This is a genomic window from Pseudomonas xanthosomatis (assembly GCF_019139835.1).
Lineage (GTDB): Bacteria > Pseudomonadota > Gammaproteobacteria > Pseudomonadales > Pseudomonadaceae > Aquipseudomonas > Aquipseudomonas fakonensis.
The window spans coordinates 4,157,996-4,215,666 of the sequence record NZ_CP077075.1; the positions used below are offsets into that span (position 1 = coordinate 4,157,996).

A 57,671-nucleotide genomic window follows, 5' to 3' on the forward strand; every position below is an offset into this window, starting at 1 on the left:
GTGCTCCTCGGCGCCCAGGCGCAGCAGGGTCACCCGCAGCAAGGGGCCGGCGGCCAGGTCGTAGGGGGTGACCGCGCAGGCCATGCCCAGCGCGTCGGCACGCGCCTCGCGCTCAGGCGCTGGCAGCGCGGTCAGGTCTTCGAACACCACCTCAAGCTCGGCCTCGGGCTCGATCAGCAGTTGCGGCTGGCCTTCAACCTCGTGGAAGCGGCTGCGCAGGTTCTCGTGGCGGGCGACGATGGCGCGCAGGGCTGCGGCCAGCGCCTCGCGGTCCAGCGGCCCACGCAACTGCACGGCGCGGTGCAGGTTGTAGGTGGGCGCCTGGGGGTCGAGCTTCCAGATGAACCATTGCCGGCTCTGCGCCGCCGACAGCGCCAGGGCGCCGTCGCGCGGCAGGCTTGGCACCGGCAGGCGGCGCACGTTGACACCAGCGGCTACCAGCTTGGCCAGAAACAGTTGCTGCTTGTCCTGCGCCAATTGCGCCAGGCGTGCGCCGATGGCCTGCAACTCACGGTCCTGCGCCGCTACCTTGGGGTCGAGGACACTACTCATTCAGCCTGCTCCAGTTCTTCCAGCAAATCGTTCATGAAATCCACTTCCAGCAAGTCGTCAGCGGCCGGGGGCGCGCTTTGCAGGTGTGCTGCAAGGGTACTGACGCTTGAGTGGTCAAAAACTTCATGAAGTGCCAGGTCTACCCCGAGCGCCTCGCGCACGCGCGATACCAGGCGGGTAAGCAGCAGCGAGTGGCCGCCCAGCTCGAAGAAGTCATCCGTGCTGCCAACCCGCTCGAGCCCCAGCACCTCGCACCAGATCGCCGCCAGCTGGCGCTCCAGCTGCGTGGCCGGTTCCACATGCGCGCGGGCCTGCCAGTCGGGGGCCGGCAGGGCCTTGCGGTCGAGCTTGCCGTTGGGGGTCAGCGGCATGCGCGCCAGCACCAGCACCTGGGCCGGCACCATGTAGTCGGGCAACGCCGCTTGCAGCGCTTCTTTGAACTGCGCGGCCAGTTGCGGCGCGTCGTCGGCCTCGGCGTAACCCACCAGCACCGGGCCGGCCGGGCCCGGGCGCGCCACCACGGCGGCTTCGCGCACGCCAGGGCAACGGCGCAGGCAGGCTTCGATTTCGCCCAGCTCGATGCGGTGGCCGCGAATTTTCACCTGCTGGTCGATTCGGCCGATGTACTCCAGCGCCTCGCCGCGCCAGCGCACCAGGTCGCCGGTGCGGTACAGGCGCTCGCCCGGGGCGCCGAACGGGTCGGCGACAAAGCGCTCGGCGGTCAGGCCCGGGCGACGGTGGTAACCACGGGCCAGGCCCGCGCCGCCGATGTACAGCTCGCCGGCCACGCCATCGGCGGCCGGCTCCAGGGCCTCGTCCAGCACATGCAGCGAGGTGCCGGCAATGGCTTCGCCCAGCAGCACCTGGCTGGCCTGCTGGCCCAGGCGCATGCGCGCCGACCAGATGGTGGTTTCGGTGGGCCCGTACAGGTTCCACAACTCGCCCACCACCCCTTGCAGGCGCGCCGCCAGGTCGCCGGCCAGCGCTTCGCCGCCGCACAGCGCGCGCAGCCCTTGCAGGCTGGCAAAGCGCGGGTGCTCGCTGAGCATGCGCCAGGTCGATGGCGTGGCCTGCACGCAACCCACGCCCTGGGCGACGATGTAGTCCAGCAGGCGCCCGGCATCGCGGGCCATGGCGCGGTCGGCCATGACCACGCGGGCGCCCTGCAGCAGCGGCAGGTACAGCTCCAGCGCGGCGATGTCGAACGACAGCGAGGTCAGCGCCAGCATTTTTTCGCCACGGGCCAAGCCCGGTGCTTCAGCCATGCTCAACAGGAAGTTGGCCAGTGCGCCGTGGCGCACGGCCACGCCCTTGGGCAGGCCGGTGGAGCCGGAGGTGTAGATCACATACGCCAGTTGCTCGGGGTCGATGGCTGGCAAGGCGCTCGTGTCGCCTGCCGGCAGTGCCAACTGGTCGAGGCACCAGCGTTGCTGGCCGGCAGCCGCTTCGGGCAGTTGCGCCAGCAAGGCGCTGTGGGTCAGCAGCAGCTGCGCGCCGCTGTCGTCGAGCATGTGGCGCAGGCGCTGGGCCGGGAACTCCGGGTCCAGCGGCACATAGGCGGCGCCGGCCTTGAGCACCGCCAGCAGCGCCACCAGCAGTTGCGTGTCGCGCTCCAGGCACACCGCCACCAGGCTGCCGGCGCCCACGCCCTGGGCCAGCAGGTGCCGGGCCAGGCGACTGGAGGCCTGGTCAAGGCTGGCGTAGTCCAGGTTCTGCGCGCCGTCGCTCACCGCGCACAGCGCGCCATTGCGCCGCGCCTGTTCGGCAAACAACGCAGGCAGGCTTTGCCCACCGCCCAATACCGGCTGTTGCGCAGCGCGGGCCAGGGCCTGGCTGCGGGCCTGCGCTGACAACATCGCCAGCTCGCCCAGGCGCCGCTGCGGGTTGCCCGGCAGGCTGCGCAGCAACTGGCCCAGGTGCTCGGCCAGTTGCGCAAGCGTGGCGCTGCTGAAGGCATCGGCGCGGGCTGCCAGGGCCAGCTGCAGGTGCTCGCCGGGGTGCACGGTAAGGGTCAGCGGGTAGTGGGTCGACTCGCGCTGGGCCACGCCATCGATGCCCAGTTGCTGCATCGCCTGGCTACGCAGGGCGGCATCTACCGGGTAGTTTTCGAACACCAGCAAGGTGTCGAACAGTGACTGCCCGGCACTGCCGGCCCAGCGCTGCACGTCGTACAGCGGCACGTGGGCCAGCTCCTGCAGGGCCAGGGTTTCGCCCTGCAAGGCCTGCAGCCAGTCGCCCAGCACCTGGTGCGGGGCAGGCTCGGCAATCAGCGGCAAGGTGTTGATGAACAGCCCCAGCATGTCGCCGCTGCCGGCCAGCTCTGCCGGGCGCCCCGACAAGGTGGCGCCGCAGCACACCACGCGCTGGCCGCTGTGGCGTTGCAAAAGCAGCAGCCAGGCAGCCTGCACCAGGGTGTTGAGGGTGACCCGCTGGCTGCGGGCGAAGGCGGCCAGGGCCTGGCTGTGCGCAGCATCGAGCAGCAGCTCGCAGGCGTGCTGCCCGCTGCCGCCCGCCGCCACCGGCGCATTGCCGGCCAGCAAGGTGGGTGCATCGAGCTGCGCGGTGCGGGCCTTCCAGAAGGTTTCGCCGCGCTGCGGGTCCTGGCGTTGCAGCCAGGCGATGTAGTCGCCGTAGCGCCCGGCCGCAGCCTGCGGGGTTTCGCCCACGTAGCGGCCGAGCCATTCCTCGATCAGCCGCGCGCTGCTCCAGCCGTCCAGCAGCAGGTGGTGGTAGGTCCACACCAGGCGGTGGCGGCCGTTGGCCAGGCGCAGCAGCGCCACCCGTTGCAGGGCCGGTTGGGCAAAGTCGAACGGCAGTGCCCGCTGCTGGCTGGCGAAGGCGTCCAGCGCCTCGCTGCTGCAATCCTGGCCACGCCAGTCGTGCTCTTGCCACAGCTCGGGCACCTGGCGGTAGACCAGTTGCAGCGGCTGCTCCAGGCCGTCCCAGGCGAAGCCGCTGCGCAGGATCGGGTGGCGCGCGATCAGTTGCTGCCAGGCCGCGCGCAGTTGCGCAGGCTCGAGCGCGTCCAGGTCGAAGGCGAGCTGGTTGATGTACTCGCCCTCACCCGCGCCGCTCAGGCCATGGAACAGCAGGCCTTGTTGCATCGGCGACAGCGGGTAGGCGTCCTCCAGGTCCGCCGGCAGGCGCGCCCGCTCGGCAGCGTTCAGTTGTGCAAGGCCCGTGCTCGGCGTGACGACGGCAATAGCTGCCGACTGCCCGGCCACCTTGGCCAGGCGGCGGATGGTCTGTTGCTCGAACAGCTCGCGCGGGGTGAATGCCAGGCCGGCTTCACGGGCACGGGCAACCACTTGCACCGAAACGATGGAGTCACCGCCCAGTTCGAAGAAGTTGTCCTCGGCGCCTACTTGCGGCAGGTTCAGCACGGTTTGCCAGATCTGCGCCAGGGTGCATTCCACCTCGCCCTCGGGGGCCACGTGCTCGCGCACTTGCAGCTCCGGCTCGGGCAATGCCTTGCGGTCGAGCTTGCGGTTCGGCGTCAGCGGCATGCGCTCAAGGCGCATCAGGCGTGCCGGCACCATGTAGTCCGGCAGTTGCGCTTGCAGGCGTTCGCGCAGCGGCGCCAGCAGCGCGTCATCGTCGGCCACTACATAGCCGATCAGTTGCCCTTGGCGCGCCACCACGGCGGCCTCGCGCACACCGGGTTCGGCCAGCAGGCAGGCTTCGATTTCGCCAAGCTCGATACGGAAACCGCGAATCTTCACCTGCTGGTCGATCCGCCCCAGGTACTCCAGCGCGCCGTCGGCGCGGCGGCGCACCAGGTCGCCGGTGCGGTACAGGCGCGCACCGCTGCCGAACGGGTCGGCGACAAAGCGCTCGGCGGTGAGGCCGGGCCGGTCGTGGTAACCACGGGCCAGACCTTCGCCGCCGATGTACAGCTCGCCGGCCACGCCCAACGGCAGAGGTTCCAGGTCGTCATCCAGCACGTGCAGTGCGGTGTGGGCCAGGGCCTCGCCGAGCATCACTTGCTGCTGGCCTTGAAGGTGGCAGCGGGCCGACCACACCGAGGTTTCGGTCGGGCCGTAGAGGTTCCACAGGCCGCCGGCCACACCGATAAGGCGTTCGGCCAGGTCTGCCGGCAGTGCTTCGCCGCCACACAGCACCTGGCGCCCGGCCAAAGCCGCCAGGCGTGGGTGGTCGGCGAGCATGCGCCAGGTCGAGGGGGTTGCCTGAATGGCGGTGACTTGCTGCAGCTCGATTTGCGCCCACAGGCGCTCCGGGTCGCGGGCGGTGTCGCGATCCACCAGCACCACGCTGGCACCGCTGACCAAGGGCAAGTACAGCTCCAGCACGGCAATGTCGAACGACAGCGAGGTCAGCGCCAGCATGCGCCCGTCAGCAGCCAGGCCCGGGGCCTGGGCCATGCTCGCCAGGAAGTTGCCCACACCAGCCCGGCGTACGGCCACACCCTTGGGCTTGCCGGTGGAGCCGGAGGTGTAGATGACGTAGGCCAGGTGATCGCCCTGGGCTTGCAGCGCCGGGTTGGTTTCACTGCCCTCCTCGGCCAGCTGATCCAGCCACCAGCATTCGGCCTCGGCGCCCAGCGCTTGCAGCGCCGGTTGCAGCGAGCTTTGGCTGAGCAGCAACGGCGCACGGCTGTCGTCGAGCATATGGCGCAGGCGTTCGGCCGGGAATTCAGGGTCCAGCGGCACGTAAGCGCCACCAGCCTTGAGCACTGCCAGCAAGGCCACCAGCAATTGCGGGGTGCGCTCCAGGCACACGCCTACACGCACGTCCGGGCCAACGCCTGCGGCTTGCAGGCGGTGGGCCAGCTGGTTGGCGCGGCGGTTCAGTTCGGCGTAGCTGAGCGAACCCTCGCCTTGGCGTACGGCGATCGCTTCGGGCACACGGGCAACCTGCTGCTCGAACTGCTCGACCAGATCGAACGCAGCAATGCCATGGCTATCGGCAGCACCGGCCGCCAGCAGCTCATCGCGTTCAACGCCCGTCAGAAGCGGCAGTTGCCCCAGCTGGCGCTCGGCGCTATCGCTCAACGCCAGCAGCAACTGCTGCAGGTGCCCATGCAGCCGCGTGATAGCCGCAGCATCGAAGCGTGCCCGGTCAAAGCTGTAGCAGAAGCTCAGCGCCTCGCCCTGATTGACCAGCAGCATCAGCGGGTAGTTGCCCTGCTCGCGGCTGACCAGGTTGGCGAAGCGCGGCCCGTCGCCCTGGCCGCCGAGCATGGCGCTGTCCAGCGGGTAGTTCTCGAACACCAGAATCTGGTCGAACAGGCCCTGCCCACCCTGCCCGGCCCAGCGCTGGATGTCATACAGCGCGCTGTGCTCGTGCTCGCGCACGGCCACACCCAGGGCCTGCACCTGCTCGAGCCACTGGCCGACGGTCTGCTGCCCCTGCGGGCTTGCGACCACTGGCAAGGTGTTGATGAACAGGCCCAGTTGCTGCTCGATGCCCGGCAACTGCGCCGGGCGCCCGGCCACGGTGGCGCCGAAGGCCACGCACTCCTGCCCGGTGTAACGCTGCAACAGCAAAAGCCAGGCGGCCTGCAACAGGCTGCTGAGGGTCACCTTGCGCTGGCGGGCAAAGCTGCGCAGGCGCTCGCTGGCGGCGGCCGGCAGGCTTGCGCGGTGCTCGGCAGTGCCGCTGCCGGGCTGCTCCAGGGCAACCGCGCCGGCAAGCGCGGTCGGCGCCTGCAAGGGTGCCAGTTGCTCGCGCCAGAACTGCTCGCTGGCAGCCTGGTCGCGCCCGGCCAGCCAGGCGATGTAGTCGCGGTACTGGCCCACGGGTGCCGGTTGTGGCTGGCCTGCGTAACGCTGCATCACCTCGGCGAACAGTTGCGCCTGGCTCCAGCCGTCCAGCAGCAGGTGGTGGCAGGTCCATACCAGGTGGTGGCCGGCATCGGTAGCCACCAGCAGCAGGCGCATCAGCGGCGGTTGCTGCAGGTCGAAGGGGCGCCGCTCCTCGGCGGCCAGGGCGTCGAGGTCGCCGCCGGTGGCTTCTCGCCAGGCCAGTTGCGCCTGGCGCAGCACCGCTTGCAGCGGCTGCCCCGCCGCAGTGCTGACAAAGGCGGTGCGCAGCGCGGCGTGGTTGTCCAGCGCCGCCTGCCAGGCCGCGCGCAGGCGCGCAGGGTCCAGGCCTTCGGCGTCCATGCGCATCTGGTTGATGTAGCTGCCGTCGCCGGGCTGGTACAGGCTGTGGAACAGCATGCCCTGCTGCATCGGCGACAGCGGGTAGAGGTCTTGCACCTGGGTGATCGGCAGGCCCAGGGCGTCGAGCTGCGCCTGGTCGAGGTTGGCCAGGGGGAAGTCCGATGGCGTGGCGCCACCGGCACCGGGCGTCAGGCAATGGCCGACCAGCGCCCGCAGCTCGCCCTCGAACAGCGCTACCAGTTGCGCCAGGCCCTGGGCGTCGAGCTGCTGTGGGCTGAAGGTGAAGCCCAGTTGCAGGCGGCCGTCGTTGACCCCGCCGTCGATGGACAGCCAGTTGGCCAGGGGTGCGGCCGGGTCCTGGCTGTCGCCGCAGCTTTGCTCGGCGCGGCGCATGCCGGGGGCGAAGCTGGCGTCGAACTGGCCCAGGTAGTTGAAGGTGATGCGCGGCTGTGGCCGCGCCGCCAACTGTGCGCGCACCTCAGCAGGTGCCAGCTGTTGCAGCAGGCCGAAGCCCAGGCCGTTGTCCGGCACCTGGCGCAGGTGCTGCTTGATGGCCTTGAGGCTGTGGCCCAGGTCGTCGCTGGCAGCCAGGCGCAGCGGGTAGGTGGTGGTGAACCAGCCCACCGTGCGGCTGAGGTCGAGCCCGGCCAGGTGCTCTTCGCGGCCATGGCTTTCCAGCTCCACCAGCAATTCTGGCTGCCCGCTCCAGCGCCGCCAGGCGCGGGCCAGGGCGCACAGTAGCAGGTCGTTGACCTGGGTGCGGTAAGCGCCCGGGGCATCGCGCAGCAGCTGGCGGGTCAGTTGTTCGTCCAGCGCAAGCGGCAGGGTGACGGCTTCAGCCACCGGCGCGGGGCCGGCATGCCGGGCGCCCGGGAACTCGGCCGCGACTTCGCCCAGTTGGGCCAGCCACCAAGGCAGTTGCGCCAGGGTTTCGTTGGCCTGGGCGTGCTGCACGAGGAAGCGGGTCCAGTCGCCGAAGGCGTGGCTGCGCCGTGGCAGGCTGGCGGCCGGGTTGGCCAGCAGCTGCTGCAGGTCTTCGAGCAGGATGCGCCACGACACGCCGTCCACCACCAGGTGGTGGGCGGTAAGCAGCAGGCGCTGGCCGAAGCCGCGCAGGTTGACCAGCACGGCGCGCAGCAGCGGGCCGGCGGCAAGGTCCAGGCTGCGCTGGGCCTGGTTGGCGATGGCCAACAGGGCCTGCTCGTCCTCAGCCTCACGCTCCCACAGCTCGACGGCGAGGTTGGCCGCGTAGACGCCCTGCCAGCCCTGCTCGCCCTGGCTGAAGCGCAGGCTGAAGGCGTCGTGGTGCGCGACCACCGCGTTCAGTGCCTGCTCCAGTGCTGCGGCGGCCAATGGTGTATCCAGCGCCAGCAACAGGGCCTGGTTCCAGTGCCCGCGCTGGGCCATGGGCATGGCAAAGAAGCGTTGCTGCAGCGGTGTCAGGGCAATCGCCCCGCGCTCGGGGCGCGCAGCACCTGCGCCCTGCCCGCCCAGCGGCGTGGCCACCTGGGCCAGCTGGCGCAAGGTCTGGTGGCGGAACAGCTCGCGCGGGCCGAACTGCCAGCCGGCCTGGCGGGCGCGGCTGGCCACCTGGATGGCGATGATCGAATCGCCGCCCAGTTCGAAGAAGTTGTCCTGGGCGCCCACCGGGTCGATACCCAGCACCTCGCCCCAGACCTTGGCCAGGGCCTGCTCCACCTCGCCCTGGGGGGCGTCATAGGCGCGTTCGACCACTACCGGCTGCGGCAGCGCCTTGCGGTCGAGCTTGCCGTTGGCACTCAGCGGCATCTGCGCAAGCACGATTACCTGCGCCGGCACCATGTAGTCCGGCAGCGCCTCGCCCAGTTGCAGGCGCAAGGCGTCGGCCAGCCCGTCGTCGGCACTTGCCACCACATAACCCAGCAACTGCTTGGCACCGGCGGCGGCCTCGCTGACCACCACCACCGCCTCGCTGACGGCCGGGTGCTCCAGCAGGCGCGCCTCGATTTCGCCCAGCTCGATGCGCAGGCCGCGGATCTTCACCTGGTGGTCGATGCGCCCCAGGTACTCCACCGCGCCGTCGTCGCGCCAGCGCGCCAGGTCACCGGTGCGGTACAGCCGCGCACCATGGCCGAACGGGTCGGCGACAAAGCGCTCGGCGGTCAGCCCCGGGCGGCCCAGGTAGCCGCGGGCCAGGCCCACGCCACCAATGTACAGCTCGCCGGGCAGGCCGCTGGCCACCGGCTGCAACTGGCCGTCGAGCACGTACAGGCGCAGGTTGGCGATGGGCCGGCCGATCGGCACGCTGCCCAGGCCCGGGGCGTCGTGGCAGGCCCAGTGGCTGACATCGATGGCCGCCTCGGTTGGGCCATACAGGTTGTGCAGGCCGGCGCTGCTCCGGGCCAGAAAGCGTTGTTGCAGGTCCAGCGGCAGTGCCTCGCCGCTGCACATCACCAGGCGCAGGCTCGGGCAGCCGGCCAGGGTTTCGCTGGCCATGTAGGCCTGCAGCATCGACGGCACGAAGTGCAGCACGCTGATGCCGTGGCCGGCGATCAGCGCCTTGAGCTCGGCGGGGTCGCGGTGGGCGCCGGGCGGCGCCATCACCAGGGTGGCGCCGGTCATCAGCGGCCAGAAGAACTCCCACACCGACACGTCGAAGCCGAACGGGGTCTTCTGCAGGACCCGGTCACCGGCGCCCAGGCCAAAGGTGGCCTGCATCCACTGCAGGCGGTTGCACAGGGCTGCGTGGCTGTTGCCCGCGCCTTTTGGCCGGCCGGTGGTGCCGGAGGTGTAAATGCAATAAGCGAGCTGGTCGGGGTGGCTTTGCAGGCTCGGGTTGCTGTCGGGGCTGGCGGCAAATTGCTCGGCATCGCGGTCCAGGCACAGCACTTCGCGCCCGCCTGCGGGCAGGCGCCCGAGCAGTTGCTGCTGGGTCAGCAGCAGGCTCGCGCCGCTGTCCTCGAGCATGTAGGCCAGGCGTTGGTCGGGCTGGTCCGGATCCAGCGGCACGTAGGCGGCGCCGGCCTTGAGCACGGCCAGCAGGGCCACCACCATGGCTTGCGAGCGCTCGGCGAAGATGCCCACCAGTTGCTCGGGGCCAACGCCGCGGCTGCGCAGGTAATGGGCCAGGCGATTGGCCTGGGCGTTGAGCTCGGCGTAGCTCAGTTCAAGGCCATCGGCGATCAGCGCCGTGGCATCGGGCGTGGCGGCTGCCTGGGCTTCGATCAGCACTTGCAGGCACTGCGCCTGGCGGTAGTCGACCGCAGTGGCGTTGAAGGTTTCGACCACTTGCTGCTGCTCGTGGCGTTCGAGCATGGCCAGGTCGCCCAGCGGGCTGTCGGGGCGCTCGGCACAGTCGCCCAGCAGGCGCAAAAAATGCCCGCGCAGGCGCTCGATGCGCGCCGCGTCGAACAGGTCGGTGGCGTAGGTGAAGGCGCCGCGCAGCAGGCCGTCGGCCAGCTCTTCGGTGTCCAGGCTGAGGTCGAACTTGGCAACCTCCGGGGCCGCCACTTCAAGCCAGGCGTGCAACCCGGGCAGGCCGGCCAGGCTGCTGGCGCCGCGCTGCTCGTGGTTGAACATCACCTGGAACAGCGGGTTGCGGCTCAGGCTGCGCTCCACGCCCAGGGCGTCGACCAGCTCTTCGAACGGCAGGTCCTGGCAGTCCTGGGCCGCGGCGGCGGCCTGGCGCACTTCGCCCAGCAGGGTGCGGAACGGCAGACGCGCGTAGGGCGTGCTGCGCAGCACCTGGGTGTTGACGAAGAAGCCGATCAGCCCCTGTACTTCTGCGCGCTGGCGGTTGGCAACGGGCACGCCCACCAGCAGTTCTTGCTGGCCGGTATAGCGGTGCAGCAGCGCCTTGAACGCCGTCAGCAATACCATGAACAGGCTGGTGCCGCTGGCGGCGGCCAGGGCCTTGAGCTGCGCGGTCAGCGCTGCGGGCACCTCGAAGCCCAGGCTTGCGCCGCGCTGGCTCATTTCGGCCGGGCGCGCGCGGTCGGCGGGCAGTTCGAGAATGGGTGGGCGCTCACCCAGGGTGGCGCGCCAGTAAGCCAGCTGGCGTTCGCCTTCGCCGGCTTCGAGCCAGTTGCGTTGCCACAGGGCGTAGTCGGCGTACTGCACGGCCAAGGCCGGCCATTGCGGCGCCTGGCCTTGCAGGTGGGCGGCGTAGCCCTGGGCCAGCTCGTCGAGCAGGATCTGCATCGACCAGCCGTCGGAGATGATGTGGTGCATGGCCAGCAGCAGGCCGTGGCGCTGTTCGCCCAGGCGCACCAGGGTAAGCTGCAGCAGCGGCCCCTGGTACAGGTCGAAGGCCTGGCCGGCAGCGGCCTGCAAGGCGGCCTTCAGCGCCGCTTGCGGGTCGGCGCTGGCGCTGAGGTCGAGCTGGGCCAGGGTAAGGCCGGCAGCCGGGCTTACCACCTGGGTGAGCTGGCCATCGGTTTCGGCAAAGTGGGTGCGCAGGATTTCGTGGCGCGCCACCAGGGCGTTCACGGCGGCCTGCAAGGCGGCGACATCCAGCGCGCCGTCCAGGCGCAGCACGCCGGCCTGGTTGTAGGCGGCGCTGCTGCGGTCGAGCTGCCACAGGGTCCACAGCCGGCGCTGGGCATAGGAGGCAGCCACCACAGGCTGGCCTTCGGCACGTGGCGGAATCGGCAGACTTTCAAGGCTCATGCCCTGGGCCTTGAGCTTTTCACCCAGGGCGCGGCGGGCGGCCGGGTCCAGCTCGGCGAAGCGCCGGGCCAGGGCGAGGGAACGATCAACCACAGTCATGGTGCCTCCACTTCGGCGAACAGGTTCTCCAGGGCGTCCAGGTCGTTGCCCGGGGCCTGTTGCAACTCGGCCACCTTGGCGGCGAAGCGCTCCAGGGTTTCGCCTTCGAAGAACAGCCGCAGCGGCAGTTCGATGCCCAACTGCTCCTGCAACCGTGCGCGCAGGCGGGTGGCCAGCAGCGAGTGGCCGCCCAGGGCGAAGAAGTTGTCCTGCAGCCCGACCCGCTCGACCCCGAGCGCCTCCTGCCAAATGCTCGCCAGCAGGCATTGCAGTTCGCTCTGCGGCGCCTGATAGGCCTGGCCGACCACGGCCTCGGCGGCCAGGGCGCGGCGATCGACCTTGCCGTTGGGCATCAACGGCAGGCGTGCCAGGCTGCGCAGCGCGGTGGGCACCATGTGCGCCGGCAGGCGCCGGGCCAGCTCCGCCTGCAGGCGGCCGGCCAGTTGCCCGTCTTCTTCGGCGCCGACCACAAAGGCCACCAGCTGGGCACCGCTGGCGCCCTCGCGCACCACCACTGTGGCTTCGGCAACGCCTGCGCAACTGGCCAGCACCGCCTCCACTTCGCCCAGCTCGATACGGAAGCCGCGAATTTTCACTTGCGCATCGACCCGGCCCAGGAACTCCAGCAGGCCGTCGGCGCGCCAGCGCGCCAGGTCGCCGGTCTGGTAGCCGCGGCTGCCATCGGCCAGGGTCGGGAAACGCTCGGCAGTCAGAGCCGGGCGGCCCAGGTAGCCGCGGGTGACGCCGGGGCCGGCGACGTACAGCTCGCCCACCTGCCCCACCGCCACCGGCTCGCGGTTGGCGTCGAGCAGCAGCACGCGCATGCCTGGCGCCGGGCGGCCGATGGAGACCGGGCCTTCGCTTGCGTTCCACGCCGTACACCAGACGCTGCCTTCGGTGGGGCCGTATTCGTTGCTCAGCAGCACGCCGGGCAGGCGCGCCTGGTGGCGGGCCAGCAGCGCCGGGGTGCAGGCTTCGCCGGCCACCACCACGGTGCGCAGGGCGTGCTGGCCGAGGTGCTCGAGCACTTCGGCGTGCAGCCCTGGCAAGGCCAGGTAGTGCGTGATGCCCTGCTCGCCCAGCAATGCGGCAATGGCTTGCGGGTCCTTGGCCTGGGCGGCGCTTGGCAGGTGCAGGCAGCCGCCCTGGCCGAGAGTCCAGAACAGCCCGGCCACCGAGCTGTCGAACGACAGCGACGACAGCAGCAAGAAGGATTCGACCGACGCCGGGTAGTGAACGAAACGCGCCAGGGTCGAGGCCAGGGCGTTGGCGTGGCTTACGGCAACGCCCTTGGGCGTGCCGGTGGAGCCGGAGGTGTAGATGACATACGCCAGGTCGTCAGCGCCGACCGCCACCGCCAGCGGTGTGCTTGGGCCTTGCCACACCGGCGAGGCCTCGGCCAGCGACAGCACCGGCAAGCCGGCGGGCAGCACCAGGTCGGCGGACGGGGCATCCAGCGCCAGCAGGCACTGGGCACCGGCGTCGGCCAGCATGAAGCCGAGGCGCTCGGCCGGGTAGTCCGGGTCCAGCGGCAGGTAGGCGCCACCGGCCTTGAGAATGCCCAGCATCGCCACCAGCGCGGCCAGCGAGCGCGGCGCGTACACGGCAACGATGCTTTCGCGCCCGACACCCTGCGCCTGCAGGGCATGGGCCAGCTGGTTGGCGCGCTGCTCCAGCTGAAGGTAATCGAGCACCTGGTCGCCCTGACGCACGGCGGCACGCTGGCCTTGCCCGGCAACCTGCTGCTCGAACAAACGGTGCAGCAAGCCCGGGCTGGGCAGCGGCATGGCCGCGCCCTGCTCGAAGGCCTGGATGCGCGCACGCTCCGGTTCGCCCAGCAGGCTGACCTGGGCCAGCCGCTGCTCGAAGTCGCCCAGTGCCTGGGCGGCAAATACCGCGAACTGCCCAAGCCACAGTGCGGCCACGTCCTGCTCCAGCTGGCCGGCAACGTAGTGCAGTTGCAGCTCGTTACCCACGCGGGCCAGGCTCAGCGGCGCCAGCACGCTGGCGTCCAGTTGCAGCTCGACACCGTCCAGCGGCGTGTGGCTGGCGGTGAAAGCGTACAGGGTGTCGGCGTTTTCGACGGCCACTTCGTCCAGGCATTCGAGCCACGAACGGGCCTGCTCCAGGCGGCTGCGGAACTCCTCCAGGGCCTGGGCCAGGGTGGCGTCAGCGGGGTATGCCAGGTTCAGCGGCATGTGCCGCTCGAAGCGCCCGAGCATGCCTTCGACCTGGGCGTTGCGACCGTCCACGCAGGCCAGCAGCGAGACCTGGTTCTGCTCGCCCAGGCGGCACAGGAAACCGGCCCAAAGGAACAGCAACAGGTCGTCGCTGGCCAGGGCTTGCTCGCAGGCGTGGGTATCGAGGGTTTGCAGCAGGGAGGCGGCTGGCAGGGTGACCTGCCGGGCCGCATCGCGGGGCAAGCCCGCTCCTACGCCTTGTTCGAATGGCAGCGGCGCCCGTGGCGTGATGGCGTCGAGCACGCCGCGCCAGTAGGCGGCGCCGCGCAGGCCCATGTCCTCGCCTGCCAGCTCGCCCTGCCAAGAGGCGTAGTCGATGTACTGCAACGCCTCTTCGTCGGCCGGCGCCAGGCTGCCGGCGTAACCGGCGCGCAGCTCGTTGGCCAGTTGCTGCAACGCCTGCCGGTCGACGCTGGCCAGGGCCACGCCCAGGCACACGACGAAGCTGTCGCCTTCCACCTGCTCTACCGCCGCGACCAAGGGCAGTTGCTCCAGGGCCTCGCGCCCAGCAACCGGCTGCAGCGGCGCCGCGGCGCCCTGCTCCACCACCTGCACCGGGCGGCGCAGGCCGTCCAGGCACAGGTAGCGGGTGCGCAGCACTTCGTGGCGGCGTTGCAGCCCGGCGAGCACCTGGCCCAGGCGGGCCTCGTCATAGGCACCCGGCACGCGCACACGGGCGAAGGCCGCCAGCGGTTGCCCGGGGCGAACCAGCACGGCGCCCTGCTGGGCAGAAAGGGGGAAGGCGTCTTGGTGGGCAGGCAGTTGCATGTGGGGGAACCTCAATCTTGTGCCAGGTCGGCGCTTTTCTGGGCGATCGCCATCGCGGTGAGAATCTTGCGCGGGCCGGTGAATGCGTTACGGGCGTGCAGCGAGAGCATGTTGTCGAGCAGCACCACATCGCCCTTTTGCCAGGGGAACTCCACCATGACGTCGCGGTAGGCCTGCTGCAGGTGGCGGATGACCTCGTCGGGGATCGGCGCGCCGTCACCGTAGAAGGTGTTCTGCGGCAGATCGTCGGCATCGAACTCGGCGATCAGCGCGGCGCGCAGGGTCTCGGGCAGGGTCAGGGCGTTGAAAAAGGTGCCGTGGTTGAACCACAGCTGTTCGCCGCTGCGCGGGTGGCGGACGATGGCCGGGCCAACCTGGCGGGTACGCAGGCGGTTGCCGGGCTTCCATTCCGGGCGGATGCCGATGCGCGCGCAGTAGGCTTCCACTTCGGCGCGGTCTTCGCTCTGGAACACGGTCTGCCAGGGCAGGCCCATGCCGTCGCCGTAGTTGCGCACGTACATGATGCGGCGCTGGCGGAATTCCTCGCGCACCGCCGGGTCGATACGCTGCAGCAACGCACGGGTATCGCCCAGCGGTGTTTCGCCGCCGGTCAGCGACGGCAGGTCGCAGTAGAAGTACAGATGCAGCGGGAACACCGGCGAGTAGGAGTGCTCGTTGTGCGGGAAGATGCGCTCGTTGCTGGGGTAGTCGGTGGAGCTGTAGATGTTGAACTGGCGGGTGATCTGGGTGCGTGGCGAGGCGCGGAACAGGTATTCCAGCGCACCGCCCGAGACCGCCTGCACGCAGCGGTCGAAGCCGTCGATGCCCTCCACGTCGAAGCCGCGGAACAGGATGGCGCCATGCTCCAGCAGGCGCGCCTCCACCTGTTCGCGGTTCTGCGCCAGCCACGCCACCAGGTCGGTGCCGGCAAAGCGTGGCCGGCACAGCGCCGGCAGGGCATGCCCTTCGAGCAACGGGGTGAACACGACCCGCTCTTGCTGGCCGGCGGTGATGCTCCTGCGTGCACGGCCCATGCTGGGCAGTGCCGTGACCTTGGCGTCGTTCATCATTGCTCCTGAACACTCTGTGCGTTAGGGGTGGGCTGCACGGCGCGCCGGCGCATCGGCCGTTGGCTGTCGAGCAGTTGCCGGCGCTGCTGGTTGTCGGCGCTGCGCGCCGCGCGGCGCACCTGGGCGGCGGCCTCCAGCAGGTCGGCCTGGGTACGGCCGGGCTGGCCCAGCCAGCAGTCGAGCACGGCCTGGATCTGGGCGAACAGCTCGGCCAGCTCGCCTGGCTGGAACAGGCCCTCGGGCACCTCGAAGCGGGCTTCCAGGCGCCCGGCGCTGCTGTAGAAGCCGAGGATCAGGTCCAGCTCGGCGGCCTGGTGTTCGCAGGCCAAGGCCTCGACCCGCACGTCCTGCAGGCGCGGCAGCGGTGGCTCGCCTTCCTGGTAGTTGAGCTTGATGCTGAAGAACGGCGAGCGCCCGGCCCGGCGTGGTGGGCGCAGCGCCTCGACCAGTTGCTCGAACGGCAGGTCCTGGTGCCCGGCGGCGCCCAGCACTACGCGCCGGCACTGCTCGAGCAGCGCATCGCTGCCGGCGGCCAGGTCCAGGTCCAGTTGCAGCACGAGCTGGTTGATGAAAAAGCCCACCAGCGGCTCGGCGGCCGGGTGGCTGCGGTTGGCGATGTCGCTGCCCAGGCGGATGCGCGACTCGCCGCTCTGTTCGCGCAGGCTGATGGCGAAGGCGCCGAGCAGCAGCATGAACGGCGTCACGCCATGGGCGCTGGCGTAGGCGCGCAGCGCGCTGGTTTGCACGCCGCTGAAGGCGAACTGCTCACACACGGCGTTGGCGCCGGTGCCGCGCGGGCGCTGGCTGTGCAGCTCGAGCAAGCGCTGCTCGCCGGCCAGGGCCTGCTGCCAGTAGGCCAGTTGCCGGGCCTGCTCGGGGCCGGCCAGCAGTTCGCGTTGCCAGCGGGCGAAATCGCCGTAGCCGACCGCCAGCGCCGGCAGCGCTGCGTCGCGCCCGGCAAGGCCTGCGGCGTACAGCGCCTCCAGTTCGTCGACCAGGTTGCGCATCGACCAGCCGTCCACGGCGATGTGGTGGGTGGTCAGCAGCAGCACGTGCTCGCGGGGCGCAAGGCGCAGCAGGCACACCCGCTGCAACGGGCCTGCGGCCAGGTCGAAGGGTTGGCGCGCCTGTTGCGCCGCACGCTCGCGGGCCTCGGCAAGGTCTGCGACCTGCTCGACGCTGAAGGCCAGCGCCAGGCTAGCGTGCTGCACCAGGCGCACGCCCTCGCCGTCGGCGTGGAAGGTGGTACGCAGCACGCCATGGCGCTGCTGCAGGGTGGCGAAGGCGGCGCGCAGCACCTCGCTGTCCAGCGGGCCGCGCAGGTGCAGGGCCATCGGCACGTTGTACACCGAGCTGTGCGGCTCCAGCTGCCAGGCGAACCACAGGCGCTGCTGGGCGAACGATGGCACCAGGGCCGCCTGGGGGTCGGCGGCGAGCAACGGCTGGGCATGGGCGGCGGCGGCTTCGGCCACTTGCCCGGCGAAGGCGGCCAGCACCGGGTGGTCGAACAGGCAGGCCAGCGGCAGGCTTACCCCCAGCCGCTCGCGCAGGCGGCCGATGATTTGCGCGGCGGCGATGGAGTTGCCGCCCAGGGCGAAGAAGTTGTCATCGGCGAACACCTCGTCCTGGCCGAGCACTTCGGCCCACACCTCCGCCAGTTGCTGCTGGTGCTCACCTTGTACGGCCTGGCCCTGGCGCTGCGGGCGCTGGTCGTTGCGGCGCAGGTGGAAGCAGTCCAGCTCGCCGCGCTCAAGCATTTGCCGGCAGGCCGAGCGTTGCAGCTTGCCGCTGGAGGTCTTGGGCAGCTCGCCGGGCTGCAGCAGGGCCACCCATACCGGGGTTTGCTGGCACACGTCGGCCAGCGCGCGGTCGATTTCGGCGCACAGCTGGGCGGCGCCGATCTTGCGCTGGGTGGCGCGGCCGATCTCCACAGCGATGCCGATGCCTTCGCCGTCGGCCTGGTCGACCACAAAGGCGGTCACCCGGCCCTTGCGCGCGCCTTCGACGTTGTATTCCACGGCCCGTTCGAGGTCTTGCGGGTAAATGTTCTGGCCACGGACGATGATCATGTCCTTGAGCCGGCCGGTGATGAACAGGCGGCCTTCGCGCAAAAAGCCTAAGTCGCCGGTGCGCAGCCAGGTGCGCCCGTCACGCTCGACGAAAGCACGGGCAGTGGCCTCGGGGTTGCGCCAGTAGCCACGGGCGACGCTGTCGCCGCTGGTCCAGATCTCGCCAATGCGGCTGTCGGGCTGGCGCTGACCGCTGGCCGGGTCGACCAGGATCACATCCAGCCCGGGGTGAAGGATGCCGCTGCTGACCAGCAGGCTGCCCTGCCCCGGCTCGGCGCGGTGCTCGCCGAGGGCATGGCTGTCGAAGCTGGCACTGACGAAGGGTTCGGCGGCGGTGGTGCCGGTGACGAACAGGGTGGCCTCGGCCAGGCCATAGCACGGCAGGAACGCCAGCGGGTTGAAGCCGCACGCGCCGAAGCGCTTGGCAAAGGCCTGCAGGCTGTCCTGGCGGATGGGTTCGGAGCCGGAGAACAGCACCCGCAGGCTACCCAGGTCGAGGTTGGCCAGCACGCTGTCGCTGACCCGCTCGGCGGCCAGGCGGAAGGCGAAGTCCGGCGCACCGGTGTGGGTGGCGCGGTACTGGCTGATGGCTTCGAGCCAGCGCGCAGGGCGCTCGACGAACTGGCGCGGCGACATCAGCACCAGGGTCGCGCCGCGGTAGATGGTCAGCAGCAGGCAGCCGATCAGGCCCATGTCGTGGTACAGCGGCAGCCAGCTGACGAAGGTGTCACCGGGGTTCAGGTCGAAGCCGTGCACCATCATGTTCTCGTTGGCCACAAGGTTGGCGTGGCTGACCTCGACGCCCTTGGGCGTGGCGGTGGAACCTGAGGTGTATTGCAAGAAGGCGACCGCCTCGCCGGCCGGCGGCTGCGGGGCAAAACCGGCGGCCTCGTCCAGCGCCAGGGCGTCGACCGCCAGCACCGTCGGCAGCGCCTCGGCGAAGGCCTGCTGCAGCGAATCGGCCAGGTGCGCCTCGGTCAGCACCAGGCGTGGCTCGGCGTCGTCGAGAATCGCCCGCACCCGGCTCAGCTCGTACTGGCGCAGCGACTCGGGCGGCAGCGCCGGCACGGCGATGATGCCGGCATACAGGCAGGCGTAGAACGACACCACATAGCTGGGCCCGCTTTGCATCAGCAGCAACGCGCGCTCCCCGGCCTGGGTGTGACGCAGCAGCTCGACGGCCAGGGCGCGGGCGCGACGGTCCAGTTCGGCGTAGCTCAGCGTCAGGCGCTGGCTTTCACCGTCGAGAAGAAAATGCACCGCAGGCTTGCTGCCTTGCTGGCCGGCATGGGCGACCAGCGCCTCGACCAGGGAGCCATGGAAAGCTGTCATGTCACACCTTTGCTAAGAAGTGGGAATCGGGACGGGCGGCCGGCGCCGGCGCATGGGCGCCAGGCATTCGGCCAGGTGCGCGAGCACGGCGCGCTCCTGGGACTGGATGAAGAAATGGCCGCCGTCGAACAGCTTGAGGCTGAAGCCGACTGCGGCCAGCTTGCGCCAGGCCAGCAGCTGCGCTTCGCTGGCTTTGTCCTGGCTGCCGGCCAGCACGTGCAGCGGGCATTGCAGCGGCGCGGTGGGCTGGAAGCGGTAGCGGCCGCACAGCAGAAAATCGGCGCGCAGCACCGGCAAGGCCAGGCGCATCAGCTCCGGGTCCTGCAGGGCTTCGTCGGGGGTGCCTTGCAGCGCGCCCAGCTCGGCCAGCAATTGCTCGTCGCTCATGGGGTTACGAAAACGCAAATAGTCGCGCATGCCCGGCGCCGCACCGCCGGACACCAGCAACGCCTGCGGCGGCGGCAGGCCCTGGGCACGCAGGGCGCAGGCCAGCTCGAAGGCCAGCAACGAGCCCATGCTGTGGCCGAACAGCGCGTACGGGCGCCAGGTTTCGCCGCGCAGCTCGCGGGCCAGTTGCGCGGCCAGGTCGACCAGGTCGGTGGCCAGCGGCTCGGACGCGCGGCTGCCCCGCCCTGGCAGCTCCAGCGGGCGAATGTCCAGCCAGGCCGGGGCGCTGCGCCGCCAGCGCGCATAGCCCATGGCACTGGCGCCGGCATAGGGCAGGCAGAACAGGGTCAGCACGGCGCTCACCGGCCGGCCTGCCCGTCCATGTGCTGGCGCAGGCTCAGGGGGCGCATGTCGGTCCAGACCGATTCGATGTAGTCCAGGCACTCCTGCTTGGCGCCGCTCTTGCCGGCCTCGCGCCAGCCGGCCGGCACGGCCTTGTAGTCAGGCCACAGCGAGTACTGCTCCTCGGCGTTGACCAGTACCTTGAACGTTGCGTCTTCGCGGTCGAAAGCCATCTGAAATCTCTCCGTCTCTGTCGGTTGAAGGCGCCTGGCGCAATGGCCTGCGGCGCGATTTCCTACATCGACGAATGACTGTGGAATAACTTCAGAAGACCGTTTCTTAGCCGATTTTCAGATCCGCCCTACAGCGAAATCGGAGACTTGTTGCAAATAGTTCTTAACAATACTAGATTCTCCACCCTCGCTGGCAGACTTCAAGAATGGATCAGGTGCCTCATGCAAAAACACGGTGCAGCCCGCAGCGGTTCCCCCTTGCTTGACGTGTTCTTTGACCAGCGTTCGCGCCTGATCGGGCTTGCCGCGAAGATCATAGGCTGTCGCAGCCACGCCGAAGACATCGTTCATGAAGCGTTCATGAAGGTGGACGATGCTGGCGAAACGGAGCAGATCCGTTCGCAGGCTTCGTACCTGACCCGGGTGGTGCGCAACCTGTCGATCGACCATTACCGGCGTCGCCAGTTCGAGGAGCGGCTGATGTGCTCTGACACCGACAGCAGCGAGTCGGCGACGATCTTCGGCGATACCCCCGAGGCGCTGGTGTCGGACCAGCAGGTGCTGGAGCGGGTCAGCGGAGCCCTGGCCGACCTGCCCGAACGCACCCGCTATGCGTTCGAGATGTGCCGTATTCATGGCATGAAGCAGCGCGAGATCGCCAAGATTCTTGGGGTGTCGCCGCCGTTGGTGAATGCGATGATCCGCGATGCGCTGCTGCATTGCCGGGAGAAGGCGCTTTAGGGTTTTTGTTGCAGCCAGGCCTGGCCTCATCGCCGGCAAGCCGGCTCTCATAGAACTGCACACAACTCATTGATTCAGCAAGGACCTGTGGGAGCGGGCTTGCCCGCGAACACCGGCGAAGCCGGTGCCATCCAGCGCGGTGCCTGTGCCTGCTTCGCGGGCAAGCCCGCTCCCACAGGAATCGCGCTGGATTTTAGAAATTGAGCAAGACAGTTGCTCCTACACAGGCCCGCGATTACCTCGCCGCCACGCGCGAATTGCCGCTACCACCAATAGCGGCAACCCCAGCGCCAGCCACGACACCACGTCGTACAGCCCGTCCCCCAGCAACGCCGACAACAACCCCAGCGCCGCCAGCAGGCCGATCAGCAGCGGCCAGCGAAAGATCATCCACAACCCGCGCCTCATGCCCTGGCCTCCTGTTCTGCGGCAAACACCGGCATCTGGCGACGGCGCCCCCACCACAGGTAGACGCCGCTGCCCAGCACCAGGATGGCGATCACATCCAGCACCGCCCAGACGATTTTCAACGGCAGGCGCCCGTAGTCACCAAAGTGCAGCGGCTGGGAAATAAGCAACGCGCGCACGTACAAAGGCATGTCGCGCATGTCGGTCAATTGCCCGGTCTGGGCGTCGATCAGCGCCGGCTTGAGCAGCTTTGAGGTGACCGGGGTCTTGCCGCGCATGAACACCGCGTAGTGGTGCTGGCTGCTGAACAAGGTGCCGGGAAAGGCGACGAATACCGGCTCAAGCTCCGGCGCTGCGGCCCGCGCCGTCTGCAGCGCGGCATGCAACGAACCGAGGGTCTTGAGCGGCGGTGCGTCTTTGTAGGGCGCAGTCATTTCGGCCAGCTGGCCGTTCTGCCACAACCCGACGATGGGCAGCGCCAGGGTGTTGACCACCCCGGTGACACCCACCACCAGCACCCACACCAGGGTCACCATGCCCAGCACGTTGTGCAGGTCGAGCCACTGCAGGCGGCGGCTGCGCCCGGTGCGCACGGTGGCGAACTCGAGCTTGCGCATGAACGGGGTATAGACCACCACGCCCGAGACCAGCGAGGCCACCAGCAACAGCCCCATCGCCCCCAGCAGCAGGTAGCCGGGCAGGCCGAGGAACAGGTCGGTATGCAGGCGCAGCATCACATCCATGAAGCCGGTTTCGGGCGGCTCGGGGGCAAACAGCTCGCCGCTGCGTTTATCGAACAGGTGCACATGGCCGTCCAGCGGTGGCGGCACCAGGGTCTTGCCGGTGAATACCGCGCCGTAGGGGTCGTCCGGGTCCAGGCCGACGAAGCGCACCACCTCGTCCGGGCGCGCCGCGAGCGCCCCGGCAACCACTTTGTCGTAGTCGATGGCTGGGGCATCGGCCGGCAGCACCCTGGGCGCCGGGTGCGGGTCGAAGGCAGCTTCGATTTCTTCGTGGAAGATCAGCGGCAGGCCGGTCAGGCACAGCATCAGCAGGAACAGGGTGCAGACCAGGCTGGTCCACTTGTGCACCAGGTACCAGGTTCTCAGGGCTTGGCGGGTCATGCGCGGGGATCCTTCGGCTGGGGCTACATGTCGACGGGGGGGGCACAGAGTAACTGCGCAGTTGGGACGGGCGCCAGATGCGCGGTTGTTTGGCGGTGGATGCTTGCTGAGATTGGGCGGGTGGGCTGGGAGTGCGTGTGCCATGCCCGCTTCTGGGTCTTGTGCTGTGTGCGGTTGTTGGGCGGCTGTGGCCTACGGAGATGTGTTCGGGTTCGGGGCTTAGGGTGATTGCTTTGGGAGATGTATGCGCATTCGTTGACGATATGCGCTTTTCGTCACCTTTCCGCCCTTACGGCGGCTTACTTTTGTCTTGGCAAAAGTAAGCAAAACCGCCTGCTCCTATCATCCGGCCCCCTACGCTGCGCTTCGGGGGTTCCCTCGCTCCGGGCTTGCTCCGGAGGTACGCGCCGACGGGCCGTCCCTGGCCCGATCGGCGCTCGACCGGCATCCATGCCGGTCGCCCTCCTACGCAATCCCTACGCTCGGCCTCCTGAAGTCGCGATTTGTGTTGCCTGAACTATTGCGCGCTTAGAAGCCAGATCAACAGCCAGATCAACAGCCGGAATGTTGGTTTTATTGTTATTGATGTGTTTTTTGTTCGGGCCCTATCGCCGGCAAGCCTTTAATTCTGGATAACGCACAACCCTGTAAGAGCCGGCTTGCCGGCGATTGCAATCCTGAGTTCCCACAAATGCAACTAGCGACCGAGCTGCGTACTCATAGGCGCCGCCCCTAACTTCGCGACTTCAGGAGGCCGAACGCAGGGATTGCGTAGGGGGGCGGCCGGCATGGATGCCGGTCGAGCGCCGATCGGGCCAGGGACGGCCCGTCGGCGCGTACCCCCGGAGCAAGCCCGGAGTGAGGGTACCCCGGAGCGAAGCGCAGGGGCCGTATGAATGGAGCGAGGATTTTTTGCTTACTTTTTGATCCTTCAAAAAGTGAGCCGCCGTAAGGGCGGAAAGGTGAATAAGCGTCACTACAAATAATGAATGCACATACAACCCTCAAAACCAACCATTCAACTAACCAATCAACTAAACAATCAACCAATCAACCAATAAACCAATAAACCAATAAACAGCGTATCCACAAACTCAAGCCACCCACGCGAACCTACCCCCCGGCAAGCCGCCCCCCTACCCCACCTTGACATTAAAAACGATCAGTCTAAATTACCCTCCATGACCAAACCCCAGCCCCGCCGCGGCCGCCCCCCAAAGCTCCCCCGCGAACACGCCGAAACCCACGACCTGCTGCTACGCTGCGGCATGGAACTGCTCACCGAGCAGGGCTTCACCGCCACCGGCATCGACACCGTGCTCAAGCGCATTCAGGTCCCCAAAGGCTCGTTCTACCACTACTTCGACAGCAAGGAAGCCTTCGGCCAGGCCGTGCTGCAACGCTATGCCCATTACTTCGCCGCCAAGCTCGACCGCCACCTCCTAGACCCACACACCCGCCCCCTGCAGCGCCTGGGCAACTTCGTCGAAGACGCCAAGGCCGGCATGCTCAAGTACCAGTTCCGCCGCGGCTGCCTGGTCGGCAACCTCGGCCAGGAAGTACTGGTCCTGCCCGACAGCTTTCGCACGCAACTCGAAGCCGTGCTCTGCGACTGGGAGCAACGCCTGTCAGCTTGCCTGCAGGCTGCAAAAACTGCCGGTGAACTGCCTGCCGGCAGCGACTGCGACACCCTCGCCGCCTGGTTCTGGACCGGCTGGGAAGGCGCGGTACTACGCGCGCGGCTGGCGCAACGTACAACCCCGCTCGACAGCTTCTTCCAAGGGTTTCTGGCAGCCGTCACCCGCTGATGGTGCAGGCCAATTTAAAGACGACCGGTCAAAAAGGAGTTCCGTGATGTTCAACGCCATCTTGCTGGAAAAACACGACAACGATTACCAGGCCCGCCTGGCCACCCTCGAGGAGGCCCAGTTGCCCGCAGGCGATGTGACCGTGCGCGTGGCCTACAGCACCCTGAATTTCAAGGACGCCCTGGCCATCACCGGCCAAAGCCCCGTGGTGCGCCAGTTCCCCATGGTGCCGGGCATCGACCTGGCCGGTACCGTCGAGGCCAGCCGTCACCCCGCCTACCAACCCGGCGACCGGGTGTTGCTCAACGGCTGGGGCGTGGGTGAAAGCCATTGGGGCGGGCTGGCACAACGGGCACGCCTGAACGGCGACTGGCTGATCCCCCACCCCGCCGGCCTCGACGAGCGCCAAAGCATGGCCATCGGTACCGCCGGCTACACCGCCATGCTTTGCCTGATGGCGCTGCAGCGCCATGGCCTGAAACCCGAACACGGCCCGGTGCTGGTCACCGGCGCCAGCGGCGGTGTTGGCAGCTTTGCCATCAGCCTGCTGGCCAGCCGCGGCTTCGAAGTGATTGCCGCCACCGGCAAGGCCGACGAGGCCCACTACCTCAAACAGCTGGGGGCCGGCACCATCATCGATCGCAGTGAACTGAGCGGCCCAGGCCGGCCCCTGGCCAAGGAACGCTGGGCCGGGGTGATCGATTCGGTGGGCAGCCACACCTTGGCCAACGCCTGCGCCGCGACCCAGGCCGAAGGCGCGGTAGCCGCCTGTGGCCTGGCCCAGGGCATGGACCTGCCGGCCAGCGTGGCGCCGTTCATCTTGCGCGGGGTGAGCCTGCTGGGTATCAACAGCGTGACCCAACCCTATGCGCGCAGGGTCCAGGCCTGGGCGCAACTGGCCGAAGGCCTGGACCGCGAACACCTGGCCATGATCACCCGCGAAATCAGCCTCGCAGAAAGCATCGGCGCAGCCCGGCAACTGCTCGACGGCAAGGTGCGCGGGCGCCTGGTGGTGAATGTGAACAGCTGATGCACACCCCTGCTGACGCCGGCTTCAGGCAGCAGCCAGCAACTCCCGCACCCGTGCCACCAGCGTTTCAAGCCCGAACGGCTTGGTCAGCACCTGCATCCCCGGCGCCAGCAGGCCGCTTTCATTGAGGGCCTGCTGCACGTAGCCGGTGATGAACAGCACCTTCAGCCCTGGGCGCAGCTCCAGCCCGGCATCCGCCAACTGCCGGCCATTCATGCCGCCAGGCAAGCCGACGTCGGTCAGCAGCAGGTCGATATGCGCCTCGGAACGCAACACCTGCAACCCATCCAGGCTGTCGCCCGCCTGGATCACCGTGTGGCCGAACTCCCCCAGCACCTCGGCGGTGAGCATGCGCATGGTCGGCTCATCCTCCACCAGCAGGATCGCCCCCTGGCTTTGCGCACAGGGTTCGCCTGGCAGGGCCGGCTGTTGCGGCGCCTCACCGAGGTGGCGCGGCAGGTACAGGGCCACCGTGGTGCCTTCGCCCGGCACCGAGTCAATGCGCACCTGGCCACCGGACTGCTGGGCAAAGCCATAGATCATCGACAATCCAAGCCCGGTGCCCTGGCCAATTGGCTTGGTGGTGAAGAACGGCTCGAACACATGGGCCAGCACCTCTGGCGGCATACCCGCACCGGTGTCGCTGACCCGCAGGCACAGGTAATCGCCGTCGGGCAGCTCCAGGCGCTTGGCAGGCTCGCCGACCAGCACCTGATTGGCGGCCTCCAGGGTTATGCGCCCGCCGCCCGGCATGGCGTCGCGGGCGTTGATGCACAGGTTGAGCACGGCGTTTTCCAGCTGGCTGGGGTCGACGAAAGCGGGCCACAGGGCCGTATCGGCCTGGGTACGCACGCTGATCGCCGAACCACTGGTGCGTGCCACCAGCTCGCTCATGCCGTGCATCAAAGCCCGCACGTCGGTGGCCCGAGGCTCCAGGGTCTGGCGCCGGGAGAATGCCAACAGCCGGTGGGTCAAGGCCGCGGCGCGGCGGGCGGCGTCCTGGGCCGCGCCCAGGTAACGCTCGGCATCGCGGCCCTGGTTGGGCTGCTGGCCGAGCATCTCCAACGCCCCGCTGATACTTCCCAGCAGGTTGTTGAAATCGTGGGCCAGGCCACCGGTCAACTGGCCAACCGCTTCCATTTTCTGCGACTGGCGCAGGCGCTCTTCCACCTGCATCAGCTCGCGGGTGCGCTCGTTCACCCGCTTTTCGAGGGTTTCGTTGAGCTCGCGCAATTCGGCGGCCAGATGGCGCTGCTGCTCTTCGGTTTCGCGCAGCCTGTCGCAGGTGCGCGCCAGCTCCTGCTCGCGATTGCGCAGGCTTTCTTCTGCAAGGGTGCGGTCCAGCAGGTCGGCGGCGGTACGAGCGAGAATATCCAGCAGGCGCAAGGTGCGCTCACTGGGGTGGTGAGGGGCGCGCCAATGGTTGGAAATCATGCCCAGCAGGCGCCCGTCGCGGGCCATTAGCGGCGTGGTCTGCGCCGAACGAATACCGGCGCGGCGAAACGCCTGCAGTTCCTCGGTATCGGCGATTTCCGGCCACTGTTCAAAGTCGGCGATAATCGCCCGCCGCCCCTGGCGCAGTGCCAGCCCGCAGCTGCTCAAGGCATCGAACCTCACCCATTGCCAGAACTGCACGGCATCGTCGGGCAGCCCCCGCGAGCACAACAGCTTGAGCACACCGCCGTGGGGCTGCGGGCTGTGCAACTGCATGGTGGCGAACTGCGAACCGGTGATGCTCATAGCGGCATCCACCACCTTGGCGTACAACGCCATGCTGTCCTGCTCCCCCATCAGGGCGGTGCTGATGCTGTGCAGCAGTTCGATATCCAGCCCGGGGCTGGCCGCGCCTCTGGCGTTATTGGCCAGGTCCTGGGCGGCAGGTCCGTTCGCGGCGGTCATGGTGAGGTCCTGAAGGCAAGATACGATCGCATCAAGCGTAGCAATAAAGGGCCTGGTCGCTCCACACCCGGCGAGGGTTTCCAGCCCTGCCAGCAGTCGCTATGCTTGCCCGCTCTAGTACAGGCTTCCCAAGGACAAAACCATGGCCAGGCCCATGCTCCTGCTAACCACGGCGCTACTGCTCAGCCCCGCCTTGCAGGCCTCTCAGATCCAGCGCCAGCTGGGCGAATTCGACTTCAAGCTCGGCACCAGCGCCTCGCGCAGCATGGCTCAGGGCCTGATCTCGCCGAGCCCGGCCGGTGCTTTTCATGGCGGCCTCGACGTCAGTCACGAAAGTGGCTGGTATGTCGGCCAGTACGCGCCGAGCCTGGGCTTGAGCGCGGCCTCCACCCTGCGCCTGGACAGCTACCTGGGCTACAAGCGGCGCTTCGATGGCAGCCTGGGCCTGGAAGCCGGCTTGATCCATTACAGCCAGCCAAACCTGGCAGGCAATGACAGCTATGCCCTGTACGGTGGCGTATCGGTGTTCGGCAGCCGCTTCGGCGGCGCCTGGCGCGACAACCCGGACAACCGCACCGGCACCCTGTTCGCCAACCTCGGCGAACTGCCACTGCTGGGCATCGACCTGACCTTCAAGGTGGCCCACCACCAACTGGGTACGCCGTTCGTGGTCGGTGACGGCAGCGAGGTGCAGGCGTTCAACGACTGGTCGCTGCAGTTGTCGCGGCCTTGGCTGGGCATCGACCTCGACCTGATCTATAGCAACTCGGACCTGCAGGGCGGTGGGTGTGCGGCCTATGCCGGGATCAACGCCTATTGCCAGAGCATGGTGACGTTCAAGGCGCAGCGCAGTTTCTTCTAAAGCTTCGATTGCAACACCCATCAGGTGACCTGCAACAACACAGGGAGGGCCTGACGGGAATGAACGCCCGGGTGGATGCGCACCGGTGCACTCGGGAGCTTTGCCCCAGCGCCGATTTTTTTGCACATGCCGCCCCCGATTCCCCAATGCCGGGGAACCCCGCCCACCCGCCACGCCCTGCTCGGTACCTGCCATTTTCAGCCAAACCCTCGCCGCGCCTGGCCTGCAGGCCTTTGTGAAAACTCTGGCACAAGTGTTCCCTTCCCCTTTTGGACCGCGGTGTTGCCTCTCCCTGGCGCCACGTTTTTTTGGGGGTCGGGTTCGGGGTTTGATGGTGATTGCTTTTGGAGATGTATGCACATTCATTGACGATAGAGGCTTTTCGTCACCTTTCCGCCCTTACGGCGGGTTACTTTGGTCGCGGCCAAAGTAACCAAAGCCGCCCTGCTCCCATCATCCGGCCCCCTACGCTGCGCTTCGGGGGTTCCCTCGCTCCGGGCTTGCTCCGGAGGTACGCGCCGACGGGCCGTCCCTGGCCCGATCGGCGCTCGACCGGCATCCATGCCGGTCGCCCTCCTACGCAATCCCTACGCTCGGCCTCCTGAAGTCGCGATTTGTGTTGTCTGAACTACCGCGCACTTAGAAGCAAGATCAAGAGCCAGATCAAGAGCCAGATCAAGAGCCAGATCAAGAGCAGAGATATTGGTTTAGTTATTATTGATGTGTTGTTTGTTCGGGCCCTATCGCCGGCTTGCCGGCGATTGCGATCTTGAGTTCCCACAAATGTCAACTAGCGACCGAGCTGCGTACTCATAGGCGCCGCCCCTAACTTCGCGACTTCAGGAGGCCGAACGCAGGGATTGCGTAGGGGGGCGACCGGCATGGATGCCGGTCGAGCGCCGATCGGGCCAGGGACGGCCCGTCGGCGCGTACCCCCGGAGCAAGCCCGGAGTGAGGGTACCCCGGAGCGAAGCGTAGGGGCCGTATGAATGGAGCGAGGATTTTTTGGTGACTTTTTGATCCTTCAAAAAGTTACCCGCCGTAAAGGCGGAAAGGTGAATAAGCGTCAATACAAATAATGAATGCACATACAACTTTCAAAACAAAAACAACTAAACCTACAACCAATTCAATTCAAAACCAAAGTCTCACGCCAAGAAATTAAAGCCCCAGATATATACCCGCCGCCCCTCCAGAAAACCCGCACCCCGGTGCAAACAGATATCCCAACGTCGCCCCCAACGAAGCACACCCCCTCCCCACACGCTCTACTGGCCCAACAACAACAAAAACAACAGCGCGCGCCACCCAAGCCAAAGCTGCCAGACCACCGGAGAGCACACCCTATGTCCACCCCCCACGAGGTACCACCCGCCACCCTGCGCCGCGTCATCGCCGCCTCCGCCATCGGCAACTTCGTCGAGTGGTTCGACTTTGCGGTTTACGGCTTCCTCGCCACCCTGATCGCCAGCCAGTTCTTCACCGGCGAAAGCGCAAGCGTCGCCCTGCTCAAAACCTTCGCCGTGTTCGCCGTGGCCTTCGCGCTACGCCCGCTCGGCGGCATCGTGTTCGGCGCCCTCGGCGACCGGCTCGGGCGCAAACGCATCCTCTCGCTGACCATCCTGCTGATGGCCGGTTCCACAACCCTGATCGGCCTGCTGCCAACCTACGCCAGCATCGGCGTACTGGCCCCGGTGCTGCTCACCCTGGCCCGCTGCCTGCAGGGCTTTTCTGCCGGCGGCGAGTACGCCGGCGCCTGCGCCTACCTGATGGAGCACGCGCCACAAAACAAACGCGCGTTCTACGGCAGCTTCGTGCCCGTATCGACCTTCTCGGCATTTGCCTGCGCGGCGGTGATCGCCTATGGGCTGGAAGCCAGCCTCAGCGCAGAGGCCATGAACGCCTGGGGCTGGCGCATCCCGTTCCTGGTGGCCGCGCCGCTGGGGCTGGTCGGGCTGTACCTGCGCTGGCGCATGGAAGAAACCCCGGCGTTTCGCCAGGCCATCGCCGAAGGCAAGCAGCACGCCCACTCGCCGCTGGCCGACACCCTGCGCCACCATGGCCGCACCATCCGCAACCTCGGCGCGTTCATCTCGCTGACGGCGCTGTCGTTCTACATGTTCACCACCTACTTCGCCACCTACCTGCAGACCGTCGGCCAACTGAGCCGCGCCCAGGCGCTGCTGGTGTCCACCGTGGCGCTGCTGTTCGCCGCCGCCGGCTGCCCGCTGGCTGGGGCTTTCAGTGACCGCGTGGGCCGCAGGCGGACCATCGGCTTCACCTGCATCTGGGTGATGCTGGCGGTGTTCCCGGCCTACTGGCTGGCCAGTTCCGGCTCACTCAGCGGCGCCCTGCTGGGGGTGATCCTGCTGGCCATCGGCGCATTGCTGAGCGGGGTGGTCACCGCCGCGCTGCTGTCCGAGTGCTTCCCCACCCGCAGCCGCTATACCGCCTCGGCGATTACCTACAACGTCGCTTACACCCTGTTCGGCGGCACCGCACCACTGGTGGCCACCTGGCTGATCGAGCAGAGCGGTAGCCGCCTGGCACCGGCGTTCTACCTGGTGGTGATCGCGCTGCTGGCCTTGATCGGCGGCCTGGCACTGCCGGAAACCTCGCGGGTATCGCTGCATGACGAGCCCGTCACGGATGCCCAAGGCCAGGCAGACTCGGCCTGAACCGTAAAAGCCGGCCCCTGCAGCAGGTTGCATCTGCCTGTAGGAGCCGGCTTGCCGGCGACAGGGCCTTCAGCCGCTGCCGCCAATCAAAACAACTCACCTACCGACACTTCGTGACAAAACAATGACTTGCCGAGCCATTGCGCTATCCAGCACACCTGATTAAGCCGCTAATTATTTACGGCATTAACTTCTTGCGCTAAAAATCAATTAAATGGCGCCAATATAAAGGCGCTAAAACACCTGTTTGAATATTTATTTTATTTTGCGGGAACCAAGTGATGGCAATTGCCCATTATCTCGCGCTAGGATCCATTTCATCGAAGGCCAAAGCCACTGCGCATAGCGCCTTCACCCCTCCTCCATGCGCCAAGGACTGGAATCGCTGCATGCTGCACAGATGGATGCTGTGAACGGTTGTTGACCGTATAACCGTTCTTTCTCGCTAGTTGTTTGAACCGCGTGCTCCCCAGCGCGCGACACTTGCCTGTGCTTTACATTTCCCTGATGGAGTCGATAACTACATGGATTACTTCCTTGGCGAAATCCGCCTGTTCCCGTTTGGCATCACCCCCAAGGGGTGGGCGCCCTGCAACGGCCAACTGCTCTCGGTTCAGTCGAACGCGGCACTGTTCGCACTCCTCGGCACCCGGTTTGGCGGTAACGGCAGCACCAACTTTGGCCTGCCAGACCTGCGCGGCCGCGTTGCCGTGGGCACCAACGACCTCACCCAGGTGGGCCAGCAAGCCGGCTCCGAATCGAACACCTTGACCGCAAACCAGCTGCCCCCGCACACCCACAGCATCACGGTCAGCGTCGCCTCGGCCAACAACTCGGCACCTGACGGCGCTTTCTTCGGCGTCAGCCTGCTTAACTCCGGCCTCGCCGGTGGCGCGACCTACGTCGCCGCAGGCAGCCCCACACAGACCGCCCTTCACCCCGACACCATCAGTTCGGCGTTCCCCAATGTGCCCGCCGAAAACCGCCAGCCCACACTGGGCATGAATTATTGCATCTCGCTGAGCGGCGTTTTCCCGCCCCGCCAGTGAAACGCCTACCAACAGCACATTTTTGACCAGGGGCAAGACATGTCTGATCCATATGTTGGTGAAGTCCGGATTTTCGCAGGCCAGTACGCGCCAGTCGGCTGGCATCTGTGTGACGGCACCGTGATGCAGATCACGGGCAACGAAGCGTTGTACTCGCTCATCGGTACTGTTTATGGGGGGGATGGCAGAACCACGTTCGCCCTGCCGGACCTGCGCGGGCGCGCGCCGGTCAGCCAAGGCCAGGGCAACGGCCTGAGCAACGTGGCACTGGGCCAGAGCTCAGGGTTCGAGCAGGTCACACTGACCTACGACAACCTCCCCTCCCACACGCACCTGTTCGTCGCCAGCACCGCCGTGGCCGACCAGACGGCGCCGACTACAGGCATCAACGCGCCCATTCGCACGTTCGGCACCTTCACCCAGAACAAAGCCGTCAACGGCCTGTACAACACCGGGTCCAAAGCAAGCGCGCTGGTTCAGCTCAACCAGGCCTGCGTTGGCCAGACCGGTGGTGCTGGAGGGGCAGCAACATCTGCCGACAACATGATGAACTCGATGCCCATGAACTACATCATCGCCCTGCTGGGCGTTTACCCATCGCAAGCCTGAGGAAGTGAAATAAACATGGACGCTTTCTACGGTGAAATCCGGCTGTTTCCGTACAACTACATTCCACAGGACTGGGCGGCCTGCAATGGCCAGCAAATGGCGATCACTCAATACGCGGCGGTGTTCGCCATCCTCGGCACCACGTTCGGTGGTGACGGGCGGGTCACGTTCAACCTGCCCAACCTCAACGCCAGCGCGGTGATCGGCAGCGGCAACGGTAACGGCCTCACGCCGCGTCCGTTCGGCAAGGCAGTGGGGGCCAATACCACCACACTGACGCTTGCGAACATGCCTGCCCACAACCATGCCATCACGGTAGCGGACGGCACCGATGGCGCCATCCAGAACAGCCCCGCCAACAACGCCTACCTGCAGTCGCCACGCCAGAGCAAGATGTTCAACATGACGCCCACTGCGGGTTGCACCTTGGCCAGCTCGACAGTGGGAGCCGCGGGCCAGGCTGCGCCGGTGAACAACATGCAGCCGTACCTCAACTTGGTCTACTGCATGTGCGTCTCCAACGGCTATTGGCCAGAGAAGCCCTGATGCAAAGCGCCCGCATCGCCGAGCGCCTGCGTTCGGCCTGCCCCGCCCTGGCCACTTTCACCCTGCGCCCGCAGGGTGAGGGTGACCTGGGTTTTTTGCGTCAGCTGTTCGTCAGCCGGCGCTGGGCCGAGGCCTGCGCGATGCCGGGTTGGGACGACCAGCAACGCCTGGCCTTTCTGCACAGCCAGGCAGACCTGCAGCAGCGCCACTATGCCCAGCACTACAGCAGCGCCGCGTTTCTGATCGTCGAGGTGCAAGGCCAGGCCATCGGCCGCGTGTGCATCAACGCCGCTGGTGACAGCCTGCGCCTGGTGGATATAGCGCTGCTGGGGCAATGGCAACGGCGCGGGATAGGCGCCACCGTGCTGCGTGCCCTCACTGCACTGGCCGATGAGTCGGGGGCCAGCGTGGCCCTGTCGGTGGACAGTTTCAGCCCGGCTCGCAGGCTATATGAGCGCCATGGCTTTCAGGCCCTGCCAGGCGAAGGCCTGCAGCTGCAGATGCACAGGCCCGCCAATCCACTTCGGGAGCGTGCGCCCATGACCGGCTAGCCGCACACAAGCATGCCCCTGAACTACCGTCGGCCTGCCCGGCGGCGCCCTCGTTACCTTGAGCCGTAGACCATCGCAAAGCGGAATATGGCAGGAAGCCCCATGACACATTCAGCCCATCGCCAGGGAACCTGGCTGTACCGCACATTCGCCTTGTTCTGCCTGCTATGGCTCAGCCAGGTCTTCGCCATTGCTCAGGCCGCCCCGGTCATCAGCCCGGCCTCCGGCACCTACCTGGGCAGCGTGCCGTTGAACCAGTCGTTCAGCGTGACGCTCACCGCCACCGCCGGCAGCGGCGGCTACCAGGGCTGGTACGAGTGCGATGCCAGCGATATCAACTACGACCCCACCGCCCAGTGCATGCCGACGGGGCTGGTGATCAACGAAAGCTTCGGCAGCGCCACCACCACCATCAGCGGTACACCCACGGTGGCCGGGCACTATGACTTCTACGTCTCGGTCTACGATGGCAACTCGCTGCTGCCTGGCGTGGCTCGCTACACCCTCGACGTCGGCGCCAGCAGCACCCCGACTCTGACCGGCATCAGCCCCAACAGCGGCAGCACCGCAGGCGGCACCAGCGTGACCCTGACCGGCACCAACCTCACCGGCGCCACTGCGGTCACCATCGGCGGCACAGCCGCCACCAGCGTCAGCGTGGTCAACGCCACCACCATCACCGCCACCACCCCGGCCCACGCCGCCGGTGCGGTCAATGTGGTGGTGACCACCCCAAGCGGCTCGGCCACCCTGACCAATGGCTACACCTATGTCACGCCAGCGCCGACCTTGAGCAACGTCAGCCCCAACAACGGCAGCACCGCCGGCGGCACCAGCGTGACCCTGACCGGCACCAACCTCACCGGCGCCACCGCGGTTACCATCGGCGGCACGGCCGCCACCAGCGTCACCGTGGTCAACGCCACCACCATCACCGCCACCACCCCGGCCCACGCCGCCGGTGCGGTCAACGTGGTGGTGACCACCCCGGGCGGCACGGCCACCCTGACCAACGCCTACACCTATGTCACGCCCACGCCGACCTTGAGCAACGTCAGCCCCAACAACGGCACCACCGCCGGCGGCACCAGCGTGACCCTCACCGGCACCAACTTCAGCGGCGCCACCGGGGTTACCTTCGGCGGCCTTTCTGCCACCGGTATCGTCGTGGTCAACGCCACCACCATTACCGCCACCACCCCGGCCAATGCCGCCGGTGCGGTCAACGTGGTGGTCACCACCCCGGGCGGCACCGCCACCCTGACCAACGGCTATACCTACGTAACCCCGGCGCCGACCCTGACTGGCGCCAGCCCCAACAGCGGCAGCACCGGCGGCAGCACCAGCGTGACCCTGACGGGTACCAACCTGATCGGCACCACGGGCGTCACCTTCGGCGGTAGCGCCGCCACCGGCGTGACCATCAACAGCAGCACCTCGGTCACAGTAGTCACCCCGGCCCATGCTGCCGGCGCGGTGGATGTCGTACTCAGCACCCCGGGCGGCACCGCCACCCTGGTCAGCGGCTACACCTATGTCGCCCCCTCGCCGCCCGTGGCCGGTGCGGTCAGCGTCACGGTGGCGGCCAACAGCAGCGCCAACCCCATCACCCTGAACCTCAGCGGCGGTACCGCCACCAGCGTGGCCGTGGCCAGCGGGCCGAGCCAGGGCACCACCAACGTTTCCGGGACCAGCATCACCTACACCCCCACCGCCGGCTACTCCGGTGGCGACAGCTTCACCTACACCGCCACCGGCCCAGGCGGTACTTCGGCGCCCGCCACGGTCACCATCACCATCAACGCGCCGACCCTGGTCATCAGCCCGAGCAGCCTGCCCAACGCTACGGCCAGCAACGCCTACAGCCAGACCCTGAGCACCGCCAACGGTGCTACGCCTTACAGCTACGTGGTCACCTCCGGCGCCGTGCCGCCCGGCCTGAGCCTGGCCAGCGGCGGCGTGCTGAGCGGCACCCCCAGCGCCGTCGGCACCTTCAATTTCACGGTCACCTCCACCGACGCCCACAACGCCACCGGCAGCCAGGCCTACAGCCTGACCGTGGTCGCGGCGACCATCGCCATCAGCCCCACCACCCTTGGCCCGCTCACTGCAGGTACGGCTTACAGCCAAACCCTGAGCGCCACCGGCGGCAACGGCAGCTACACCTGGTCGACCGCCGGCTCGCTGCCGCCCGGCATTACCGTCAGCAGCGGCGGCGTGGTCAGCGGCACGCCGACCAGCAGCGGCAACTACAGCTTCACCGTTACCGCCACCGACAGCCTCGGCTCAACCGGCTCGCGGGGTTACGCCGTGACGGTCAACGACCAGGCACCCGTCGCCAACAACTCGACCCTGACCGTGCAAGGCGGCAGCAACAACAACCCGGTCGCCCTGAACCTCACCGGTGGCTCGGTGAGCCAGGTGAGCATCGTCTCCAATGCCAGCAACGGCACCGCCACCGCCACCGGCACTACCATCCTGTTCACCCCGGCCGCGGGCTTTGCCGGCACCGACAGCTTCACCTACAACGCCACCGGCCCAGGCGGTACGTCCAATACCGCCACCGTCAGCGTGACGGTCACCGCGCCGACCATCAGCATCACCCCCGCGACCCTGACCAACGCCACGCAGAACACCGCCTACTCGCAGACCCTGACCGCCAGCGGCAGCAGCGGCTCGTACGCCTTCAGCGTAGTGGCAGGCAGCCTGCCGGCGGGTATGAACCTGTCGGCGGTCGGCTCGCTCAGCGGCACGCCCACCGCTGCCGGCACCAGCAACTTCACCGTGCGCGCCATGAGCAGCAGCGGCTTCTTCGGCGACCAGGCCTACACTCTGACGGTCAACAGCCTGGCGCCAGTGGCCGGCGCGGTGAGTCTCAGCGTGGCAGCCAACAGTTCGGCCAACCCGGTCACGCTCAACCTCAGCGGTGGCGCCGCCACCAGCGTCAGCGTGAGCAGCGCCCCGACCCACGGCACCACCTCGGTGAGCGGTACCAGCATCAGCTACACCCCCACCGCTGGCTACTCCGGCCCGGACAGCTTCAGCTACATTGCCACCGGCGCCGGTGGTAGCTCGTCAGCGGCAACCGTGAGCATCACCGTGCTGGCGCCCACCCTGGCGATCACCCCGGCCACCCCGGCCCTGCCTGCAGCCACCCAGAACGCCGCCTACAGCCAGAGCCTGAGCACCAGCGGCGGTACCGCGCCGTACAGCTTCAGCGTAACCAGCGGCGCACTGCCGGCCGGCCTGACCCTGGACGCCAGCGGCAGCCTCAGCGGCACGCCGACGGCGGTGGCCACCAGTAACTTCACAGTCACCGTCACCGACGCCAACGGCGCCACCGGCAGCCGCGCCTACAGCCTGGAAGTAGCAGCCCAGAGCGTGGTAGTACCGCCAAGCAGCGAAGCCGTGGAGCCGGGCCAGACCGCCACAGTCGACCTGACCCGCGGCGCCACCGGCGGCCCGTTCACCAGCGCCACCCTGTTGTCGGTGAGCCCGCCTTCGGCCGGTACCGCACGCATGACCGGCCCGTTCACCATGAGCTTCGTCCCGGCAGCGGGCTTCAGCGGCAGCGCGGTGGTCAGCTTCAGCCTGCTGGCCGCCAGCGGCGCGGTGGGCAACAGCTTCGTCACCTTTGCCGTGCAGACGCGCCCCGACCCGACCAAGGACGCCGAAGTGATCGGCCTGCTCAACGCCCAGTCGCGGGCCGCCGAGCGCTTTGCCAGCACCCAGATGGACAACTTCAACCGCCGCCTGGAGCAGCTGCACCGCCCCACCTGTGACCGCAACTCGTTCAACGCCAGCGTGCGCCACGGCCGCGATGACGTGAGCCTGGGCAGCCTGGGCAAGGCCCTGCGCGACGAGCTGGATGGCAACGGCAAGGGCGTTGACGAAGACGACGACGAAAAACGCCGCCAGGAGCGCGACAGTTCCCGCGCCACCACCGGCGAATGCCGCGAAGAGGCCTTGGCGTTCTGGACCGACGGCTTCGTCAATACCGGTTCCAACCGCGCCCGTGGTGCCAAGGACAACAGCTTCACCACCTATGGTTTGAGCGCCGGCATGGACTATCGCCTGTCGCCCCGTGCCGTGGTGGGTGTGGGCTTTGGCTACGGCAACGACCGCGCCGACATCGGCGAGCACGACACCCGCAGCGAGGGCGATGCCCTGGGCCTGGCGGCTTACCTGAGCGTCAACCCGCTGTCGGAGGTGTATATCGATGCGCTGCTCGGCTACAACCGTATCAGCTTCGATTCGCGCCGCTACGTCACCGCCGACCCGTCCAACGGCTATGCCCATGGCTCGCGCGATGCCGACCAGCTGTTCGCCTCGCTGACCGCCAGCTACGAGTACCGCCAGGGGTCGCTGTCGCTGGCCCCGTATGCGCGGATCAACAGCAGCTACACCAAGCTCGATGCCTTCAGCGAGCGCGGTGGCGGTGCCTATGCCCTGACCTACGAGGAGCAGACCCTGCGCTACTTCACCTCGTTCGTGGGGGTGCGCTCGGGTTATGACATCGACACCCGCTTCGGCGTGCTCACCCCGCGGGTGGGCCTGGCCTGGGGCCACAACTTCAGCCGCAACCAGGACTACCGCATGCGCTACGCCGACCAGGGTAGCGACGGAGTGCTGTACCGGTTGTCGCCCGACCCGATGGACACCAACTTCATGGACCTGGACACCGGGCTGGACCTGACCCTGGGCCGCAGCTGGCGCCTGGGCTTCTCGTACAAGACCGCGCTGGGCACCAATGAGCGCAACGAGATGTTCCGTATCGGGCTGGATGGCAAGTTCTGACCTGCCCTCACCTGCAATGAACAAGGCCACCGCGAGGTGGCCTTTTTTGTGTCGCCTATGCGGGCCTCATCGCGGGCAAGCCCGCTCCTACAGCTACGGCGCCAGATTGAAACGCTGCGCGCTTGTGTGGGAGCGGGCTTGCCCGCGATGGGGCCGCCAGCCTTAGTGCAGATCGAAGCGGTCGAGCTCCATTACCTTCACCCAGGCCGCCACGAAGTCCTTGACGAACTTGTCCTTGGCATCGCTGCTGCCGTACACCTCGCTCAAAGCGCGAAGTTGGGCGTGGGAGCCGAATACCAGGTCGACCCGGCTGGCGGTCCATTTCACCTGGCCGGTCTTGCGATCACGGCCTTCGAAGGCTTCGTTGTCGGCCGAGGTCGGCTTCCACTCCACGCCCATGTCCAGCAGGTTGCGGAAGAAGTCGTTGCTCAGCACCCCGACCTTGTCGGTGAACACGCCTTGCTGATTACCACCATGGTTGGCCCCCAGCACCCGCAGGCCACCCACCAGCACGGTGAGTTCCGGCGCGGTCAGGGTCAACAGCTGAGCCTTGTCCAGCAGCAGCTTCTCAGCCTTGACGCTGTAGCGGGCCTTGCTGAAGTTGCGCAGGCCATCGGCCAGGGGCTCCAGCACGGCGAACGACTCGACGTCGGTCTGTTCTTGCGAGGCATCCACCCGGCCCGGGCGGAATGGCACGCTGATGCTGTGCCCGGCATCCTTGGCGGCTTTTTCCACCGCCGCGCTGCCGGCCAGCACGATCAGGTCGGCCAGGGAGATCTTGTTGCCGCCCTCGCTGCGGATTTTCTCCAGTGCCGCCAGCACCTTGTCGACGCCCTCGTTGGCCTTCCAGCCTTTCTGCGGCTCCAGGCGCAGGCGTGCACCGTTGGCACCACCGCGCTTGTCCGAACCGCGGAAGGTAGAGGCCGACGCCCAGGCGGTCGCCACCAGCTCACCGACGCTCAAGCCCGAAGCCAGCACCTTGGCCTTCAGCGCGTCGATATCTGCCTCGCCCGGCACCGGGCCGGCCTTGGGCAGCGGGTCTTGCCACAGCAGTTCTTCGTTGGGCATTTCCGGGCCCAGGTAACGGGCCAGCGGGCCCATGTCGCGGTGGATCAGCTTGTACCAGGCGCGGGCAAAGGCATCGGCCAACTGGTCAGGGTTGTCCTTGAAGCGCTTGGCAATGGGGCCGTAAATCGGGTCGAAGCGCAGCGCCAGGTCCGAGGTGAGCATCGAGGGCGCGTGCTTTTTGCCCGCATCGTGGGCATCCGGCACGGTGCCTGCGCCCTTGCCGTCCTTCGGCCGCCACTGGTGGGCGCCGGCCGGGCTCTTGGTCAGCTCCCACTCGAAGTTGAACAGGTTGTTCAGGTACTCGTTGCTCCACCTGGTCGGCGTCGAGGTCCAGGTCACTTCCAGGCCGCTGGTGATGGTGTCGCCCCCCTTGCCGCTGCCGAACTTGTTGGCCCAGCCCAGGCCCTGCAGCTCAAGGCCCGCAGCTTCAGGCTCAGGGCCGACGTTGTCGGCAGGGCCGGCGCCGTGGGTTTTGCCGAAGGCATGGCCGCCGGCGATCAGCGCCACGGTTTCTTCATCGTTCATGGCCATGCGGCCGAAGGTCTCGCGGATATCCTTGCCCGAGGCGACCGGGTCGGGGTTGCCTTCCGGGCCTTCAGGGTTCACGTAGATCAAGCCCATCTGCACGGCGGCCAGGGGGTTTTCCAGGTTGCGCTCGCCTTGCAGGGTGCGGCTTTGTTCTTCAGGGCGCTTGGCAGGCTCGGCCACCAGGTCACCCTTGCCCGGCGGCTGGGCCTTGCCGTAACGGGTGTCGCCGCCCAGCCAGACCTTTTCCGAGCCCCAGTACACGTCTTCGTCCGGCTCCCATACATCGGCGCGCCCGCCAGAGAAGCCAAAGGTCTTGAAGCCCATGGACTCCAGCGCGACGTTGCCGGTGAGCACGATCAGGTCGGCCCAGGAGATCTTGTTGCCGTACTTCTGCTTGATCGGCCACAGCAGGCGCCGGGCTTTGTCCAGGCTGACGTTATCGGGCCAGCTGTTGAGCGGGGCAAAGCGTTGCTGGCCAGAACCGGCGCCGCCGCGGCCATCACCAATGCGGTAGGTGCCGGCGCTGTGCCAGGCCATACGCACGAACAGCGGGCCGTAGTGGCCGAAGTCCGCCGGCCACCAGTCCTGGGAGTCGGTCATCAGCGCGGTGAGGTCTTGTTTGAGGGCCTGGAAGTCGAGGCTCTTGAACGCCTTGGCGTAGTCGAAGGCAGGGTCGGGGCTGGACTTGGCCGAATGCTGGTGGAGGATGCGCAGGTTGAGCTGGTCAGGCCACCAGTCACGGTTGCTGGTGCCGCCACCGGCGGTCTGGTGGAACGGGCATTTCGATTCGTTCGACATCTGCTTGTACCTTTTGTGTCGGGCTGCTCATCAGGTGTCGTCGGTCTAGGCCGACATCGGGCTTGCCAAGGTCTCAGGGCGGCACCGGCAGGGTCTTGCACCCTGGTGCTCAGGCACGGCCGCAGGGGCATTTCACGGGGCCACGGGAAAGACTAGCCGAGCTTGGCCAGAGGTCTAATAGAGCCGCTATTGAGGGGCAATAGCCTGCGCACATCGGTACAAGCCAAACGGCGCCGATCCGTGCTTCAATCTGCGGTCACCCTCCGCCCAAGGCCCCTGTGCATGAACCGCAACGACCTGCGCCGCGTCGACATGAACCTGCTGGTGGTGTTCGAATCGTTGATGATCGAACGCAACCTGACCCGCGTGGGCGAAAAGCTGTTCATCACCCAGCCCACCGTGAGCGCCGCCCTGGCGCGCCTGCGCGATTTGTTCGACGACCCGCTGCTGATCCGCAACGGCCGGGCCATGGAGCCGACGCCCCGGGCCATGCAGATCTTCCACGAGCTGGGCCCGGCCATGGATGTTATTTCGGCGGCCATCAGCCGGGCCAAGACCTTCGAGCCTGCCAGCAGCTGCAACGTGTTCCGCCTGGGGCTGTCGGACGACGCCGAATTCGGCCTGTTCCCGCCGCTGCTGGAGGCCCTGCGCGAAGAAGCGCCGCAGATCAGCGTGGTGGTGCGCCGTGCCAACTTCCTGCTGATGCCGGCGCTGCTGGCCTCGGGCGAAATCTCGGTGGGGGTCAGCTACACCACCGAACTGCCGGCCAACGCCAAGCGCCGCAAGCTGCGCGACATCGGCGTGCGCGTGCTGCGCGCCGACAGCCGCCCGGGGCCGCTGACCCTGGACGAATACTGCAGCCGCCCGCATGTGATGGTGTCGTTCTCGGGCGACATGAGCGGCAACATCGACCTGGACCTTGCGCGTATCGGCCGCTGCCGCAAGGTGGTACTGGCGGTGCCGCAGTTCGGCAGCCTGCGCGCGCTGCTGCGCAACACCGAGATGATCGCCACGGTGCCCGACTACGCCGCCTGCGCCCTGGCCGACGACGGCAGCCTGCGCGCCGACCCGGCACCGTTCGAGATCGCCGAGGCCGAGCTGTCGATGGCCTGGAGCAGCGCCCACGACAACGACCCGGCCGAGCGCTGGCTGCGCGATCGCATTTTGCAGTTCATGAGCAAGGCCGGCTGAACCATCAACCCCGTCGATAGCCAACATGCCTGCCATCGAGTTCCGTCGATGGCAGCGGGCGGCGAAAATGGCCGCCATTGCACATTCGACGAGGCACTTCCCATGAAAACCGGCATGATCGCCGCCCTGCTGGCCCTGCTCGCGTCCCTCACCGGCTGCGCCAGCCCGCAGGCCAACCAGCCTGGCAACCACTTGTACTCGGCCACCGAGCTTTCCAGCGTCAGCCTGAGCCATGGCCAGCATGTGGCGGTGCTGCTGGGGCGCAATGCCGCTGCCACCCTGGACTACCTGCAACGCCACCGCGACCAGGCCGCCCCGGCCAGCGGCCAGGTAACCAAGGTGGCAACCCTGGGCGGCAACCAGGCTTATGCCTGGCTGGCCAGTTCGCTGGCCCAGCAATTCGCCGAAGTGACCTTCTACGAAGACCTCGACACCCTGCTGGCCGACCGTCCCGACGTGATCGTGCTGCTGGATGCCCGGAGCAAGCTGGCCAGCAGCGGCAGTGAAGACATTCAGGCCAGCGTGGTGGCGCGGTTTTTCGATGGGCAACTGACCTATATCGGCCGTGCCGAGGGGGTTTCGCGCAAGGGCGCCGAAGGTACCGACCTGGTGCGTCAGTTGCAGGATGAACAGAGCGTGCAGGCCGACGCGCTGCGCCAGTTCGATGCGTCGTTGAAGGTGTTGCTGCAAGGGGCGGTGTGACCCATCGCCGAGCGCACCGGCAGCACGGCCCCTGTAGAAGCGTCAGCTTCAGGCCACCACAGCCTGCAAACGCTGCCACAACCGCTGCACATGCTCACGCTCGGTCGGCAACGCCCCCACCGATACCCGCACCATCCAGCGGCCCTCGAGGGTAGCCGGGGTCACGTAAGCATCCCCCGAAGCATTCAAACGCTCGGCCCAGCCACGGGTATGGGCATCCAGCGCCTCGCCGTCCAAGCCCGCCGGGCGATGGCGGATGCACAGGGTCTGCAGTTGCACCGGCGCCAGCAGCTCCCATTCAGCCGCAGCCTCGACCTGCTGCGCCAGCCAGCGGGCGTTGTCCAAGTCGCGCCGCAGGCGCTGTTGCAGGGCCTCGACCCCTTCGCTGCGCAGCATGAACCACAGCTTCAAGGCGCGGAACCGGCGCCCCAGCGGGATGCCCCAGTCGCGCAGGTTCTTCACCTCGCCATCCACCGCCGATTGCAGGTAGCTGGGGTTGGTGCTCATCACCCGGATCAGGTGCTGCGGGTCACGCACGTAGTAAATCGAGCAATCGAAGGCCACCCCCAGCCATTTATGCGCGTTGACCACCACCGAATCGGCCAGCTCGATGCCGTCCCACATCCAGCGGCATTCCGGCAGGATCATCGCAGAACCTGCCATGGCCGAGTCCACGTGCAGCCACAGCTTGTGGGCCTGGGCGATCTCGCCGACCGGGCGCAGCGGGTCCAGCGCGGTGGTGGCGGTGGTGCCGGTGGTGGCCACCACCGCGCAGGGCTGGTTGCCGGCGACCAGGTCCTGCTCGATGGCTTCGCGCAGCGCTTGCGGGCACATGGCGTAGTGCTCGTCGGTGGCGATCAGGCGGATGTTGTCACGGCCAAAGCCTGCCAGCAGCGCGGCCTTGTCCACCGAGCTGTGGGCGTGGGCACTGACGTAGACGATCAGCGGTTTGCCCTGGGCCTGCAGGCCGCCGTGCACCTGGGCGTGCCCGGTGGCGCGCTCGCGGGCGCAGATAAGCGCCACCAGGGTGCTGGTGGACGCGGTGTCCTGAATAACCCCGCTCCACTGGCCGGACAACCCCAGCAGTTGGCGCAGCCAGTCGAGGGTGGTTTCTTCCAGCTCGCTCAAGGCCGGGCTGGACTGCCACGACAGGCCCAGCACGCCCAGGCCGGTGCTGAGGAAATCGCCCAGTACCGACGACAGCGTGCCGTTGGAGGGGAAGTAACCGTAGAAGTCCGGGTGCTGCCAGTGGGACAGGCCCGGCATCACCAGCTTGTCGACGTCATCGAGGATGGCCTGGAACGGCTCGCCCTGCCGGGGGGCGGTTTGCGGCAGGGCCGACTTCAGGTAGCCGGGCTCGACCTGGGCCATGACCGGGCGTTCGCCGACGCTCTGGCGGTAGTCGGCGATCAGGTCGATCAGTTGGTGGCCGTACTGGCGGAATTGTTCGGGGGTCACGGGGTCGCCTCCTGAGGGTGATCAGTTGCCTGTACCGGCCTCTTCGCGGGCAAGCCCGCTCCCACAGGGCTCGTGCAATACCTGTGGGAGCGGGCTTGCCCGCGAAGAGGCCGGTACGGGCAACACAATGCCCCCCAGTCTAAGCACTCCCGCGCATTCGAATAACCCCGCTTCGCGCATAGCTGCTATGGCAAAGGCGCATGCCCGCCCTGCACGCCGAACTGCGACTGGCGCCACAGCTCGTACACCCGGTTGCGCAGCCAACGGTGCTCGGCCGAGGCCTGCAGACGCTGGTGCCACACCACCCAGTAGCGTTGGGTGTGCTCGACAAAGCCCAGCGGCCGCCAGGCCAGCCCGTGCAGGCGCGCCAGCTGGCGAGCGATATGCTCGGGTACCGTGGCCAGCGCCTGGCCATTGCCCAGCACCTGCACCATGGCACTGAAAAACGGCACCTCCAGGCTGACCCGGCGTTGCAGGCCCTGGGCGCGCAGGTGGCGGTCGATGAAGCTGTCCTTGTCGCCGCCGCCGGACACCCGTACATGCTTGAACGCCAGGTAGTCGTCCTGGCCCAAAATGGCTGTTGCTGCCAGCGGGTGATCCTGGCGCATCAGCGCTACCGCGCGGTCTTCGCCCAGCAGGCGGCCATGCAGGTTGGGCGGCGATTCATCGAACAGCGTGGTGGCCAGGTCGATCTCGCCACTGGCCAGCAAGGCGTACTGCCCGGCCTGCCAGGTGCGGTATTCCAGCGACACCCCCGGCGCCTCGCGCTCCAGTGCCGCCACCAGCAACGGCAGCATGTGTTCGGCCACGTAGTCCGAGGCGGCCAGGCAAAAACGCCGCTCGCAGCGGGCCGGGTCGAAGGCCGCCGGCTGGCGCATGGCGGCCAGCTCGTCGAGCACCTGGCGTAGCGGCTCCACCAGGGTTTCGGCGTGCTCGCTGAGCACGTAGCCACGGCCCTGGCGCACCAGCAGCGGGTCGTCGAAGGCCTCGCGCAGGCTGGCCAACTGGCGGCTCAAGGCGCTCTGGCTGCAGCCCAGGCGTTCGGCGGCGTGGCTGAGGTTTTTCAGTTGCAGCAGGCAGTCGAGGGTGCGCAGGTGGGCAAGGCTGAGGGAGGCGAAGGTGGGGGTCATGGCGTGGGTCCGAAAATGATCGCGGGGCAAGCCCGCTCCCACAAGGAAGTGGGAGCAGGCTTGCCCCGCGATGATGCCGCCCAGATTCAGTCAGTCAGGCCGACGTAGACGTTCTGCACGTCTTCGTTTTCGTCGATGGCTTCGAGGAAGGCTTCGACTTCGGCCAGGGCTTCGGCGCTCAGGCTGGCGGCGCTGACCGGGTTTTTCGGGGTGTAGCCGATTTTTGCCGAGGTAACGGTGAAGCCTTGCTCTGGCAGGGCTTTTTGCACCGCGTCCAGGTCGGTGGTGTCGGTGATGAACAGGGTCGAGCCCTCTTCTTCACCCTCTTCGAAGTCCTGGGCGCCGGCTTCGATGGCCGCCATTTCCGGGTCGGCGTCACCTTCCGGGGTGGCCTCGATCAGGCCGACATGGTTGAAGTCCCAGGCCACCGAGCCGCTGGCACCCAGCTGGCCCTTGCGGAACAGCACGCGGATCTGCGCCACGGTGCGGTTGATGTTGTCGGTCAGGCACTCGACGATCAGCGGCACCTGGTGCGGCGCGAAGCCTTCGTAGCTGACGGCGTGGTACTGCACGGCTTCGCCGTCAAGGCCGGCGCCTTTCTTGATGGCGCGTTCCAGGGTTTCACGGGTCATCGAGGCTTTTTTGGCCTGGACGATGGCCAGGCGCAGGCGCGGGTTCATGTCCGGGTCGGCGCCGGATTTGGCGGCGATCTGGATCTCCTTGGCCAGCTTGCCCATGATCTTGCCCTTGGCGTTGGCCGCGGTCTCTCTATGCTTGGCTTTCCACTGTGCGCCCATTTCAACTCTCTTGTTTCAAGGGCCGGTTCAGGAAGCGACCGGCCAAAAGTGGGGAGAGTTTATACGCCCTCGGGCCTGTGATCGACAAGAAATCGTGTTGGCTTGTTCGCGGGTAAACCCGCTCCCACAGGTTATGCGTGGCCCTGTGGGAGCGGGTTACCCGCGAACAAGCCAACCCGGTGTCAGCCCTTGTCCGCCTTCCCCGCCGCCGCCGCGAACCTGGCCAGCCGCACATCCAGCCGCCGCGGTCGCAGGCCATGGTCCTCTGCCCGCTCCTTGCGGCGGATGGCGTTGCGCACCATCAGCGACCCCAGGTAGCGGATCGGCTCCGGCGGGAACTGCCCCAGCGGCCCCTTGACCAGCGGCGAGCGGGTCCAGGGGTTGTCCAGCCCCAGGGCCAGCGACGAGAGAATCTGCCCGCCCATATGGCACGGCCCCACCCCGCTGCCCGAATAACCAAAGCCATAGAACACGTTGCCCTGCCCGTCGAGCCGGCCGAAAAACGGCAGGCCGGTCACCGAGCGGTCCGACGGCCCGTTCCAGCTGGCCGCCAGCGCCACCTCGGCCAGTGCCGGGAAGAACTCGGCCAGGCTCTCGCGCAGCAGCGGCTGGTACGGCGACGGCTGGTCGAACACCGGCAGCATGCGCCCGCCATAGGCGAAGGTGTTGCCACCCTTGCCCAGCATCAGCCGGCCATCAGAGGTGTTGTGGTAGTAGTGCACGAAAATCCGCGAGTCGAGCACGCTCACGCCGCTGTCCAGGCCGACCTGGCGCAACAGTTCGGGGCACGGCTCGGTGATCACCATGTCGCTGGAAACAATCGCCACGCTGCGCTCGAACTGCGGGAAGGCCCGCGCCATCCAGGCGTTCAGGCCCAGCACCACGCGGTCGGCGCGGATGGTCCCCCGGGCCGTGTGCACCTGGGCCGGCGCGCCATGGGCAAGGCCGGTCATGGCCGTGCCTTCGTGAATGCGCACCCCGCGCTGCAAGGCCACCCGGCGCAGCCCGCGCACCAGGTGCCCGGGCTGCACGGTGGCGGCGGCCGGCGAGAACCAGCCCTCCAGGTGGCGCTCGGAGCCGGCCAGGCGCTGCAACTGCTGCAGCGGCAAACGCTGGAACGAGTTGATGCCCTGGCGCTGCAGCGCGGCAATCACCGCGTCGGTACCGCCCAGCTGGGCCTTGTTGGTTGCCGTGTACAGGGTGCCGTCCATGCGGTAGTCGCAATCGATGCCGTTGGCCGCGCAGAACGCGCCGATCGCAGCGATGCTGCGCTCCGACTCGCTGACCAGGCGCACCGCCTCTGCCACCCCGAACAGGCGCTCGAGGGTAAAGTACTTGGCCGACCACGACAGCGCGCAACCGCCGTTGCGCCCGCTGGCACCGGCGCCGCAGATATCGGCCTCGATCAGCAGCACATCCAGCTGCGGCGCCTGCTCCTTGAGCATCAACGCGGTCCACAGCCCGGTGTAGCCACCACCGACGATGCACACATCGCAGCGGGCATCGCCTTGCAGCGGCGGGCACAGGGCCCCGTCTTCCTGCTCCAGGGCCTGTTGCAGCCAGAACGGTCTCATCAGGGGTATTTCCTTCAAGTGCGCACGGGCTTGATGGCCATGCTGGTATTGGGGGCCACGTCATTGGCCTGGGGAGCGCTGGCCGGGCGGCTGTTCCAGTGCGGCAGCAGCACCAGCGCCGAGAACAACGCGGTGCCGGCAAAGATGATGAACACCGTGACGCTGTCGAAATACCCTGGCAGCAGGCCGCCCAGCACCGCGCCCACCGAGCCGCAGCCGTTGACGAAACCGGCGGCCGTGGCGCCGGCCTTGGCGGTGCCGAAGTCGATGGCCGCCGCGCCGCTGATCATCGAGTCGGGGCCGTACAGGGTCAGGCCCATGACGAACAGCAGCGCCACCACCAGCAGCACGCTGCCGCTATGCATGGCTGCCATGAACAGCGCCAGGGTGACGGTAAGCAGCAGCAGGCTGATCACGCAGGCCGGCATGCGCCGGGCACCGAACAGCTTGTCCGAGGCCAGGCCAATGATGATCGGCCCCAGCAACCCGGCAAGCTCAAAAGCCGTGGGAATGATTGCCGCGCCCACCTTGCCCACCGAAGGCATCTGCTCGAAGACGATCACCGGGCCCCACAGCAAGATGGCGTAGCGCGCCGGCTTGAGCATGAAGTAGGCCAAGCCCAGGGTCAGCACCGTGCGGTTGCGCAGGATGTCGCGCAAGGGCGCCCACACGCTGCACAGGTTGCCGCCAGGGGCCATGCTCTGCGGCTCGGGCTCTACCGCCGGCAGGCCGACATCCTCGGGCTTGTTGCGCTGGAACACGAAGAACAGCACCGCCACCAGCGCCACCACGGCGGCACTGGAGAAGAACGCCGCATGCCAGTTGCCCACCAGGGTATAGGCCCACCAGCCGGCGAACGGCGAGGCCACCAGCCCGCCGAAGGCGTAGCACGAACTCCACAGCCCCAGCACGCGCCCGCGCTGCGCAGCCGGGAAGAAGCTGCCGATGTTCTTGCACAACCCGGCCCAGCCGGTGGACTGCGCCAGGCCCTGCACCAGCATGCAGGTGGCGAAGATCGGGAAGGTCGCGTAGCTGCCCATCACCACCGCTGCCGCTGCTGAGATGAGCAGCCCGCCAAACACCACCACCCGCGGGCCGAAGCGGTCGGCGAGCATGCCCCAGGTGAACTGGCCCACCGCGTAAGCGGCCAGGTAAATGGCATCGAGGTTGGCCATGGCGGCCTTGTCGAGCATGAACGAAGGGTCCTCGCCGATGCCAAGCTTGGCCACCGAGAACGCCTTGCGGGTGAAGTAGAAGGCGGCATAAGCCAGCCAGGTGATGGCGAAAATCTGCATGCGCCACCGCTTGATGGCGCCCAGGGATGCATTCATGTGGTTCTGACCTCTTGCGTGAGTGTGCCGGCAGAATGTGAAGAAACGCCTGTCTTGTTGTTGTGTTGCGCACTGCATGACGGAGGGACGTCGATTGGTCAGATGGCCCGGCCGGCCTGGCGTGGCCGGGTGAACCATGGCCCGGGGCCGGCGCTGATGGCGGCGCCCCTGGGTTGAAACAGATGGAAACAGGTGCTGACTGATAAATAAAATCGACTTATCGTATTTCACTCATAAGTTCAGCTTGTAAGTGGAGTGCTCGATGCCGGTTTCCCACGCTCAACTCAAGGCCTTCCATGCGGTTGCCGAACAAGGCAGCTTCACCCGTGCGGCGCAAAAACTGTTTCTGACCCAGCCGGCGGTGTCCGATCAGGTGCGCAAGCTGGAGGAGCGTTATGGCGTGTTGCTGTTCCAGCGCAACAAGCGCTCGGTGCGCCTGACCGACCTGGGCGAGCGCCTGCTGGGCATTACCCAGCGCCTGTTCGCCTGCGAGGCTGAAGCCGAAGAGCTGCTGCAGGATTCGCGCGCCCTGCACACCGGCAGCCTGGTGCTGGCGGTGGATGCGCCGGTGCATGTGCTGCCGCAGGTGGCGCGGTTTTGCCAGCGCTTTCCGGGTATTGAGGTGAAGATCGAGACCGGCAATACCGACGAGTCCCTGGCCCGGCTGTTCAGTTACCAGGCCGACCTGGCGCTGCTGGGCCGTGATGTGGACGACGAGCGCCTGCACTGCGTGCCGCTGCGCCGCGACCCGATGGTGGCGTTCGTCTCGCACAACCACCCCTGGGCCAGCCGCGGGCAGATCAGCCTGGCCGACCTGGACGACACTCCGCTGGTGCTGCGCGAGCCCGGCTCGGTAACGCGCCAGACTTTGGAAGAAGAAATGCAACGTGCCGGCCTGCGCGTTCGCCCGGCGATTCAGGTGGAAGGCCGCGAAGCGGCGCGCGAGGCGGTGGTGGTGGGGATTGGCGTGGGGGTGGTGTCAGCTGCCGAGTTCGGCGCCGATGCGCGGGTGTGTGCGCTGCCCATCGTCGATTGCCAGCGGCATCTGACCGAGACGCTGGTGTGTTTGAGCGAGCAGCGCATGCGCCGGGTGGTGGCGATGTTTCTGGAGGTGGTGCGCGAAAGCGTTTGATGCCTGTGGGAAAACTGCATTGTGCTGCCTGAACCGGCCTCATCGCCGGCAAGCCGGCTCCTACAGGATCGCGCGAAGCCTGAACCAAGCGCCGTACCTGTGGGAGCGGCTTTAGCCGCGAACACCGGCGCAGCCGGTGCCATGCAACGCGTCGCTTGCATCGCTGGCAAGCCAGCTCCTACAGGGGGGCGGGTAAATCTGCTCTAATACGCGCCTCTCAAACCATCGAAGCTATCAAGCCATGTTCTACCGCCTCGCCGCCGACGCCCTGGTGCTGTTCCACCTGAGTTTCATCCTGCTGGTGCTGTTCGGCGGCCTGCTGGTGCTGTGGCGCCGGCGCGCGGTGATCGTCCACCTGCCGGCCCTGGCCTGGGGCGTGGCGGTCGAATGCCTGCATCTGGAATGCCCGCTCACCCAATGGGAAAACCGCCTGCGCTTTGCCGCAGGTGACCACGGCTACCACGGCGGCTTCGTCGAACACTACATCTGGCCACTGATCTACCCCGCCGGGCTTACCCCGCAAATCCAGCTGTGGCTGGGCAGCTTCGTCGCCCTGCTCAACCTGGGCATCTATGGCTACGTGCTGTGGCGCCTAACGCGTCGCCACCACAAATAACCGCGGGAACGGCAGCAGCACCTTGCCGTCGGTGGCCGCCGGGTAATCTTGTTGCATGGCTTGCAGGTACAACTGCAGAAAGTCCTGCTGTTCCTGCTCGTCCAGCCTTGCCAGGTAAGGGCGCAGCGCCGAACCCTTGAACCATTCCACCACCGCCTCGGCACCGCCGGCCAACGGGTGATGGTAGGTGGTACGCCACACATCCACACGGGCGCACAACGGGCTGAGCAGGTCGTAGTAGAACCCCGCAGTGTGCCGCGGCGGCAGGCTGAAGTCGGCGAACTTGTCGGCCCATGGCCCACGGGCGGCGATTTCGCGCAGTTGCCGGTGCGCCGGTTCGTCGAGGTTGTCCGGGGTCTGTACGGCAAGGCTTGCACCCTCGCTGAGCTGGCGTACCAGGTGCGGGTACAGCGAGCCATGCTCAGGCACCCACTGCAGCGAGGCGTTGGCCAGGATCAGGTCCTGGGGTTCGCTGGCCGACCAGGCTGAAATATCGGCGATTTCGCAACGCACCCGTGGAATGCTCAGGCGCGGCCGCTGGCGGGCCTTGTCGATCATGTCGGGGTCGCTGTCCAGCGCGTTTACCTGGGCGTCGGGGCAGCGCTGCAACAACACCTCGGTGGAGTTGCCCGGGCCGCAGCCCAGGTCGGTGGCATGGCGCACCGGACGCGCAGGCACAGCGGCCAGCAGGTCGCGCACGGCGCGGGTGCGTTCGTCTTCGAACAACGAGTACTGGGTGGCGGACCAGGCCATGGCTGGGGCTCCTTGCTTGGCGGTGCGCTTAGCATAAGCCAGAAACGCCTCTATTGCGGCGCCCAGGCCGGCTCCTGCAGGGGGAACCTGCCAGCTATGCTTGGGGTCAGTCCCTGCATGCCATCGCCCTCGATGAAAACCACCCTCGCCCTCATCCTCCTCGCCCTGGTCGGCGCCTCTGCGCTGCTCGGCTCGCCGTGGATGCGCCAGCGCTTCGAGCTGGCCGACCTGAGGACCGACAGCCAGCAGCAGATCAGCCGCCACCTGGAGGACGGCAGCTTGTTGGTACTGCGCCCCGACACTGCGGTGGATATCGAGTACAGCCCGCAGCAACGGCGCCTGACCGTGCTCACCGGCGGCATCTACCTGGAGGTGGCCGCCAGCGACCCACGCCCGCTGCTATTGGTTACCGACCATGGCACCCTGGCCATCCACGCCGCACAGCTGACCCTGGACCGCCTGCCCGAACAGACCCAGGTCAGCGTGCAGGCCGGCAGCGCCGTATTGCAAAGCGGCGGCCGGCAGATTCACCTGGGCGCGGCCGACGCTCTGAGTTTCGATGCCTCAGGCCCGGTACGCCCCAGCCCCTGAAACGCAAAACGGCCGGGCCCCGCGAAGGGCCCGGCCGTTTCAGGTAACGCAATAGCGCTTAGTGCTGCTTGGCGCTACGGATCTGATGCACCACACCCATGGCCACCACGACAGCTGCTGCAATGCCGGTGGAGATCACCAGGATCTGGTAGTCAGGCATGAACGCCATGGTCACCAGGGCCGCCACGATGAAGGCGATCACCAGGTAGGTCAGCCACGGGAACAGCCACATCTTCAGGCGCACTTCCTTGCCTTCGGCAATCAGCTTGCGGCGCATGCGCAGCTGCGAGAAGGCGATCACCAGGTACACCAGCAGGGCGATCATGCCGGTGGTGTTCATCAGGGTCTCCAGCACGTCTTTCGGGCGCAGGGTCTCGCTGAAGTTGATCAGCGCGCACACCACCGCCACGGCGCAGGAGCCGATGATCGCGTACACCGGCACGCCGGTGCCGGCGCGGGTGATCTTGAAGAACGACGGCGCATCGCCACGCTGGGCCAGGGAGAACAGCATGCGCGAGGCGGTGTAGTGGCCGGAGATCAGGCAGCTGCTCACCGAGGTCAGCACCACGAAGTTCATCAGCAGCTCGGCGTGGGGCACGCCGAGCAGTTCCAGGGTGCGGCGGTAGGCGCCGTAGCCGGAGACGCCCAGTTGCGGGTCGTTCCACGGCACCAGGCAGACGATCAGGAAGATCGAACCGACATAGAACAGGCACACGCGCCATACCACCGAGTTGGTGGCCTTGACGATCTGGGTGGCCGGGTCCTTGGCTTCGGAGGCCGCGATGGTGACGATTTCGGCGCCCAGGAAGGCGAACATCACACCCAGCAACGCACCGATCACCGTGGTGATGCCGTTGGGCATGAAGCCTTCGGCGGTCAGGTGGGTGATACCACGCACTTCACCGAACTGCCAGATGTTCATCACCGCCGCAGTACAGACGATCAGGAAGCAGACGATCGCCACCACCTTGATCAGCGCGAACCAGAACTCGAACTCGCCGTAGTGCTTGACGTTGAAGAAGTTGACGGTGATCAGCACCAACGTGGTGGCCAGCACGAACACGTTGACGCTGACGTCAGGGAAGAAGCCGTGCAGTATCTTGCCGGCGACATAGGCTTCCCAGGCCATCAGGATCACCCAGTACCACCAGTACAGCCAGCCGATGGTGAAGCCGGCCCAGCGGCCGATGGCGCGGTCGGCGTAGGTGGAGAACGAGCCGGTGTCTGGCGAGGAAGTCGCCATTTCACCCAGCATGCGCATGATCAGCACCACCAGGATGCCGCCGGCCAGGTAGGCCAGCACTGCAGCAGGGCCGGCGCTGTGGATGACGCTGCCGGACCCGACGAACAGTGCGCCGCCGATCACCCCGGCGATCGACATCATGGTCAGGTGACGCGATTTCAGCGAGGCACTGAGCTTGCTCTCGTGCTCGCCTTTCGCGGTGGATGTAGATGTTGCGTCCATCAGTTGTGTACCCCGTGCTTCTTTTTATCCAAGGAAAACTGTGAAACCCCGATGGTTATCGGTCTCACCTGTACATCAGTGCTGGTGCGGGCAGGGAGGTGTGCAAAGGCACACGCAGGCCATCCGTGGCGGCCTGCTTACGCCGTCAGAGGTTGCCCCCTGAACGAACTGAACCATGCTGGGGCCGGGCCGAAGGCGGCCGACCGGGCAGAAAGAAGGTGCGAGGCATGCCTCGACGGTAATGCAGCGATGTTGTGATTGTTCATGACGCTGGTACGCGCTGTGTTGGATATATCTGACACGTAATGTAAAAATGTCTGACACAGAGAGCCATGCACAGTGGCATGAAATCCGCACTGCACTGTACAGGCCGCCAATGCAATACACCCTGCAGGCGCTTGGCGATACGCACCCCTGAAGGCACCCTGAATGCTCCAGCTACACCCGGACTCCCCTACCCCGCTGGTCAACCAGATCATCGACGGGTTGCGCGAACTGATCGACAACCAGACCCTCAAGCCCGGCGCGAAGGTGCCGTCGATCCGTGCCTTCGCGTCCACCTATTCGGTGAGCACCTTCACCGTGGTGGAGGCCTACGACCGGCTGGTGGCCCAGGGCCTGCTGGTGAGCAAGGGCAATGCGGGGTTCTTCGTCAATCGTGCGGCGAACGAGCTCTTGGACAGCCAGAACGTCGAGGCCGACACCTCGCGCCCGATGTTCAACTCCGAATGGTACCTGCAGCAGATTTTCGAGACCCGCCAACTGCCCTACAAACCCGGCTGCGGCTGGCTGCCCAACGACTGGATGTACGAAGAAGGCCTGCGCCGCGGCATGCGCCAGGTGGCCGGCAGCCCGCTGGAGCTGTCTGGCTACGGCGACCCCATGGGCCTGCCCGAGCTGCGCGCGCTGACCGCGCAAAACCTCACCCAGGAGCTGTCGATCGTTGCCAACCCGGCGCAGCTTATGCTGACCCACGGCGCCAGCCAGGCCCTGGACCTGGCGGTGCGTACCCTGGTGCGCCCGGGCGACGTGGTGCTGGTGGACGACCCCGGCTACCCCAACCTGATGAGCATTCTGCGCACCCAGGGCGCCACCTTGGTGGGCGTACCGCGCACCCCGGCCGGCTACGACCTCGACCAGCTCGAGCGCCTGCTGGCCCACCACCGCCCCACGGCGTTCTTCACCCAGCCGCACCTGCATAGCCCGACCTGCTCGCGCACCCCGCTGGCGCAACTGCACCGCCTGCTGCAGTTGGCCAGCCAGCACGGCTTCCGGCTGGTAGAGAACAACCTGTACGCCGACATGATCGCCGACCCGCTGCCGTGCCTGGCCAGCCTCGACCATCTGCAACAGGTGGTGTATGTCGGCAGCTACTCGAAAAGCATCTCGCCCAACGTGCGGGTGGGTTACCTGCTGGCCAACCCCGAACTCACCCAGAAGTTGCTGCACCTGAAAATGCGCTCGGGCCTGACCACCTCGCAGGTGATGGAGCGGGTGGTGTACGCCGCGATCATCGACGGGCGCTGGCGCAAGCACCTCAAGCGCCTGCGCCAGCGCCTGGCCGACGCCCACCAGGAAGTCGGCCGGCACCTGCACCGGCTGGGCTTCGAGTTGTTCATCGAGTCCGACGAAGGCATGTACATCTGGACCCGCCACCCGGCCATCCCCGACAGCACCGCGCTGCTGGATGACGCGCTGGAAAAAGGCATCATGCTCGGGCCCGGGCAGTTGTTCATGGTCGATGCCAAGGCGACCGGGTGGATGCGCTTCAATGTGGCGTTCAGCACCGACCCTGCGATGTGGGAGTTGCTGGAGAAGGTGATGGTCAAGCATGTGCGCCGGGGTGCGTTGTAACTGAGGCAGCGTCCCCGTGTAGGAGCCGGCAAGCCGGCTCCTACACGGGGACGCACCTGCTGCACCACACACCCATTCGCATGCCCTCCTTGGAACAATAGTGGCAAACGGCTACGCTCTGCATGACCCCACGGAGCCCCGCCCATGCCCCACGCCGCCCGCTTTTACCAGCACTACCGCAAGGCCGACCGGATCATGCTCGGCCTGACCTGGCTGATGCTGGTGTTTTCACTGGCTTTGGCGTTCTGGCACGACACCCTGATTCAATCCCTCGTCATCGGCGGCGCTACCTGCCTTGCGCTGACCGGGCTGTACCGCGCCATTGGCGGCACCCGCCCGATGCGTTGCTGCCTGGCGGTCGGCCTGATGCTCATGGCGGCGCTGCACATCAACCAGGCCGAAGGCATGATCGAATCGCACTTCGGCATTTTCGCCCTGCTGGCGGTGCTGACCTTTTACCGCGACTGGCTGCCGATCCTGGTGGCGGCGCTGACCATCGCCCTGCACCACGTGATCTTCCATGTGCTGCAGCACCAGGGCTACCCGGTGTTCGTCATGGCTCACCATGGCGGCTGGGGGATGGTGATGGTGCACGCGTTCTACGTGGTGATGGAGACCATCGCCCTGCTGTACCTGGCCGTGCACGCCCGCCGGGACGCCGAAGAGAGCCAGGACTTGCTCGACAAGATGCTGCTGAGCACGTCGCAACTCACCCGCGAAACCGCTAAAGAAGGCGCGGCGCACGTCCCGCTGGCCCAGCGCTTCGAGCGCTTTCTCGGCCAGATCACCGACCTGGTGGATGGCGTGGTGCGCGACTCGCAAGGCTTGGGCGAACTGGGCCAGGAGCTGGCCAAGACCAGCAGCACCCTGGAAAAAGGCGCCCGCCACCAGTTGAACGAAATCGCCCAGGTAACCGGCTGCATGCAGCAGATGGGCGACGCCATGGGCCACATTGCCGAACACGTCGAACACGCCGCCGAACACGCAGGCCAGGCCAGCGCCCAGGTAAGCCGCGGCCAGGACAGCGTCAACCGCGCCCAGCAGGAGATCACCCAACTGGCCTCGCACCTGCAAGGCACCAACGACACCGTCGAGGCCTTGGCCGGGCAGGCGCAGCAGATCGGTACCGTGCTGGAGGTGATCAGCAGCATTGCCGAGCAGACCAACCTGCTGGCGCTGAACGCCGCCATCGAGGCCGCCCGGGCCGGCGACCAGGGGCGCGGCTTTGCCGTGGTGGCCGACGAGGTACGCAACCTGGCCAAGCGTACTGCGGTGTCCACCCAGGAGATCAGGGCGATCATCCAGGCCCTGCAACAAGGTAGCCGGCAGGCGGTCGAGGCCATGCACGACAGCCGCCAAGGGGTGGAGCGCTGCGTCGAGGACAGCCAGTTGGCAGCGGCGATGCTGCTGGCGGTTAGCCGCGATATTGCGCAGATCGACTCACTCAACGGGCAGATCGTCACCACCACCCGCGAGCAGTCGGCGGTCAGCCAGGAAATTGTCGAGCGCTTGCAGTCGGTGCAGGGGATTGCCAGCGGCACGGCTCAGGATATGGAAACCCTGGCCTCCAGCAGCCGCCGGCTGCCGCCGATCGCCAGCCGGCTGGATGCGCTGGGGAAGACCTTTCACCCTTGAGATCGGGCTGGGGTCTTGGCGGGTGAACCCGCTCCCACAGGGCCGCGCGGTATCTGTAGGAGATCACCCAGCCCTTTCGGGCTGCGCTGTCGCGCAGAGAACTGGTCTCGTAGATGCGCCACGGTCTCTGTGGGAAGCGGCCTTGTGTCGCGATGGGGCCGGCACCGGCAGTGCAAGGCCTGCGGGCCTCATCGCCGGCAAGCTGGCCACTACAGGTTCAATGCAAACCTGAAGGTGATGCGGTCCCTGTGGGAGCGGGTTTACCCGCGAACACCGGCAAAGCCGGTGCCATCCATCGCTGCGCCAGCTATTTACCTTGCTGCCTGTTCACGAGCAGCCGTGGATAAGCACATCGCCCGGTAAACCCCATCCCTTTCCAATTGATTGCGTCCAGGGCTGCCAGGTGCTCGCCTGGGCGTCTTGCGTATTCACTCAGTTGCCCCTGACGCAAAGCCAAATCACACATGCATACCAGAACAGTCCTACAGCCAAGATCAATAGGCGCTGACTGTTAACGCTCGGATCGAATCCTCAGAATCAAACCCGCCAGAAGTTCGCAGAAGGCTTTCTATCTGGATACCGAAGCAGTCGATAAACCTTACATCTGACGAAAACCATTCGATGGAGCTGATATGCAAGGACCGGTCACTCTCCCCCCTATACTGATAACCCCCGATCATCCCAGCTACAAAAACAACCATGTGACACTGCCAAATTTTTCATTTGGCTCAGGTTCGCTTCTCAGCACGTCGCAAGACATACGCAAAATGAGCCCTGGCGGCCCTCAAAACTTCTTGTCATTAAAGCTTCTGGCGCTCGTTACCCATAACGTCTCCTCAATATCACTCAGCGACCAAAAAACAGCGAATCAAAAAAAGGTAACACAAGCCCTTTCAACACCCGCATCAACTGAAACTCATCCCCTGAGCAATCTGATAGCCCAAAGAAGTACCGTACTGAACCTGATTCAAAACGCACAGCTTGAACTTCCAAGCCTGGAAATGGACGCCAAGGCGTTCTACGGCGAAAACCCATTCCAAACCGACATCACCAAGGCCTCCGACTCCTTCCAGGCTCGCGCG

Annotated in this window: 37 protein-coding genes (2 of these 37 running past the window's edge); 18 read left to right on the plus strand and 19 right to left on the minus strand. The window is 66.9% G+C overall.

What is annotated here, in order from left to right; genetic code table 11:
• The 8 genes from KSS93_RS18305 to KSS93_RS26555 form a co-directional block, all read right to left on the minus strand.
• Positions 1-552, minus strand: the 5' end (the start) of a protein-coding gene (locus KSS93_RS18305) for a non-ribosomal peptide synthase/polyketide synthase (protein ID WP_217885377.1). Its footprint begins 13,554 nt before the window's first position; the window shows 552 of its 14,106 coding nt (coding positions 1-552); its start codon is at positions 550-552; its stop codon lies off the left edge, out of view.
• On the minus strand, positions 549-11,423 hold the full coding sequence (locus tag KSS93_RS18310) for a non-ribosomal peptide synthetase (protein WP_217885378.1): 10,875 nt from the start codon (positions 11,421-11,423) through the stop codon (positions 549-551). The genes KSS93_RS18305 and KSS93_RS18310 overlap by 4 nt, the downstream gene beginning before the upstream one ends.
• Positions 11,420-14,431, minus strand: coding sequence for a non-ribosomal peptide synthetase (locus tag KSS93_RS18315; protein ID WP_217885379.1), 3,012 nt, complete (start codon positions 14,429-14,431; stop codon positions 11,420-11,422). Before KSS93_RS18315 ends, KSS93_RS18310 begins: the two co-directional genes overlap by 4 nt.
• A gap of 11 nt (positions 14,432-14,442) precedes the next feature.
• On the minus strand, positions 14,443-15,498 hold the full coding sequence (locus tag KSS93_RS18320) for a TauD/TfdA family dioxygenase (RefSeq protein WP_217885380.1): 1,056 nt from the start codon (positions 15,496-15,498) through the stop codon (positions 14,443-14,445).
• Complete coding sequence (locus KSS93_RS18325; protein ID WP_217885381.1) at positions 15,498-18,902, minus strand: condensation domain-containing protein; 3,405 nt, start codon at positions 18,900-18,902, stop codon at positions 15,498-15,500. The genes KSS93_RS18320 and KSS93_RS18325 overlap by 1 nt, the downstream gene beginning before the upstream one ends.
• A gap of 12 nt (positions 18,903-18,914) precedes the next feature.
• Entirely contained in the window at positions 18,915-19,601 is a 687-nt protein-coding gene (locus KSS93_RS18330; protein ID WP_263975051.1) for a thioesterase II family protein, read from the minus strand.
• Positions 19,602-19,648: 47 nt separating this feature from the next.
• Positions 19,649-19,864: an MbtH family protein gene (locus KSS93_RS18335; RefSeq protein ID WP_217885382.1), complete on the minus strand. Its 216-nt coding sequence runs from the start codon at positions 19,862-19,864 to the stop codon at positions 19,649-19,651.
• Between the two features lie 117 nt (positions 19,865-19,981).
• Positions 19,982-20,215, minus strand: a complete 234-nt coding sequence (locus KSS93_RS26555) for a hypothetical protein (protein ID WP_225917400.1) — start codon at positions 20,213-20,215, stop codon at positions 19,982-19,984.
• Between KSS93_RS26555 and KSS93_RS18340 the strand changes: the two genes are divergently transcribed.
• Entirely contained in the window at positions 20,132-20,605 is a 474-nt protein-coding gene (locus KSS93_RS18340; protein ID WP_263975052.1) for an RNA polymerase factor sigma-70, read from the plus strand. The two genes, KSS93_RS26555 and KSS93_RS18340, sit on opposite strands and share 84 nt — an antisense overlap.
• Positions 20,606-20,824: 219 nt before the next feature.
• Here KSS93_RS18340 and KSS93_RS18345 read toward each other — a convergent pair whose 3' ends face one another.
• Positions 20,825-21,013, minus strand: coding sequence for a hypothetical protein (locus KSS93_RS18345; RefSeq protein WP_217885384.1), 189 nt, complete (start codon positions 21,011-21,013; stop codon positions 20,825-20,827).
• Positions 21,010-22,137, minus strand: a complete 1,128-nt coding sequence (locus KSS93_RS18350) for a PepSY-associated TM helix domain-containing protein (protein ID WP_217885385.1) — start codon at positions 22,135-22,137, stop codon at positions 21,010-21,012. The genes KSS93_RS18345 and KSS93_RS18350 overlap by 4 nt, the downstream gene beginning before the upstream one ends.
• 1,181 nt (positions 22,138-23,318) lie before the next feature.
• Between KSS93_RS18350 and acuR the strand changes: the two genes are divergently transcribed.
• Both acuR and acuI read left to right on the plus strand, forming a co-directional pair.
• Complete coding sequence (gene acuR / locus KSS93_RS18355; protein ID WP_225917211.1) at positions 23,319-23,945, plus strand: acrylate utilization transcriptional regulator AcuR; 627 nt, start codon at positions 23,319-23,321, stop codon at positions 23,943-23,945.
• A 46-nt stretch (positions 23,946-23,991) separates the two neighbouring features.
• Entirely contained in the window at positions 23,992-24,975 is a 984-nt protein-coding gene (acuI, locus tag KSS93_RS18360; protein ID WP_217885386.1) for an acrylyl-CoA reductase (NADPH), read from the plus strand.
• A 24-nt stretch (positions 24,976-24,999) separates the two neighbouring features.
• On the opposite strand, the gene KSS93_RS18365 is transcribed toward acuI, so the two are convergent.
• Positions 25,000-26,874 carry an ATP-binding protein gene (locus KSS93_RS18365; protein WP_217885387.1) on the minus strand — a complete coding sequence of 625 codons (1,875 nt, stop codon included), beginning with the start codon at positions 26,872-26,874 and terminating at the stop codon, positions 25,000-25,002.
• A gap of 142 nt (positions 26,875-27,016) precedes the next feature.
• Between KSS93_RS18365 and KSS93_RS18370 the strand changes: the two genes are divergently transcribed.
• The 7 genes from KSS93_RS18370 to KSS93_RS18400 all read left to right on the plus strand — a co-directional run bounded on the left by KSS93_RS18370 (position 27,017) and on the right by KSS93_RS18400 (position 37,966).
• Positions 27,017-27,736: a TorF family putative porin gene (locus KSS93_RS18370; protein WP_217885388.1), complete on the plus strand. Its 720-nt coding sequence runs from the start codon at positions 27,017-27,019 to the stop codon at positions 27,734-27,736.
• Between the two features lie 1,346 nt (positions 27,737-29,082).
• On the plus strand, positions 29,083-30,414 hold the full coding sequence (locus KSS93_RS18375; protein WP_217885389.1) for an MFS transporter: 1,332 nt from the start codon (positions 29,083-29,085) through the stop codon (positions 30,412-30,414).
• A 524-nt stretch (positions 30,415-30,938) separates the two neighbouring features.
• Positions 30,939-31,463: a phage tail protein gene (locus KSS93_RS18380; RefSeq protein WP_217885390.1), complete on the plus strand. Its 525-nt coding sequence runs from the start codon at positions 30,939-30,941 to the stop codon at positions 31,461-31,463.
• A gap of 39 nt (positions 31,464-31,502) precedes the next feature.
• Complete coding sequence (locus KSS93_RS18385) at positions 31,503-32,072, plus strand: phage tail protein (protein ID WP_217885391.1); 570 nt, start codon at positions 31,503-31,505, stop codon at positions 32,070-32,072.
• Positions 32,073-32,087: 15 nt separating this feature from the next.
• The gene (locus KSS93_RS18390; protein ID WP_217885392.1) at positions 32,088-32,618 is read left to right on the plus strand and encodes a phage tail protein; all 531 of its coding nucleotides are present in this window, start codon (positions 32,088-32,090) and stop codon (positions 32,616-32,618) included.
• Positions 32,618-33,169: a GNAT family N-acetyltransferase gene (locus KSS93_RS18395; RefSeq protein WP_217885393.1), complete on the plus strand. Its 552-nt coding sequence runs from the start codon at positions 32,618-32,620 to the stop codon at positions 33,167-33,169. Before KSS93_RS18390 ends, KSS93_RS18395 begins: the two co-directional genes overlap by 1 nt.
• 102 nt (positions 33,170-33,271) lie before the next feature.
• Positions 33,272-37,966, plus strand: coding sequence for a putative Ig domain-containing protein (locus KSS93_RS18400; protein WP_217885394.1), 4,695 nt, complete (start codon positions 33,272-33,274; stop codon positions 37,964-37,966).
• Between the two features lie 162 nt (positions 37,967-38,128).
• Here KSS93_RS18400 and katG read toward each other — a convergent pair whose 3' ends face one another.
• On the minus strand, positions 38,129-40,360 hold the full coding sequence (gene katG / locus KSS93_RS18405; protein ID WP_217885395.1) for a catalase/peroxidase HPI: 2,232 nt from the start codon (positions 40,358-40,360) through the stop codon (positions 38,129-38,131).
• A gap of 282 nt (positions 40,361-40,642) precedes the next feature.
• Between katG and KSS93_RS18410 the strand changes: the two genes are divergently transcribed.
• Together KSS93_RS18410 and KSS93_RS18415 are read left to right on the plus strand one after the other, a co-directional pair.
• A complete protein-coding gene (locus KSS93_RS18410; protein WP_217885396.1) occupies positions 40,643-41,551 on the plus strand; it encodes a LysR family transcriptional regulator in 909 nt (302 codons plus the stop codon).
• A 102-nt stretch (positions 41,552-41,653) separates the two neighbouring features.
• The gene (locus KSS93_RS18415; protein WP_217885397.1) at positions 41,654-42,253 is read left to right on the plus strand and encodes a hypothetical protein; all 600 of its coding nucleotides are present in this window, start codon (positions 41,654-41,656) and stop codon (positions 42,251-42,253) included.
• Positions 42,254-42,301: 48 nt separating this feature from the next.
• Here KSS93_RS18415 and KSS93_RS18420 read toward each other — a convergent pair whose 3' ends face one another.
• The 5 genes from KSS93_RS18420 to KSS93_RS18440 form a co-directional block, all read right to left on the minus strand.
• Entirely contained in the window at positions 42,302-43,711 is a 1,410-nt protein-coding gene (locus KSS93_RS18420; protein WP_217885398.1) for a DOPA decarboxylase, read from the minus strand.
• Between the two features lie 185 nt (positions 43,712-43,896).
• Positions 43,897-44,841, minus strand: a complete 945-nt coding sequence (locus KSS93_RS18425) for a LysR family transcriptional regulator (protein WP_217885399.1) — start codon at positions 44,839-44,841, stop codon at positions 43,897-43,899.
• An 86-nt stretch (positions 44,842-44,927) separates the two neighbouring features.
• The gene (locus KSS93_RS18430; protein ID WP_011533576.1) at positions 44,928-45,638 is read right to left on the minus strand and encodes a YebC/PmpR family DNA-binding transcriptional regulator; all 711 of its coding nucleotides are present in this window, start codon (positions 45,636-45,638) and stop codon (positions 44,928-44,930) included.
• 182 nt (positions 45,639-45,820) lie between these two features.
• Positions 45,821-47,212 carry an FAD-dependent oxidoreductase gene (locus KSS93_RS18435; RefSeq protein ID WP_217885400.1) on the minus strand — a complete coding sequence of 464 codons (1,392 nt, stop codon included), beginning with the start codon at positions 47,210-47,212 and terminating at the stop codon, positions 45,821-45,823.
• A gap of 14 nt (positions 47,213-47,226) precedes the next feature.
• A complete protein-coding gene (locus tag KSS93_RS18440) occupies positions 47,227-48,543 on the minus strand; it encodes an MFS transporter (protein ID WP_217885401.1) in 1,317 nt (438 codons plus the stop codon).
• 262 nt (positions 48,544-48,805) lie between these two features.
• On the opposite strand from KSS93_RS18440, the gene KSS93_RS18445 reads away from it, so the two are divergent.
• Together KSS93_RS18445 and KSS93_RS18450 are read left to right on the plus strand one after the other, a co-directional pair.
• A complete protein-coding gene (locus KSS93_RS18445) occupies positions 48,806-49,675 on the plus strand; it encodes a LysR substrate-binding domain-containing protein (RefSeq protein ID WP_217885402.1) in 870 nt (289 codons plus the stop codon).
• A 241-nt stretch (positions 49,676-49,916) separates the two neighbouring features.
• Complete coding sequence (locus tag KSS93_RS18450) at positions 49,917-50,291, plus strand: DUF2784 domain-containing protein (protein WP_217885403.1); 375 nt, start codon at positions 49,917-49,919, stop codon at positions 50,289-50,291.
• Here the strand turns inward: KSS93_RS18450 and tam are convergent.
• Positions 50,268-51,044: a trans-aconitate 2-methyltransferase gene (gene tam / locus KSS93_RS18455; protein WP_217885404.1), complete on the minus strand. Its 777-nt coding sequence runs from the start codon at positions 51,042-51,044 to the stop codon at positions 50,268-50,270. The genes KSS93_RS18450 and tam overlap by 24 nt on opposite strands.
• 132 nt (positions 51,045-51,176) lie before the next feature.
• Here tam and KSS93_RS18460 point away from each other — a divergent pair, with 132 nt between their 5' ends.
• Entirely contained in the window at positions 51,177-51,635 is a 459-nt protein-coding gene (locus KSS93_RS18460; RefSeq protein ID WP_217885405.1) for a FecR family protein, read from the plus strand.
• A 58-nt stretch (positions 51,636-51,693) separates the two neighbouring features.
• On the opposite strand, the gene KSS93_RS18465 is transcribed toward KSS93_RS18460, so the two are convergent.
• Positions 51,694-53,100 carry an amino acid permease gene (locus KSS93_RS18465; protein WP_217885406.1) on the minus strand — a complete coding sequence of 469 codons (1,407 nt, stop codon included), beginning with the start codon at positions 53,098-53,100 and terminating at the stop codon, positions 51,694-51,696.
• A 429-nt stretch (positions 53,101-53,529) separates the two neighbouring features.
• Between KSS93_RS18465 and KSS93_RS18470 the strand changes: the two genes are divergently transcribed.
• From KSS93_RS18470 to KSS93_RS18480, 3 genes are all read left to right on the plus strand, one after another.
• Complete coding sequence (locus tag KSS93_RS18470; protein WP_217885407.1) at positions 53,530-54,954, plus strand: aminotransferase-like domain-containing protein; 1,425 nt, start codon at positions 53,530-53,532, stop codon at positions 54,952-54,954.
• A 144-nt stretch (positions 54,955-55,098) separates the two neighbouring features.
• Positions 55,099-56,589, plus strand: coding sequence for a methyl-accepting chemotaxis protein (locus KSS93_RS26740; RefSeq protein ID WP_217885408.1), 1,491 nt, complete (start codon positions 55,099-55,101; stop codon positions 56,587-56,589).
• 632 nt (positions 56,590-57,221) lie between these two features.
• Positions 57,222-57,671 carry the 5' end (the start) of an S-type pyocin domain-containing protein gene (locus KSS93_RS18480; RefSeq protein ID WP_217885409.1) on the plus strand. 1,383 nt of this gene lie beyond the right edge of the window, so only the first 450 of its 1,833 coding nucleotides appear in the window; its start codon is at positions 57,222-57,224; the stop codon falls past the right edge of the window.

Bases quoted from the DNA above. Each gene is read 5' to 3' on its own strand.
- KSS93_RS18310 (WP_217885378.1), bottom strand. From the start codon at position 11,423: ATGACTGTGGTTGATCGTTCCCTCGCCCTGGCCCGGCGCTTCGCCGAG.
- KSS93_RS18315 (WP_217885379.1), bottom strand. From the start codon at position 14,431: ATGCAACTGCCTGCCCACCAAGACGCCTTCCCCCTTTCTGCCCAGCAG.
- KSS93_RS18320 (WP_217885380.1), bottom strand. From the start codon at position 15,498: ATGAACGACGCCAAGGTCACGGCACTGCCCAGCATGGGCCGTGCACGC.
- KSS93_RS18325 (WP_217885381.1), bottom strand. From the start codon at position 18,902: ATGACAGCTTTCCATGGCTCCCTGGTCGAGGCGCTGGTCGCCCATGCC.
- KSS93_RS18330 (WP_263975051.1), bottom strand. From the start codon at position 19,601: ATGGGCTATGCGCGCTGGCGGCGCAGCGCCCCGGCCTGGCTGGACATT.
- KSS93_RS18335 (WP_217885382.1), bottom strand. From the start codon at position 19,864: ATGGCTTTCGACCGCGAAGACGCAACGTTCAAGGTACTGGTCAACGCC.
- KSS93_RS26555 (WP_225917400.1), bottom strand. From the start codon at position 20,215: ATGAACGATGTCTTCGGCGTGGCTGCGACAGCCTATGATCTTCGCGGC.
- KSS93_RS18345 (WP_217885384.1), bottom strand. From the start codon at position 21,013: ATGAGGCGCGGGTTGTGGATGATCTTTCGCTGGCCGCTGCTGATCGGC.
- KSS93_RS18350 (WP_217885385.1), bottom strand. From the start codon at position 22,137: ATGACCCGCCAAGCCCTGAGAACCTGGTACCTGGTGCACAAGTGGACC.
- acuR (WP_225917211.1), top strand. From the start codon at position 23,319: ATGACCAAACCCCAGCCCCGCCGCGGCCGCCCCCCAAAGCTCCCCCGC.
- acuI (WP_217885386.1), top strand. From the start codon at position 23,992: ATGTTCAACGCCATCTTGCTGGAAAAACACGACAACGATTACCAGGCC.
- KSS93_RS18365 (WP_217885387.1), bottom strand. From the start codon at position 26,874: ATGACCGCCGCGAACGGACCTGCCGCCCAGGACCTGGCCAATAACGCC.
- KSS93_RS18370 (WP_217885388.1), top strand. From the start codon at position 27,017: ATGGCCAGGCCCATGCTCCTGCTAACCACGGCGCTACTGCTCAGCCCC.
- KSS93_RS18375 (WP_217885389.1), top strand. From the start codon at position 29,083: ATGTCCACCCCCCACGAGGTACCACCCGCCACCCTGCGCCGCGTCATC.
- KSS93_RS18380 (WP_217885390.1), top strand. From the start codon at position 30,939: ATGGATTACTTCCTTGGCGAAATCCGCCTGTTCCCGTTTGGCATCACC.
- KSS93_RS18385 (WP_217885391.1), top strand. From the start codon at position 31,503: ATGTCTGATCCATATGTTGGTGAAGTCCGGATTTTCGCAGGCCAGTAC.
- KSS93_RS18390 (WP_217885392.1), top strand. From the start codon at position 32,088: ATGGACGCTTTCTACGGTGAAATCCGGCTGTTTCCGTACAACTACATT.
- KSS93_RS18395 (WP_217885393.1), top strand. From the start codon at position 32,618: ATGCAAAGCGCCCGCATCGCCGAGCGCCTGCGTTCGGCCTGCCCCGCC.
- KSS93_RS18400 (WP_217885394.1), top strand. From the start codon at position 33,272: ATGACACATTCAGCCCATCGCCAGGGAACCTGGCTGTACCGCACATTC.
- katG (WP_217885395.1), bottom strand. From the start codon at position 40,360: ATGTCGAACGAATCGAAATGCCCGTTCCACCAGACCGCCGGTGGCGGC.
- KSS93_RS18410 (WP_217885396.1), top strand. From the start codon at position 40,643: ATGAACCGCAACGACCTGCGCCGCGTCGACATGAACCTGCTGGTGGTG.
- KSS93_RS18415 (WP_217885397.1), top strand. From the start codon at position 41,654: ATGAAAACCGGCATGATCGCCGCCCTGCTGGCCCTGCTCGCGTCCCTC.
- KSS93_RS18425 (WP_217885399.1), bottom strand. From the start codon at position 44,841: ATGACCCCCACCTTCGCCTCCCTCAGCCTTGCCCACCTGCGCACCCTC.
- KSS93_RS18430 (WP_011533576.1), bottom strand. From the start codon at position 45,638: ATGGGCGCACAGTGGAAAGCCAAGCATAGAGAGACCGCGGCCAACGCC.
- KSS93_RS18435 (WP_217885400.1), bottom strand. From the start codon at position 47,212: ATGAGACCGTTCTGGCTGCAACAGGCCCTGGAGCAGGAAGACGGGGCC.
- KSS93_RS18440 (WP_217885401.1), bottom strand. From the start codon at position 48,543: ATGAATGCATCCCTGGGCGCCATCAAGCGGTGGCGCATGCAGATTTTC.
- KSS93_RS18445 (WP_217885402.1), top strand. From the start codon at position 48,806: ATGCCGGTTTCCCACGCTCAACTCAAGGCCTTCCATGCGGTTGCCGAA.
- KSS93_RS18450 (WP_217885403.1), top strand. From the start codon at position 49,917: ATGTTCTACCGCCTCGCCGCCGACGCCCTGGTGCTGTTCCACCTGAGT.
- tam (WP_217885404.1), bottom strand. From the start codon at position 51,044: ATGGCCTGGTCCGCCACCCAGTACTCGTTGTTCGAAGACGAACGCACC.
- KSS93_RS18460 (WP_217885405.1), top strand. From the start codon at position 51,177: ATGAAAACCACCCTCGCCCTCATCCTCCTCGCCCTGGTCGGCGCCTCT.
- KSS93_RS18465 (WP_217885406.1), bottom strand. From the start codon at position 53,100: ATGGACGCAACATCTACATCCACCGCGAAAGGCGAGCACGAGAGCAAG.
- KSS93_RS18470 (WP_217885407.1), top strand. From the start codon at position 53,530: ATGCTCCAGCTACACCCGGACTCCCCTACCCCGCTGGTCAACCAGATC.
- KSS93_RS26740 (WP_217885408.1), top strand. From the start codon at position 55,099: ATGCCCCACGCCGCCCGCTTTTACCAGCACTACCGCAAGGCCGACCGG.